47 protein-coding genes and 1 tRNA gene (1 of these 48 running past the window's edge) are annotated in these 57,671 nt (G+C 63.8%); 21 read left to right on the top strand and 27 right to left on the bottom strand.

The window, feature by feature from the left end; translation table 11 throughout:
• From clpX to VB672_RS12010, 4 genes are all read right to left on the bottom strand, one after another.
• Positions 1-768, bottom strand: the 5' portion of a protein-coding gene (clpX, locus tag VB672_RS12025; protein ID WP_329784429.1) for an ATP-dependent Clp protease ATP-binding subunit ClpX. 501 nt of this gene lie to the left of the window's left edge; only the first 768 of its 1,269 coding nucleotides appear in the window; it begins with the start codon at positions 766-768; its stop codon lies beyond the left edge, outside the window.
• 222 nt (positions 769-990) lie between these two features.
• Positions 991-1,623: an ATP-dependent Clp protease proteolytic subunit gene (locus VB672_RS12020; RefSeq protein WP_173946488.1), complete on the bottom strand. Its 633-nt coding sequence runs from the start codon at positions 1,621-1,623 to the stop codon at positions 991-993.
• Between the two features lie 77 nt (positions 1,624-1,700).
• A complete protein-coding gene (gene tig / locus VB672_RS12015; protein ID WP_329784633.1) occupies positions 1,701-3,068 on the bottom strand; it encodes a trigger factor in 1,368 nt (455 codons plus the stop codon).
• 112 nt (positions 3,069-3,180) lie between these two features.
• Positions 3,181-3,265: transfer RNA gene (locus VB672_RS12010), tRNA-Leu, on the bottom strand.
• A 173-nt stretch (positions 3,266-3,438) separates the two neighbouring features.
• On the opposite strand from VB672_RS12010, the gene VB672_RS12005 reads away from it, so the two are divergent.
• The gene (locus tag VB672_RS12005; RefSeq protein WP_329784428.1) at positions 3,439-4,779 is read left to right on the top strand and encodes a multicopper oxidase family protein; all 1,341 of its coding nucleotides are present in this window, start codon (positions 3,439-3,441) and stop codon (positions 4,777-4,779) included.
• Here VB672_RS12005 and VB672_RS12000 read toward each other — a convergent pair.
• Positions 4,730-6,259, bottom strand: coding sequence for an NAD(P)H-hydrate dehydratase (locus VB672_RS12000; protein ID WP_329784427.1), 1,530 nt, complete (start codon positions 6,257-6,259; stop codon positions 4,730-4,732). The two genes, VB672_RS12005 and VB672_RS12000, sit on opposite strands and share 50 nt — an antisense overlap.
• 179 nt (positions 6,260-6,438) lie before the next feature.
• On the opposite strand from VB672_RS12000, the gene VB672_RS11995 reads away from it, so the two are divergent.
• Both VB672_RS11995 and glnA read left to right on the top strand, forming a co-directional pair.
• The gene (locus VB672_RS11995) at positions 6,439-6,777 is read left to right on the top strand and encodes a P-II family nitrogen regulator (RefSeq protein ID WP_036360409.1); all 339 of its coding nucleotides are present in this window, start codon (positions 6,439-6,441) and stop codon (positions 6,775-6,777) included.
• A 70-nt stretch (positions 6,778-6,847) separates the two neighbouring features.
• Entirely contained in the window at positions 6,848-8,257 is a 1,410-nt protein-coding gene (gene glnA, locus VB672_RS11990) for a type I glutamate--ammonia ligase (protein WP_329784426.1), read from the top strand.
• A gap of 94 nt (positions 8,258-8,351) precedes the next feature.
• Here glnA and VB672_RS11985 read toward each other — a convergent pair whose 3' ends face one another.
• Complete coding sequence (locus VB672_RS11985) at positions 8,352-9,044, bottom strand: helix-turn-helix transcriptional regulator (protein ID WP_329784425.1); 693 nt, start codon at positions 9,042-9,044, stop codon at positions 8,352-8,354.
• A 118-nt stretch (positions 9,045-9,162) separates the two neighbouring features.
• Here VB672_RS11985 and VB672_RS11980 point away from each other — a divergent pair, with 118 nt between their 5' ends.
• Positions 9,163-9,783, top strand: coding sequence for a LysE family translocator (locus VB672_RS11980; protein ID WP_329784424.1), 621 nt, complete (start codon positions 9,163-9,165; stop codon positions 9,781-9,783).
• 118 nt (positions 9,784-9,901) lie between these two features.
• Here the strand turns inward: VB672_RS11980 and VB672_RS11975 are convergent, their stop codons facing one another.
• Both VB672_RS11975 and VB672_RS11970 read right to left on the bottom strand, forming a co-directional pair.
• The gene (locus VB672_RS11975; RefSeq protein WP_329784423.1) at positions 9,902-10,522 is read right to left on the bottom strand and encodes an outer membrane protein; all 621 of its coding nucleotides are present in this window, start codon (positions 10,520-10,522) and stop codon (positions 9,902-9,904) included.
• A gap of 310 nt (positions 10,523-10,832) precedes the next feature.
• Positions 10,833-11,531, bottom strand: a complete 699-nt coding sequence (locus tag VB672_RS11970; protein ID WP_329784422.1) for an alpha/beta fold hydrolase — start codon at positions 11,529-11,531, stop codon at positions 10,833-10,835.
• A gap of 187 nt (positions 11,532-11,718) precedes the next feature.
• Between VB672_RS11970 and VB672_RS11965 the strand changes: the two genes are divergently transcribed.
• Positions 11,719-13,179 (top strand): DEAD/DEAH box helicase, encoded by a 1,461-nt coding sequence (locus VB672_RS11965; protein ID WP_329784421.1) that lies wholly within the window; start codon positions 11,719-11,721, stop codon positions 13,177-13,179.
• Between the two features lie 5 nt (positions 13,180-13,184).
• Here VB672_RS11965 and VB672_RS11960 read toward each other — a convergent pair whose 3' ends face one another.
• Together VB672_RS11960 and VB672_RS11955 are read right to left on the bottom strand one after the other, a co-directional pair.
• A complete protein-coding gene (locus VB672_RS11960) occupies positions 13,185-13,577 on the bottom strand; it encodes a TfoX/Sxy family protein (RefSeq protein ID WP_329784420.1) in 393 nt (130 codons plus the stop codon).
• Between the two features lie 3 nt (positions 13,578-13,580).
• Positions 13,581-13,964, bottom strand: a complete 384-nt coding sequence (locus VB672_RS11955) for a HesB/IscA family protein (RefSeq protein ID WP_329784419.1) — start codon at positions 13,962-13,964, stop codon at positions 13,581-13,583.
• A 173-nt stretch (positions 13,965-14,137) separates the two neighbouring features.
• Between VB672_RS11955 and ybaL the strand changes: the two genes are divergently transcribed.
• Positions 14,138-15,991: a YbaL family putative K(+) efflux transporter gene (ybaL, locus tag VB672_RS11950; protein ID WP_329784418.1), complete on the top strand. Its 1,854-nt coding sequence runs from the start codon at positions 14,138-14,140 to the stop codon at positions 15,989-15,991.
• A 110-nt stretch (positions 15,992-16,101) separates the two neighbouring features.
• On the top strand, positions 16,102-16,854 hold the full coding sequence (locus VB672_RS11945; protein ID WP_329784417.1) for an SDR family oxidoreductase: 753 nt from the start codon (positions 16,102-16,104) through the stop codon (positions 16,852-16,854).
• A 116-nt stretch (positions 16,855-16,970) separates the two neighbouring features.
• Here the strand turns inward: VB672_RS11945 and VB672_RS11940 are convergent, their stop codons facing one another.
• The 6 genes from VB672_RS11940 to VB672_RS11915 form a co-directional block, all read right to left on the bottom strand.
• Positions 16,971-17,267 (bottom strand): SUF system Fe-S cluster assembly protein, encoded by a 297-nt coding sequence (locus VB672_RS11940; protein WP_329784632.1) that lies wholly within the window; start codon positions 17,265-17,267, stop codon positions 16,971-16,973.
• A gap of 85 nt (positions 17,268-17,352) precedes the next feature.
• Complete coding sequence (locus VB672_RS11935; RefSeq protein WP_442932008.1) at positions 17,353-18,582, bottom strand: cysteine desulfurase; 1,230 nt, start codon at positions 18,580-18,582, stop codon at positions 17,353-17,355.
• 124 nt (positions 18,583-18,706) lie between these two features.
• Positions 18,707-20,020, bottom strand: coding sequence for a Fe-S cluster assembly protein SufD (gene sufD, locus VB672_RS11930; protein ID WP_329784415.1), 1,314 nt, complete (start codon positions 20,018-20,020; stop codon positions 18,707-18,709).
• A 1-nt stretch (position 20,021) separates the two neighbouring features.
• Positions 20,022-20,774 carry a Fe-S cluster assembly ATPase SufC gene (gene sufC, locus VB672_RS11925; protein ID WP_329784414.1) on the bottom strand — a complete coding sequence of 251 codons (753 nt, stop codon included), beginning with the start codon at positions 20,772-20,774 and terminating at the stop codon, positions 20,022-20,024.
• 133 nt (positions 20,775-20,907) lie between these two features.
• Positions 20,908-22,380, bottom strand: coding sequence for a Fe-S cluster assembly protein SufB (gene sufB, locus VB672_RS11920; protein WP_329784413.1), 1,473 nt, complete (start codon positions 22,378-22,380; stop codon positions 20,908-20,910).
• A gap of 67 nt (positions 22,381-22,447) precedes the next feature.
• Entirely contained in the window at positions 22,448-23,620 is a 1,173-nt protein-coding gene (locus VB672_RS11915; RefSeq protein WP_329784631.1) for a cysteine desulfurase family protein, read from the bottom strand.
• Positions 23,621-23,853: 233 nt separating this feature from the next.
• Between VB672_RS11915 and VB672_RS11910 the strand changes: the two genes are divergently transcribed.
• Positions 23,854-24,510: an alpha/beta hydrolase gene (locus tag VB672_RS11910; protein ID WP_329784412.1), complete on the top strand. Its 657-nt coding sequence runs from the start codon at positions 23,854-23,856 to the stop codon at positions 24,508-24,510.
• 111 nt (positions 24,511-24,621) lie between these two features.
• On the opposite strand, the gene VB672_RS11905 is transcribed toward VB672_RS11910, so the two are convergent.
• Both VB672_RS11905 and VB672_RS11900 read right to left on the bottom strand, forming a co-directional pair.
• A complete protein-coding gene (locus VB672_RS11905; RefSeq protein WP_329784411.1) occupies positions 24,622-27,006 on the bottom strand; it encodes a M10 family metallopeptidase C-terminal domain-containing protein in 2,385 nt (794 codons plus the stop codon).
• A 516-nt stretch (positions 27,007-27,522) separates the two neighbouring features.
• Positions 27,523-28,806, bottom strand: a complete 1,284-nt coding sequence (locus tag VB672_RS11900; RefSeq protein ID WP_329784410.1) for a calcium-binding protein — start codon at positions 28,804-28,806, stop codon at positions 27,523-27,525.
• 1,118 nt (positions 28,807-29,924) lie between these two features.
• Between VB672_RS11900 and tyrS the strand changes: the two genes are divergently transcribed.
• Entirely contained in the window at positions 29,925-31,187 is a 1,263-nt protein-coding gene (gene tyrS / locus VB672_RS11895) for a tyrosine--tRNA ligase (protein ID WP_329784409.1), read from the top strand.
• A 1-nt stretch (position 31,188) separates the two neighbouring features.
• On the opposite strand, the gene VB672_RS11890 is transcribed toward tyrS, so the two are convergent.
• On the bottom strand, positions 31,189-34,662 hold the full coding sequence (locus VB672_RS11890; RefSeq protein WP_329784408.1) for a YhdP family protein: 3,474 nt from the start codon (positions 34,660-34,662) through the stop codon (positions 31,189-31,191).
• Between the two features lie 159 nt (positions 34,663-34,821).
• On the opposite strand from VB672_RS11890, the gene VB672_RS11885 reads away from it, so the two are divergent.
• Positions 34,822-35,286: a peroxiredoxin gene (locus VB672_RS11885; RefSeq protein ID WP_329784407.1), complete on the top strand. Its 465-nt coding sequence runs from the start codon at positions 34,822-34,824 to the stop codon at positions 35,284-35,286.
• A gap of 71 nt (positions 35,287-35,357) precedes the next feature.
• Positions 35,358-36,512: a matrixin family metalloprotease gene (locus tag VB672_RS11880; RefSeq protein WP_329784406.1), complete on the top strand. Its 1,155-nt coding sequence runs from the start codon at positions 35,358-35,360 to the stop codon at positions 36,510-36,512.
• A 205-nt stretch (positions 36,513-36,717) separates the two neighbouring features.
• Here the strand turns inward: VB672_RS11880 and prfB are convergent.
• The 3 genes from prfB to VB672_RS11865 form a co-directional block, all read right to left on the bottom strand.
• A protein-coding gene (gene prfB, locus VB672_RS11875; protein ID WP_329784405.1) for a peptide chain release factor 2 occupies positions 36,718-37,846 on the bottom strand; the annotation gives its coding sequence in 2 pieces (ribosomal slippage) (positions 36,718-37,776 and positions 37,778-37,846; 1,128 coding nt in all).
• Between the two features lie 170 nt (positions 37,847-38,016).
• Entirely contained in the window at positions 38,017-40,467 is a 2,451-nt protein-coding gene (locus tag VB672_RS11870) for a penicillin-binding protein 1A (RefSeq protein WP_329784404.1), read from the bottom strand.
• 108 nt (positions 40,468-40,575) lie between these two features.
• Entirely contained in the window at positions 40,576-41,823 is a 1,248-nt protein-coding gene (locus tag VB672_RS11865) for an N-acetylmuramoyl-L-alanine amidase (RefSeq protein ID WP_329784403.1), read from the bottom strand.
• Between the two features lie 605 nt (positions 41,824-42,428).
• On the opposite strand from VB672_RS11865, the gene VB672_RS11860 reads away from it, so the two are divergent.
• Both VB672_RS11860 and VB672_RS11855 read left to right on the top strand, forming a co-directional pair.
• Positions 42,429-45,155, top strand: a complete 2,727-nt coding sequence (locus VB672_RS11860) for an Rne/Rng family ribonuclease (protein ID WP_329784402.1) — start codon at positions 42,429-42,431, stop codon at positions 45,153-45,155.
• A gap of 126 nt (positions 45,156-45,281) precedes the next feature.
• Entirely contained in the window at positions 45,282-47,120 is a 1,839-nt protein-coding gene (locus VB672_RS11855) for a cadherin domain-containing protein (protein ID WP_329784401.1), read from the top strand.
• Between the two features lie 144 nt (positions 47,121-47,264).
• Here VB672_RS11855 and VB672_RS11850 read toward each other — a convergent pair whose 3' ends face one another.
• Positions 47,265-48,446: a pyridoxal phosphate-dependent aminotransferase gene (locus tag VB672_RS11850; protein WP_329784400.1), complete on the bottom strand. Its 1,182-nt coding sequence runs from the start codon at positions 48,444-48,446 to the stop codon at positions 47,265-47,267.
• A gap of 253 nt (positions 48,447-48,699) precedes the next feature.
• Between VB672_RS11850 and VB672_RS11845 the strand changes: the two genes are divergently transcribed.
• The 6 genes from VB672_RS11845 to aat all read left to right on the top strand — a co-directional run bounded on the left by VB672_RS11845 (position 48,700) and on the right by aat (position 53,507).
• The gene (locus VB672_RS11845) at positions 48,700-49,479 is read left to right on the top strand and encodes a DsbA family protein (protein ID WP_329784399.1); all 780 of its coding nucleotides are present in this window, start codon (positions 48,700-48,702) and stop codon (positions 49,477-49,479) included.
• Between the two features lie 272 nt (positions 49,480-49,751).
• A complete protein-coding gene (gene aroQ, locus VB672_RS11840) occupies positions 49,752-50,219 on the top strand; it encodes a type II 3-dehydroquinate dehydratase (RefSeq protein ID WP_329784398.1) in 468 nt (155 codons plus the stop codon).
• 26 nt (positions 50,220-50,245) lie between these two features.
• The gene (accB, locus tag VB672_RS11835; protein WP_329784397.1) at positions 50,246-50,722 is read left to right on the top strand and encodes an acetyl-CoA carboxylase biotin carboxyl carrier protein; all 477 of its coding nucleotides are present in this window, start codon (positions 50,246-50,248) and stop codon (positions 50,720-50,722) included.
• Between the two features lie 8 nt (positions 50,723-50,730).
• Positions 50,731-52,089, top strand: a complete 1,359-nt coding sequence (accC, locus tag VB672_RS11830; protein WP_329784396.1) for an acetyl-CoA carboxylase biotin carboxylase subunit — start codon at positions 50,731-50,733, stop codon at positions 52,087-52,089.
• Between the two features lie 83 nt (positions 52,090-52,172).
• A complete protein-coding gene (locus tag VB672_RS11825; RefSeq protein WP_329784395.1) occupies positions 52,173-52,775 on the top strand; it encodes a class I SAM-dependent methyltransferase in 603 nt (200 codons plus the stop codon).
• Positions 52,776-52,835: 60 nt separating this feature from the next.
• Positions 52,836-53,507: a leucyl/phenylalanyl-tRNA--protein transferase gene (gene aat, locus VB672_RS11820; RefSeq protein ID WP_329784394.1), complete on the top strand. Its 672-nt coding sequence runs from the start codon at positions 52,836-52,838 to the stop codon at positions 53,505-53,507.
• 2 nt (positions 53,508-53,509) lie between these two features.
• Here the strand turns inward: aat and VB672_RS11815 are convergent, their stop codons facing one another.
• Complete coding sequence (locus VB672_RS11815) at positions 53,510-54,118, bottom strand: DUF2155 domain-containing protein (RefSeq protein WP_329784393.1); 609 nt, start codon at positions 54,116-54,118, stop codon at positions 53,510-53,512.
• A gap of 234 nt (positions 54,119-54,352) precedes the next feature.
• On the opposite strand from VB672_RS11815, the gene VB672_RS11810 reads away from it, so the two are divergent.
• Positions 54,353-55,360 (top strand): SDR family oxidoreductase, encoded by a 1,008-nt coding sequence (locus VB672_RS11810; RefSeq protein ID WP_329784392.1) that lies wholly within the window; start codon positions 54,353-54,355, stop codon positions 55,358-55,360.
• An 87-nt stretch (positions 55,361-55,447) separates the two neighbouring features.
• Positions 55,448-56,065 carry a hypothetical protein gene (locus tag VB672_RS11805; RefSeq protein ID WP_329784391.1) on the top strand — a complete coding sequence of 206 codons (618 nt, stop codon included), beginning with the start codon at positions 55,448-55,450 and terminating at the stop codon, positions 56,063-56,065.
• 8 nt (positions 56,066-56,073) lie between these two features.
• Here VB672_RS11805 and VB672_RS11800 read toward each other — a convergent pair whose 3' ends face one another.
• From VB672_RS11800 to VB672_RS11790, 3 genes are all read right to left on the bottom strand, one after another.
• The gene (locus tag VB672_RS11800) at positions 56,074-56,301 is read right to left on the bottom strand and encodes a hypothetical protein (RefSeq protein WP_329784390.1); all 228 of its coding nucleotides are present in this window, start codon (positions 56,299-56,301) and stop codon (positions 56,074-56,076) included.
• Between the two features lie 31 nt (positions 56,302-56,332).
• Positions 56,333-56,746 carry an NADH:ubiquinone oxidoreductase subunit NDUFA12 gene (locus VB672_RS11795; RefSeq protein ID WP_329784630.1) on the bottom strand — a complete coding sequence of 138 codons (414 nt, stop codon included), beginning with the start codon at positions 56,744-56,746 and terminating at the stop codon, positions 56,333-56,335.
• A 272-nt stretch (positions 56,747-57,018) separates the two neighbouring features.
• Positions 57,019-57,671: calcium-binding protein (locus VB672_RS11790; protein WP_329784389.1), on the bottom strand; the 653-nt coding region annotated here is incomplete at its 5' end.

Here is a 57,671-nt window from a genome sequence, read left to right as displayed (position 1 = left end):
GATCCGCTCGAGCCCGGCGAAGGCGCCGCCGCAGATGAACAGGATGTTCGTGGTGTCCACCTGCAGGAATTCCTGCTGCGGGTGCTTGCGGCCGCCCTGGGGAGGCACGGAGGCGACGGTGCCCTCCATGATCTTCAGGAGAGCCTGCTGCACACCCTCGCCGGAGACGTCGCGGGTGATGGACGGATTGTCGGATTTGCGGGAAATCTTGTCGATTTCGTCGATATAGACGATGCCCCGCTGCGCCCGCTCCACATTATAATCGGAGGCCTGGAGCAGCTTGAGGATGATGTTCTCCACGTCCTCGCCGACGTAGCCGGCCTCGGTCAGGGTCGTGGCATCCGCCATGGTGAACGGAACGTCCAGGATCCGGGCCAGGGTCTGGGCCAGAAGGGTCTTGCCCGAGCCGGTGGGCCCGATCAGCAGGATGTTCGACTTGGCCAGTTCCACGTCGTTGTGCTTCGTCGCGTGGGCCAGGCGCTTGTAATGGTTGTGGACCGCCACCGAGAGCACCTTCTTGGCGTGCTCCTGGCCGATCACGTAGTCATCCAGAACGCGGCTGATTTCCTTCGGGGTAGGCACCCCGTCGCGGGACTTCACGAGAGACGATTTCGACTCCTCGCGGATGATGTCCATGCACAGCTCGACGCATTCATCGCAGATGAAAACCGTCGGGCCAGCGATCAGCTTGCGAACCTCATGCTGGCTCTTGCCGCAGAAGGAGCAGTACAGCGTACTCTTGGAGTCGTTGCCGCCAGCCTTGGTCATTATCACATCTCCAATCCGTACCGGGACAGCCCCTGCCGGCCCAGCACCATTAATTTATGAGCGACGGGACTAACAAAATGTTCCGTCGCTAAGAATTGAACGTCCAAATCGCCCAGTCTCCCAAATGCACATGCAATCACGGGCAGGGCCCGTGATCAATAGAAACGGGGTTACTCGGCAAAAAGACGCACCCAGGGGAATTTTGTCCCCAGGTTTTAAGGGTTAAGCCGGGGTGGCGACCGGTTCGGGACGCTTCTCGATCACCTGGTCGATGAGGCCAAATTCCCGGGCCGCCTCGGCAGTCATGAAGTTGTCCCGCTCCAGAGCCCGTTCGATCTCTTCGTAGTTCCGGCCGGTATGGCCGACATAGATCTCGTTCAGACGGCGCTTGAGGGCCTCGCTCTCGCGGGCATGGATCATGATGTCCGTGACTTGGCCCTGATACCCGCCGGACGGCTGGTGGACCATGATGCGGGCGTTCGGGAGGGCGAAGCGCATGCCCTTCTCGCCGGCGGTCAGCAGGAGGGAGCCCATGGAGGCCGCCTGGCCGACGCAGAGGGTCGAGACCGGGCAGCGGATGAACTGCATCGTGTCGTAGATCGACAGGCCCGAGGTCACGACGCCGCCGGGCGAGTTGATGTAGAAGGAAATTTCCTTCTTGGGGTTCTCGGCCTCGAGGAACAGAAGCTGCGCCACGATCAGCGAGGCCGAATAGTCTTCGACTGGACCCGTGAGGAAGATAATCCGTTCGCGCAGGAGGCGCGAATAGATGTCGAACGCGCGTTCGCCGCGGTTCGACTGCTCAACCACCATCGGGACGAGCGTATTGTTAAAGAGCGCTACCGGATCTCTCATTGTCTCACTGCTCCAATTCGGCCGCGCAGATTCGCGGCCGTGCAATTCATGCAAGCAACGAGACGCTTAAGGGAGCGTTACTCGCCCTTGCCGGCTTTCTCTCCACCCTCTTCCTCATCGCTGAAGAGCGCGTCCTTGGAGACGGTCTCCTCGTCCACCTTCACCTGCGACAGGATCTGGTCGACGACCTTCTCCTCGAACAGAGGAGCCCGGATTTCAGCGAGGGCCTGCGGGTTCTTCTGGTAGAACTCCCAAACCTGCCGCTCCTGGCCGGGGTACTGGCGGACCCGCTCGATGAGGGCCTGAGTCACCTCGTCGTCGGAGATCTTGATATCGGACTTCTCACCGATCTGCGCAAGGACCAAGCCGAGGCGAACACGACGCTCGGCGATCTTGCGGTACTCCGCCTTGGCCTCGTCTTCCGTGGTATCTTCATCCTCGAAGGTACGGTTGTTCGACTTCATGTCGCCGACGACCTGCGACCATACGGCCGTGAACTCCTGCTCGACCAGGGTCGGAGGCAGTTCGAAGCTGTACTTGGCATCCAGGGAATCGAGCAGGTCCTTCTTCACCTTGCGGCGGGACTGAGCGTCGAAGTCGCGCTTGATGGCGTCGCGGATCGCGTCCTTGAGCTTGTCCAGGGATTCCATGCCGAAGCCCTTGGCCATCTCGTCGTCGATCTTCAGTTCGCCCGGAGCCTCGACTTCCTTGACGGTCACGTCGAACTCGGCGTCCTTGCCGGCCAGATGGGCCGCCATGTAGTTCACCGGGAAGGTGACCTTCACGAGCTTGGTGTCACCGGCCTTCAGGCCGAGGAGCTGATCCTCGAAGCCGGGGATGAAGGTGTTCGAGCCGAGCTCGACCCGGATGTCCTCACCCTTGCCGCCCTCGAACTCGGTACCGTCGATGCGGCCCACGAAGTCGACGACGACCCGGTCGCCCTCGCCCGCAGCCCCTTCCTTCGGCTCGAAGGAGCGGTTCTGCTTGGCCATGCGCTCGAGCGATTCGGTGATCTCGGCATCGGTGACCTCGGCCACCGGCTTCTTAACCTTCACATCGGAGAGATCGGCCAGCTCGAAGACCGGCAGGACTTCGAGAGCGACGGTGAAAGCCAGGTCGCCCTTAGCCTCCATGGCCTTCTCGACCTCTTCCTGGCTCTCGGGGAACTGGATCTGAGGCTCGTTGGCGAGCTTCAGATTGTTGTCCTCGACGATCTTGCGGTTCGCCTCGTTGACGGCGCTCTGCAGCACGTCCGCCATCACGGAGCGGCCATAGACCCTACGCAGGTGCCCCACCGGGACCTTACCGGGACGGAATCCCTTGATCTGCACGCGATCCTTGAGGGTCGTCAATTCGCTGTTCAGGCGCTCTTCCAACTCGGTGGCCGGGAGCACGACCTTGAACTCTCGCTTCAAGCCTTGGGACAGTGTTTCCGTCACCTGCATGGTATTATTCGCCTTCATCCACTCGAAAATCTGAAATCCAGGCTCCGGCCGATGCGGCGTCATGCCGTCAACCAGGCCACACGGAGCCTCCGGAAACCAATCCTGACGGGACTGGTGCGGGCGGAGGGACTCGAACCCCCACAACTTTCGTCGCTGGAACCTAAATCCAGTGCGTCTACCAATTCCGCCACGCCCGCGCGGGAGCGGCGCGCGAGGCGCACCCCTCTTCCGGGACGCGGCTCTATAGCATGGTTGAGGAAGTGTGCATCAAAAAAGTTCGTGTGCGGCCAAATGGCAACCAATCTTGGCCGTTCACGTTCAAAGCTGTACCGATGTATCCCGTTCCTGGCCGTTGAGACGAGACCGCTTCATGATCACCCGCCGCGCCGTCACCGCCGGTCTCGCCACAACCCTGATCGCCTTCCCCCGGGAGGCACGAGCCCAGGCCCCGGATGGCCCCGAACAGGTTCTGGCGGCAAAGCCCACCCCCATGAGGCTCCGCCCCGATGCCGCTGCAGAAGCAGACGTCTGGGCCTTCAACGGGACTTTGAGCCCTATGGTGCGCATCAAGCACGGGGCGGAACTCCGCCTGAAGCTGCAGAACGACACCTCTTTGCCCCTGTCGCTCCATTTCCACGGGGTGCGCGGGCCGAATGCCATGGACGGAGTCGGCGGTCTGACTCAGGAGCCCGTCCCCGCCGGGAAAAGCCATGACTATCGCTTCACCCCGCCCGATGCCGGCACATTCCTGATCCGTCCCTCAGTCCTGGGCGGCAGCGCCGAGCCCATGGAGCGCGGCCTCTCGGGCCTCCTGATCGTGGAGGAAGCCAACCCTCCGCAGGTGGACCGGGACATCGCCCTCCTGGTGGACGACTGGCGCCTGAGCGACGACGGCTCCCTCGCTCCCTTCGACAAGCCCACGGAAACCGCCCCGGCCGGACGGCTCGGCAGCTGGCTCGGCGTCAACGGCAAGGCGACGCCGCAGCGGATCGAAGCTCCTCCCGGCGGGCGCCTGCGCCTGCGGCTCGCCAACGCCTGCAACGCCCGGACCATGCGTCTACGCTTCGACGGCCTGAAAGCTTATGTGATCGCCATCGACGGGCAGCCGACCAGCACCTTCGAGCCGCTCAGAGCCTCCCTGCCCTTCGCACCCGGCAGCCGCTACGATTTGCTTGTGGACTTCGCTCCAGACGCGGGAGCGGCTGGCGCCGTGATGGCCATGATCGGAGACGGGATACCCCTCGTCGAGATGGTCACCGCCGGTGAAAGGCGGCCCGAGCTGCCTGCCGTCGCCCCGCTGCCGGCGAACTCGAAGCTTCCCAAGACCATCAGGCTCCAGAGCGCCGCCCGCAAGGACGTGGTGATCAAGGGTGACCCGAAAGCTCCTCGGGTTCCCTGGTCGATCAACGGCGCCGCAGGAAGCCCGACAGGGCAGGCTCTGGTCAGGGTGAAACGGGGCACCCCGGTGGTGCTGGCGCTCACCAACCAGACGGCCCTCGTCCAGCCGATGCACTTGCACGGTCATTCCTTTCGGCTCCTGCACCCGCTTGATGACGGATGGGAGCCCTATTGGCTGGATACGGTGCAGGTGCCGGAGAACAGGACGGTCCGGGTCGCCTTCCTGGCCGACAATCCGGGCAAATGGCTCCTCGCTTCCACGGTCATGGAGCGGTTCGATGCGGGTCTCTGGACATGGATCGAGGTGACCTGAGGAGATCGCGCAGGACGCCAGGAACCAGATCCGCCAGATCTTCTGCGATCAATCCGGGTCCGAAGCTCGCTCCAGCCTCCGCATGGATCCAGGCCCCGGCGCAGGCCGCGTCAAAAGCGGGCACCGCCTGTGCCATCAACCCGGCGATCAGACCGCAGAGGGTGTCCCCCGATCCGGCGGTTGCAAGATAAGGCGTGCCGTTCTCGTTGATCGCCGTCCGGCCATCGGGAGCCGCAATCACGGTATCGGCCCCCTTCAGCAGCACCACGGCTCCCGTGTAGGCTGCAGCCCGCCGGGCGCGCTCGATTTTCGATTCCGGATCAAGGATATCCGGGTGATCCTTGAACAAGCGGCTGAACTCGCCGCCATGGGGCGTGAGCACCGTCGGAGCATGGCGGAACGCCCCGTGGAGTTCCGACGCCAGACCCTCGAAAGAGGTGAGCGCATCGGCATCCAGGACGAGGCTCCGCCTGGCATGGACGGCGACGGCCACCATCGCGCGGGTGCCCGCATGGACGCCCAAGGCAGGCCCCAGGACGACAGCGTTGAGGCGCGGATCCTGGAGAATGGTGTGCAGCCCCTCCGGACCGTCGCACCCTTTGAGCATGACGGCCGTGAGATGGGCGGCGTTCACGCCGAGCGCCTCGGGCGGCGAAGCCACCGTGACGAGGCCGGACCCGATCCTGAGGGCCGCCCGAGCCGCCAGCCGCGCCGCGCCCGTGCGGGTTGCCCCGCCCGAGGCGACCAGCGTGTGACCGCGCTCATATTTGTGGGACGAGAGCCCGGGTTTCGGGAGTGCCTTCCACCACAGGGCCGGATCATTGCTGAAGAGGCTTCCGCCCTTTGCCGCGAGGATCTCACGCCCGATTCCGATATCGGCAACTTCGACAGCTCCGCTGTAGGCTCGTCCCGGCATCAGGAGATGGCACGGCTTGCGGGCTGCGAAGGTCACTGTCCGAGCGGCTTTGACTGCGATTCCCCGTACCTCGCCGGTCTCGCCATCGATCCCGGAGGGAAGGTCCACGGCTAGAACAGGCCGGCCGGAAGCGTTCATCCGGTCGACCACATGCCGGGCGGATCCATCCAGATCGCGGGACAGGCCAGTGCCGAAGAGAGCATCGATGATGAGGTCCGCTTCCTGAAAAGGCACATTCTCGACCGCGCTGACTTCGCCCTGCCAGTCCTGTGCCGCTTGGGCCGCATCGCCCGTCAGCCGGCTCACCGCCCCTAGGAGACCAAGACTGACCCGATAACCCCGCTCGGCTAGGATCGCGGCGGCAACGAAGCCATCGCCTCCGTTATAGCCAGGCCCAGCCGCGACGACAATCCGCGCCCCCGGAGAGATTAATTTTTCGGCAGAATCGGCCACGGCCCTTCCTGCCCGCCTCATGAGTTCGATGCCCGGAATGCCAGCTGCAATGGCCTCTAGGTCGGCCTGTTTCATTTCGGAGGGGGTCAGAATGAGTTCAGGGGCTGTCATGGAGGCAAAATGGGCTCGATTTTCAGGATTTGGTGAGGTTTTCCGCAACTGCACAAACTTTGATCATAATATGCCCATTAACTCGGCAAAATGGCCCACTTTGAATTGATGATCGCATGGAAGGCGCCCCGTGCTGGTGCTAAAAGCGGCAAAACCTCGAACGAGAACGGTTGACCGGGATGAAGAAGATCGAAGCCATCATCAAGCCCTTCAAGCTCGATGAAGTCAAAGAAGCTCTCCAGGAAGTAGGCCTCCAGGGCATTACCGTCATCGAGGCAAAAGGTTTCGGACGCCAGAAAGGCCATACCGAGCTCTATCGCGGCGCGGAATACGTCGTGGACTTCCTGCCGAAGGTGAAGCTCGAAATCGTCCTGAACGACGAGATGGCCGAGAGCGCCATCGAGGCCATTCGCAAGGCCGCCCAAACCGGGCGCATCGGCGACGGCAAGATTTTCGTTTCGACGGTCGAAGAGGCCGTTCGTATCCGCACGGGCGAGACCGGATCCGACGCGATCTAAACTCGCTTTTCTCAAGCCGAGGCCTGTCGGCCGAGGACTACTCTCAAGGGCAGAAGAGGACCAGACGATCATGCAGACCGCCAAGGATGTGCTCAAGGCGATCAAAGATAATGACGTTCAATACGTCGACTTCCGTTTCACGGACCCGCGCGGCAAGTGGCAGCATGTGACCTTCGACGTCTCGATGGTCGACGAAGACATGTTCGCCGACGGCATCATGTTCGACGGCTCGTCCATCGCCGGCTGGAAGGCGATCAATGAGTCCGACATGACCCTCATGCCCGACCCGACGACCGCCCAGATGGACCCGTTCTTCTCGGCGTCCACCATGACGATCAACTGCGACATTCTCGAGCCGGCTACGGGCGAGCCCTATAACCGCGATCCGCGCGGCATCGCCAAGAAGGCCGAGGCCTACCTGCAGTCCACCGGAATCGCCGATACGGTTTACGTGGGCCCCGAGGCCGAGTTCTTCGTGTTCGACGACGTGAAGTTCATGGCCGATCCCTACAACACCGGCTTCAAGCTCGATTCCTCCGAGCTGCCGATCAACGGCGACACGCCTTACGAGGGCGGCAACCTCGGTCACCGCATTCAGACCAAGGGCGGATACTTCCCGGTTCCGCCGCTGGATTCCGCCCAGGACATGCGCGGCGAGATGCTGGCCGCCATGAAGGCCATGGGCGTGACGGTCGAGAAGCACCACCACGAGGTAGCCTCCGCCCAGCACGAGCTCGGCACGAAGTTCAACACGCTCGTCCGCACCGCTGACGAGATGCAGATCTACAAGTACTGCATCCACAACGTCGCCCAGTCCTACGGCAAGACGGCCACCTTCATGCCGAAGCCGGTCTATGGCGACAACGGCTCGGGCATGCACGTGCACCAGTCGCTGTGGAAGGGCGGCAAGCCCCTCTTCGCCGGCAACAAGTATGCCGACCTCTCCCAGGAATGCCTGTGGTACATCGGCGGCATCATCAAGCACGCCAAGGCGCTCAACGCCTTCACCAACCCGTCGACGAACTCCTACAAGCGTCTCGTCCCGGGCTACGAGGCTCCGGTGCTGCTGGCCTACTCGGCCCGTAACCGCTCGGCCTCCTGCCGTATTCCGTGGACGACCTCGCCGAAGGCCAAGCGCGTCGAGGTCCGCTTCCCCGATCCGACCGCCAATCCATACCTCGCCTTCGCGGCGATGCTGATGGCCGGTCTCGACGGCATCATCAACAAGATCGATCCCGGCCAGGCGATGGACAAGGATCTCTATGATCTGCCGCCGCGCGAGCTGAAGAAGATCCCGACCGTCTGCGGCTCGCTGCGCGAAGCTCTTGCCAGCCTCGACAAGGATCGCGCCTTCCTCAAGGCCGGCGGCGTCTTCAACGACGACTTCATCGACAGCTATATCGAGCTGAAGATGACGGAGGTCGCTCGCTTCGAGATGACCCCGCATCCGGTCGAGTTCCAGATGTACTACTCCGTCTAACGGAAAGCCTATCCTCCCGGCTGCTTTGACTGCAGCCTTCCTTCGCCGGAGCCTTCAGGCTCCGGCTTTTTCGTTTGCACCAGACGCTCGCCCCTCAGGCGCTGCTCTCGAGGCTCCATCCGGATACCCATCGGCGCCTTAGCTCGTCTCCCTCGCCCTTGAAGAACTCTCCCGTTTGGACGGCGCCCTCTACGCGCTCCGCTCGAAAGTGGCGCAAATCCTGGCGCAGCTCGCACCAGGCGACGATGTTGGCCGCCTCCGAATAGTAGATGAGGGCAATCGGGCGGATCGTCCTTGAGGTGCGTCGGCCCTGCTCGTCGCGATAGTGGATTTGAATCTTCCGCTCCGCGCGAATTGCGGCCCTGACCACCGCAAGGTCGATGCCCGAAGGCGCCTGCGCCACGGTACCCCAGGCATGCAGAGTATTGGCCGCAAGCACCTGGCGCAGCGGCGAGGGCACGGCGGCTGCAATTTTCTGGCTGACCCGCTTGGCGGACGTCTTGAGCGCGACGTCTCCGGTGCGCTCCAGCAGCGCGAGCGCGAGCACGATGGCCTCGGTTTCCTCGATGGAGAACATGAGCGGCGGCAGGTCGAAGCCGGAGCGCAGGATGTAACCTATGCCACGTCCGCCTTGAATGGGCACCCGCATGGCCTGAAGCGCGGCAATGTCCCGATAGATGGACCGAGGCGTCACGTTAAGGCTTCGCGCGATATCGGCAGCCGTCACGGGCGTTTCCGAACGCCGAAGGATCTGGATGATCTCGAAGAGACGCGCTGCTTTCCGCATCCAACTCCCCTCCAACTGACACAACGCTGTCAGGAGAACGCCTGCGTACAACTAGCCATTCCATTGGAATCAAACAGAGAATGCTGGATCGACGCCTTGAGCGCCATGGATTACTGACATGACTTATACCGCAAATCTTTGGCTCTTCCTCACCCTTCTGTTCGGCATCATCATCGTTCCCGGCATGGACATGATGTTTGTTCTCGCCAACGCCCTGACGGGCGGACGAAGGACAGGGCTGGCGGCGACAGCAGGTATCATGACCGGTGGCGCGGCCCACACGATCTTCGGAGCCGTAGGCGTTGGTTTGATCTCACACGTTTCCCCGATTGTTCTCACTGCGCTTCTTTATGCCGGCGCAGCTTACATGGCCTGGATCGGGATCACGCTGCTCCACAACTCCATCACCATCGACGGCGTCGGACAGGTGGGCAGCCGCTCCCGTTGGCTGGCGTTTCGGCAAGGCGCCGTGACCTGCCTCCTCAATCCCAAGGCTTACCTGTTCGTGCTTGCCGTCTACCCGCAATTCCTGCTGCCGGATTATGGGCCAATCTGGCTGCAGGCGCTGGTCATGGGCGTCATGACGGTCCTGATGCAGCTCATGATCTATGGAGGGCTTGCCGTCGCAGCGGGACGCAGCCGGGAGTTCCTGACATCTCGTCCGGGCGCGACGAGGCTGATTGGCCGCGCCGCCGGGGCATTGTTCATCGCAACCGCGATTGTGACGGCTCTGCGCTGAAACGTTTCGAAAGGGTCGCAGGCGGCACGCCGATACCGTCCTGATTCCAGACCAACAGGCAAACAAAAAGGCCCGGGTTTGACCCGGGCCTTTCATCGATCGCCGGAGGCGATGGATCTTAGTAGGTGCCGAAGCGGAAGTTCAGACCGGCGCGAACCACACCGAACTCGGTCTCGTCGTCGAAGAAGTCGTTGTCCTGCTCGAGGTTGACGTACAGGCCTTCGATCTTGGCCGACAGGTTGTTGGTGAAGGCGTACTCGAGACCACCACCGACGGTCCAGCCGTTGGCGTCGTCCGCGAAGGCGAAACCACCGGTGGCGTAGATGAGAGCGCGGTCGAAGGCCACACCGGCGCGGGCGCGGACGGTGCCGAACCAGTCGCTACGGTCGAAGTCTTCACCGAGGATGCCGTCGAAGTCGTCGTCACCGCCGAAGTCGGCGTACTGGATGTCGCCTTCGAGACCGACCACGAACGAGCCGATCTGGTAGTTGTAGCCAGCCTGGGCGCCGCCGACGAAGCCGCCTTCGTCGTCGATGTCGTAACGCACGCCGCCGATGACGATGTCGTCATTGGTGTTCCAGCCGTAGCCGGCGTTCACACCGACGTAGAAGCCGGTCCAGGTGAAGACCGGAACCGCAGCAACGATCGGAGCCGGAGCGCGGCGGGACGGAAGGTCAGCAGCCATGGCGCCAGTGGCCAGGCCGAGCAGAGCAACCGAGGAGAGGAGGATCTTTTTCATTGGTCTTGGTCCGTCTGTTAGAAGGATGTGACGCAGCTTGTAGCCCAGACTTGCCCGTGCGTCTGTCACTTTCCTGCCACAGTTAAGGCCAGAAGCAAAGCTTTTTGCATCCACACCCGTAGGTGGGTGGATTTTGCCTCTGCGCCACTCGAGACACAGCCCTCTCATCCATCGAGGTCGAGCAGAAATACTGCTGCTGACTCAATAACTTATATTTGAAGCCAGCATAGTGGTCGCCTACCGCTGAGCCCGGTAACCAATCATTGACCATATTCCTGAGCAGGTCCGCAAGCGGCCGCTTGATCTAAGGTTAATCCCGATTCAGCCATAATTGCAGGGCCCCCGTGACCCGATCAGGCTGCTCCAGGGTCGACATGTGTCCAGCCCCGGGAATCACGGCCAGGGAAGCCCACTCGATCATTTCGGCCATCTCGCGCGCGATCTCCGGCGGGGTGATGGCATCGCCCTCCCCGACCAAGACCAGAGTTGGGATCTCGATTCCCGACAGGGACAGGCGCGAGTCGGCACGCGCCATGATCGCCCGCTGCTGTCGGATATAAGCGTCAGGCCCGGTTTCCCGCAGCATTTCGAGCATGATATCCTGAAGAGCCGCGTCGCCCCGATGCTCCGGATGGACGAGGCGCGGCCAGAGCGCCGCATGGATCTCGTCCAGTCTGCCCGCCTCCGCGAGCGCGATCAGCCGCCTGCGGTCCTGGCCCGCCTCCGGGGTGTCCGGGCGCGCGCTCGTGTCGAGCAGGGCAAGCCGCTCCACCCGTTGCGGCGCCTGGCGCATCACCTCCATGGCGACGTAGCCGCCCATGGAAAGCCCCGCGAGGGCAAACTTGTCCGGCGCCTCCCGGAGAAGTCGAGCGGCCATAGCGGGAATCGAATCGTCTCGGGCATGGTCCGCGACAATGATCGTGCGGTCCGCTCCAAGAGCCGTGATCTGAGGCTCGAAAAGCCGGGCGGTACAAGCCAATCCGGGAATCAGAACGAGAGTTTCGGCCATTCAAACTTTCCTTTGTCGCCACTTGGCAAGTTTCCCTGGATTGACAAGCGCATAGCTTGTCCTATGGTCCGGCCACTCCTCAACTTGAGCAAGAGCCTCAGGTGAAACCAGACTCGCGCCTGTTTGTTGCCGTAGAGCGCGGCCGGCACATAAGAGCGCGCCTAGCCCTCAACGGTAATTAGCATTCATGTCGTTCGCCGAACTCGGACTTAGCGATAAAGTTCAACAGGCCGTCGCTTCCGCCGGATATACGGAGCCGACCCCGATCCAGGCCCAGGCCATTCCTCACATCCTCGCACGCCGTGACGTGCTCGGCATCGCCCAGACCGGCACGGGCAAAACGGCGGCCTTCACGCTTCCGATGCTGACCCTGCTCGAATCTGGTCGAGCCCGGGCGCGCATGCCGCGTACACTGATTCTCGAGCCGACCCGTGAGCTTGCGGCCCAGGTCGAGGAGAATTTCGACAAATACGGCGTCAATCACCGCCTCTCCGTCGCCCTGCTGATCGGCGGTGTGTCCTTCGGGGACCAGGATGCCAAGATCACCCGCGGCGTCGACGTGCTGATCGCGACCCCAGGCCGTCTGCTCGACCATTTCGAGCGCGGAAAGCTTCTGCTCACCGGAGTGGAGCTGCTGGTGATCGACGAGGCCGACCGGATGCTCGACATGGGGTTCATCCCCGATATCGAGCGCATCGTGAAGCTTGTTCCCTTCACCCGCCAGACCCTGTTCTTCTCCGCCACCATGCCTCCGGAGATTCAGCGCCTGGCCGACGCCTTCCTTCACAATCCCGTGAAGGTGGAGGTCGCCCGCGCCGCCTCGACCGCCTCGACAATTACCCAACGCCTCGTGGCAACCGGCCGCGAGGATTTCGAGAAGCGCGAGACCCTGCGGGAGCTGATCCGGAGCGCCACGGATCTCCAGAACGCCATCGTCTTCTGCAACCGCAAGCGCGACGTGGCCGTCCTCCACCGCTCCCTGCAGAAGCACGGCTTTGCAGCGGCCGCACTTCACGGTGACATGGACCAGCACGCCCGCATGGCGGCGCTCGACAGCTTCCGTACCGGAGAGATGCCCATCCTGGTGGCCAGTGACGTGGCGGCCCGCGGCCTGGACATTCCGGCCGTCAGCCACGTGTTCAATTACGATATTCCGCACCACGCCGAGGATTACGTGCACCGGATCGGTCGCACGGGCCGAGCGGGGCGTTCGGGTCAGTCCTTTACACTGGTGAGCCCGGGCGAGGAGAAGTCACTGGCCGCCATTGAAAAGCTGATCGGCCAGCCGGTCGAGTGGCAGGGTCCGACCCTAGCCGAGCGTCCGCAAACGGAGGGCTCCTCACGCCGCCGGGGCGGCCGGGGCGAGGAGCGCTCGCGTGGGCGCAAGGTCAAGGTGCGTGCATCGGACCGGAATCGGGCGCATTCCGAGGAGACCCGGGAGGAGGCTCCCGTCGCACGGGCGGTCCAGCCTCCCCGCGAGGAGCAACAGAGCCGCAGGCCCCGGCAGGAGCGCAGTGAGCGATCCCCGGACCGGAGCCCACAGGGACGGTCGCGCCGTGATGATGACATGGACGAACGCGTGATCGGGCTTGGTGATCACGTTCCGGCCTTCCTCATGCGGCCTGTGGCGACCAAGAAAGCCAAGTAACGAGGCTAAGTGGCGGGCTCGGACGGTCTCTTCCGGGGCCTTCGTCCGGGATCGGTCGAGCGACCTTTGCGGACCTGGGCGGCTTTCGCCCTTTGGGCGGCTGCCAGTGCCATTTTCCCGAGACCTGCCGCCTCGTCGGGATCGTCGAGGGCCGATTCCGGCATGAGCCAGTAGCTTGTCAGCGTCGTCCGGCCGTCGCGCGTCTGGAAGCTGAAGGGCCGGGAGCCCTGATCGCGGAACAAGCCGACGCTCTCGTCGTCCACCTTGAGGTAGAGTTCATCGGAGGCGACAAGAGCGAACATGATCTCGCCCTGATAGACCCCCTGCCCGCCGAACATCCGGCGGATGTGAATGGGGCCGAGGCTGCGGAAGATGTCGCGAAGATCCTCGGCGTCCATGGCTTACTCAGCGGCCGATTGAAGAGCAGGCGGCGTCGCGGGCGTGATCGCCACCGACTCACCGCAGCCGCAGGCCGAGGTCTGGTTGGGATTGTTGAAGACGAACTGGGACGACATCTTGGATGTCTGGAAGTCCATCTCCGTGCCGAGCAGGAACAGCACGGCCTTAGGGTCGATGAGGACCGTCACACCCTTGTCCTCGACCACCTCGTCGAGCGGATTGACGCTCTCCGCGTATTCCATCGTGTAGGACATGCCGGCGCAGCCGCCGTTCTTGACGCCCACGCGAACGCCCACGATGGAGCGATCCGCCTTGCTGATGATGTCCTTGACGCGGTTCGCCGCCGCGTCGGTCAAGGTGACGACCTTGAATCCGGGTAGTGCCATAAGCCTTCTCTCCTGACGGCCGGGTTCAAGGCCCGGGCAGAACGAGTCCGATGCCTCATAGATAAGGGCTGAAAGGACAAACGTCGAGACCGTTCAGGGTTGCCCCAACGGCCCAGGTCGACCATATCGGGGGGATCCCACCCCGAAACATCGCCACGGCCCAAGGAGAGCAGATGCCGCATCACACGCCGCTGATTTCAACCATCGTCGTCGGCCTTGTGTTGGCATTTGCTCTCGGCGCTGTCGCGCACCGCTTCCGCCTCTCCCCGCTCATCGGCTATCTGCTCGCCGGCGTTCTTGCCGGTCCCTTCACGCCCGGCTATGTGGCGGACCAGGGGCTCGCCAACCAGCTCGCCGAGATCGGCGTGATCCTGCTGATGTTCGGCGTCGGCCTCCACTTCTCCCTGAAGGACCTCCTGTCCGTGAAGGCCATCGCGATCCCTGGCGCCGTGGTCCAGATCGCGAGCGCCACGGTTCTCGGCATGGGGCTTGCCTGGCTCATGGGCTGGAGCATCGGCGGCGGTCTGGTCTTCGGCCTGGCGCTCTCCGTCGCCAGTACCGTCGTGCTGCTGCGCGCCCTGCAGGAGCGCCGGCTCGTCGAGACCGAGCGCGGCCATATTGCGGTCGGGTGGCTGATCGTCGAGGACCTGGCCATGGTCCTGACGCTCGTGCTGTTGCCTGCTTTCGCGCAAGCCGCGTCCAGCGCCTCGGCTGATCTCGAATCCATCGTGATTTCGCTCGGCGTCACGCTCGGCAAGGTCATCGCCTTCGTGGCAATCATGCTCATCGTCGGGCGCCGGGTGATCCCGTGGATCCTCCACTACGTGGCCCATACGGGCTCCCGCGAGCTATTTCGCCTCGCCGTCCTCGCCATCGCGCTCGGCGCTGCCTTCGGGGCAGCGGAGCTGTTCGGCGTGTCCTTCGCCCTCGGAGCCTTCTTCGCCGGCATGGTCCTGAGCGAATCCGAACTCAGCCATCAAGCGGCCTCGGAAACCCTGCCCCTGCGTGACGCCTTCGCGGTGCTGTTCTTCGTCTCTGTCGGCATGCTGTTCGACCCGATGATCCTCGTCAACGACTTCGGCCCGGTTCTTGCGACCTTCCTGATCATCGTGGTCGGCAAGTCGCTCGCTGCCTTTGCCATCGTCAGGCTCTTCCGCCATCCGAACGCGACCGCCCTGACCATTGCGGCAAGCCTCGCCCAGATCGGCGAGTTCTCCTTCATCCTCGCCGGGCTCGGAGTCGATCTGCAGCTGCTGCCGGAGAAGGGCCGGGATCTGATCCTGGCGGGCGCGATCCTTTCGATCTTGGTCAATCCCTTCCTGTTCACCCTGCTGGACCGCTGGTTCGCGAAGCGGGAGACCGCAGGGGCCAAGGCAAAGGCAGAAGCCGTGGCAGCCGAAGAAGAAGCGCTGGCCGCCGAGAAAGCGGCCGCTGCAGCCGCGCGGGAGCCGCTTCCGGTCACATCTCTCACTGATCACGTGGTTCTCGTCGGCCATGGCCGGGTCGGCAAGTACATCAGCCGCAAGATGGCGTCGGTCGGAGCGCCCCTCCTCGTGATCGAGACCAACAAGGAGCAGGTCGCCGACCTACTCAAGGATGGCCGGGCGGTCGTCATCGGCAATGCCGCCGATCCAGAGGTGGCCGCGGCCGCCAACGTCAAGGAAGCCCGCTGTCTTCTGGTGGCGATCCCGGATGCCTTCGAGAGCGGCCAGGTCGTCGAACAAGCCCGGACGATCAATCCGGACCTGCCCATCATCGTGCGCGTGCATTCCCCAGCACAGGAAGAGCATGTGGAAAAGTACGGAGCAACGAAGGTCGTGATGGGAGAGCAGGAGATCGCACGGGCGATGTTCGCCGCCGTGCCTGACGCCCCTCGCGAACCCGTGCTGTCTTCCGTGGAAGAGGCGGACGAGCTCGCTGAGGATGGTCAGGACGAGGGCGGGCCGGTGGATCGACACGGCGATTCTGACGAGACCGCACCGCAGGGAAAGTCCCTGCACCAGCCTGCGGATCATCCGGAACGTTAAGCGCCACAGGAATCGGGCGCAGGAAACGGGTCGGAAGCCGCACCGCGATTTGAGATCCCAATCCCGGGCATCAGGCTCAAGAAGGAAAGGGATTTTCTGTGACCACGCTCATGAACAAGACCGCGATCGTGACCGGCGCAAGCTCTGGGATCGGCCTCGCCACAGCCAGGTTGTTCGCGCAGGAAGGCGCCAACGTCGTCGTCACGGCACGCCGCTCCGATGCGCTGAATGCGTTCGTCGCCGAAATCGAAAGGGCCGGCGGCCGTGCCGTTGCGGTTGCCGGCGACATCAGGGACGAGGGTTTGGCTCAAACCCTCGTCGACACCGCGATCGGCCGTTTCGGCGGGCTTGACATTGCGTTCAACAATGCGGGCACGAACGGCGAGATGGGTCCGACGCCAGGTCTGTCGCTCAAAGGCTGGAACGACACGCTGGCGACCAATCTGACGGCGGCCTTCCTGGGGGCGAAATACCAGATCCCGGCCATGCTCGACCGGGGCGGAGGCTCCCTGATCTTCACGTCCACCTTCGTGGGCTACACGGCTGGCATGCCGGGCGTGGCCGCCTATGCGGCCAGCAAGTCCGGGTTGATCGGGCTCACGCAAGCGCTGGCAACCGAGTTCGGGCCGAAGGGCATCCGCGTCAACGCCCTGCTGCCGGGAGGCACGGATACACCACTGGCGGAGGCCTGGGTCAGCACGCCCGAGGCATTGGCCTTCGTCGAAGGCCTGCATGCTCTGAAGCGAAGGGCCCGTCCGGAGGAGATCGCCCGGTCGGCCCTCTATCTGGCCTCGGATGCCTCGAGCTTCACCACGGGCACGGCTCTCCTCGTCGACGGAGGCGTTTCCGTCAACCGAACGTGAGGGCTCTACGTTATTCCGGGCCGCGTCGCGGAGCCCGGAATGACGGCAGTCTTCAAACGAAAAATGGCCGGGACAAGCCCGGCCATGATGCGACGCGGAACGTCAGGCCTCGAATGCTACCACATGTCGAGCGCGACGCGGGCCTCGTCGGACATGCGGCTCTGGTCCCACGGCGGGTCGAAGACCATGCTGACCTTGACGCTCTGGACGCCCTGGACCGTAGCGACGGCGTTTTCCACCCAGCCGGGCATCTCGCCGGCGACCGGGCAGCCGGGGGCCGTCAGGGTCATGTCGATGGCGACGTTGCGGTCGTCGTCGATGTCGACCCGGTAGATCAGACCGAGCTCGTAGATGTCGGCCGGGATCTCGGGATCATAGACGGTCTTGAGCGCCGCGACGATGTCGTCCGTCATACGATCGAGCTCTTCCGGCGGGATCCCTGAGCCCGGGGACACCTGCGGCGTGTTGGTTGGAGATAGATCGTTCACAGGTCAATCCTCAAGCAAACAGGGCTTCCGCCTTCTGCAAGGCGTCCGCCAGCTTATCGACTTCTTGCATGGTGTTGTAGAGGCCAAACGAGGCGCGGCAGGTCGAGGTCGCGCCGAAACGCTCCAGGAGCGGCATGGCGCAGTGGGTGCCGGCCCGGACGGCAACGCCCTGCCTGTCGATGACCGTCGCAACGTCGTGGGCGTGCGCGTTCTTCATCTCGAAGGCCAGGATCGCGCCCTTGCCCTTGGCGCGGCCGATGATCCGGACCGAGTTCATGGCGCCGAGGCGCTCGTGGGCATAGGCCGAGAGCGCCGCCTCGTGCGCCTGGATGTTCTCCCGCCCGAGCTGCATCATGAAGCGCAGGGCCGCATCGAGCCCGATGGCCTCGATGATCGGGGGCGTTCCCGCCTCGAACCGGTGCGGCGGGTCGTTGTAGGTGATCGCGTCCTGGCGCACCTCGCGGATCATCTCGCCGCCGCCCGAGTAAGGCGGCATCTTCGCGAGCCACTCGCGCTTGCCGTAGAGAACGCCGATGCCCGTCGGACCGTAGACCTTGTGTCCGGTGAAGACATAGAAATCCGCATCGAGATCGCGCACGTCGACCTGCAGATGTACGGCGCCCTGGGCCCCGTCGATCAGAACGGGAACCCCGTGCGAATGGGCGATGCGGATGATCTCCTTCGCGGGCGTCACCGTGCCGAGCACGTTCGACATATGGGTTATCGCCACGATCTTGGTGCGCGGCGTAAAGAGCTTCTCGAACTCCTCGACGAGGAAATTGCCCTCGTCGTCCACCGGCGCCCACTTGATCACCGCCCCCTTCCGCTCGCGCAGGAAGTGCCAGGGCACGATGTTGGAATGGTGCTCCATGATGGAGAGGATGATCTCGTCCCCCTCCCCGATCCCCATGCGACCGAAGGAATCCGCCACGAGGTTGTAGGCTTCCGTGGCCGACTTAGTGAAGACGATCTCGTCGATGGATCCGGCGTTGAGGAACTCCCGCACGGTTTCCCGCGCGCGCTCGAAGCCCTCGGTCGCCACATTCGCCATGTGGTGCAGGCCGCGATGCACGTTGGCGTAGCCGGTCTGCATGGTATTGACCATGGCGTCGATCACGGCGCGCGGCTTCTGGGCCGAGGCGGCATTGTCGAGGTAGACCAGCGGCTTGCCATAGACCTGTTGCGCCAGGATCGGAAACTCCGCCCGGATCGCTTCGACGTCGTATGGCTTCATCTGCATGTTCATCGGCCTGACCGTTCTTTCACCGTCATGGCCGGGCTCGGCCCGGCCATCCACGTCTTCCCACGTCGGCGCGAAGCAAAGACGTGGATGCCCGGCACGAGGCCGGGCATGACGAGGAGGGTTATGCTCGCGCCTTCAGCCAGCCCTCGACCGTCTCGACGAGCGCCTCGCGGACGGTCTCGTTCTCGACGAATTCCAGGGACTCGCCCAGGAAGGCCTGAACCAGGAGGCTTTCGGCCTGCTTCTTCGGCAGACCGCGGGCCATGAGGTAGAACAGGAGATCCTCGTCGAGCTGACCGCAGGTGGCGCCGTGGGCGCACTGCACGTCGTCGGCGAAGATTTCGAGTTCCGGCTTGTTGTTCATGGAACCACCCTCCTCGAGGAGGAGCGCCGCCGACATCATGCGTCCGTCGGTCTTCTGGGCGTGATGCGGAACGATGATCTTGCCCTGGAAGACGCCGGTCGCCTCGTTGTCGATGACGGTCTTGAACAGCTCACGGCTCTCGCAATGAGGAGCGCCGTGCTCGACCACGAGAGTCGAGTCGCCGTGCTGGGTGCCCTTGAGCATCGTCGCACCGTTGACGCGAAGATTCGTGTTCTCGCCGTCGAGAACGGCAAAAACCTGGTGCCGTGAGGTCGCAGCGCCTGCCACCACGTTGATGCTGTTGAACACCGCCTCGCCGCCGATTCTGGCGGCCAGGGTGGACAGAGCCAGCGCCTTTTCGCCCTCGGCATTGACGCGCACGTGCTGCACGTTGGTGCGGTCCCCGGCGATCATTTCCACCACGTCGTTCGGCTGGTGGTTTGCGCCGTCGGTGCTCTCGTGCGTTTCGAGCAGGGTCACGGATGCACCCTCCTCCACGACCACGAGAACGCGGGTCGCACTGGCAACGGCGGATGCCGAAGACGTGACGAAGCGCAGATGGACCGGGGTCTCGACCGGGCCAGCCACACGGATCAGAACGCCGTCAGCCATGAACGACGTGTTGAGCTGGTAGACCGGATTGTCGTTCGCCCACGGAACGGGGCTCAGCTTCGCGAGCCATTCGTGGCCGTTCGCCAGAGCTTCCGCCAGCGGCACGATTTCGACATTCTCCGGAAGAGCATGGAAATCGACCGCCTCGCGCACGAAATGGCCGTTCACGAACGGCACCTGGAGCGCCTCGATTCCGGCGAGCACCCTGGCGCCAGCCAGAGCGGCCCGGGCCTCATCGGCCGAAGGGGTGGCGGCGAAAGGAGCAACCTCGCGCAGGAGAGCGCGCAGGTCAGTGTACTTGAACTCCTCGACCCGGCGGTGCGGGAGGCCCCTCTGGGTGAAAAGCTCGAAGGCCTGAGCACGCGACTCCCCGTTTCCGGGCAACGCTGTCTTCGCGCTCTCGAAGGCCTGCACCAGCGCGGTTTCCGCCGGCGTCTTCATCAGGGTAACGTCAGCCATGTTACGCGGCCTCGCTTTCGCGGTAGTCGGCGTAGCCGTTCGCCTCAAGTTCGAGCGCCAGCTCCTTGCCGCCCGACTTCACGATGCGGCCGCCATGCATCACGTGCACGCTGTCCGGCACGATGTGGTTTAGGAGGCGCTGGTAGTGCGTGATGACGAGGAAGGCGCGGTCGGGCGAGCGGAGCGCATTCACACCCTCGGAAACGACGCGCAGCGCGTCGATGTCGAGGCCGGAATCCGTCTCGTCCAGGATGCAGAAGGACGGCTGGAGCAGCGCCATCTGCAGGATTTCCATGCGCTTCTTCTCGCCGCCGGAGAAGCCGACGTTCAGCGCGCGCTTGAGCATGTCCTTCGGAATCTCGAGCTGCTGGGCGGCGGCGTTCACGCGCTTGATGAAATCGGGCGTGGTCAGCTCATCCTCGCCGCGCGCCTTGCGCTGGGCGTTGAGGGTGGCTTTCAGGAACGTCATCGAGGCGACGCCGGGGATTTCCAGCGGATACTGGAAGGCCAGGAACACGCCGGCGGAGGCGCGCTGATCCGGCTCCATCTCGAGCAGGTTCTGGCCGTCGAGCAGGATTTCGCCGTCGAGGACCTCGTAGTCCTCCTTTCCGGCGATCACATAGGACAGGGTCGACTTGCCCGAGCCGTTCGGCCCCATGATGGCGGCCACCTCGCCCTTGTTCACGGTGAGATTGAGGCCATTGAGAATGCGCTTGTCATCGATCTGGACAACGAGGTTCTTGATTTCGAGCATTGTAGTTTTCCTAAAACCCTCATCCTGAGGAGCGCTCTCTGCGCGCGTCTCGAAGGATGATTTCAGCGTGACGCCCCTCGTCCTTCGAGACGCCGCCTTCGGCGGCTCCTCAGGATGAGGGGCTATGTTTCGATTAACCCACCGAGCCTTCGAGCGAGATCGAGATCAGCTTCTGCGCCTCGACCGCGAACTCCATGGGGAGCTGCTGCAGGACGTCCTTCACGAAGCCGTTCACGATGAGCGCCGTCGCCTCTTCTTCCGAGAGGCCGCGCTGCTGGCAGTAGAACATCTGATCCTCGGAGATCTTCGATGTGGTCGCCTCGTGCTCGAACACGGCGGTCGCGTTCTTCGACTCGATGTAGGGCACCGTGTGCGCTCCGCACTGGTTGCCGATGAGGAGCGAGTCGCAGTTCGTGAAGTTGCGCGCGCCGGTCGCCTTGCGATGGGCGGACACGAGACCGCGATAGGTGTTCTCGGACTTGCCCGCCGCGATGCCCTTCGAGATGATCCGGCTCGTGGTGTTCTTGCCCAGATGGATCATCTTGGTGCCGGAATCGACCTGCTGCATGCCGTTGGACACCGCGATCGAGTAGAACTCGCCCCGGGAGTTGTCGCCGCGCAGGATGCAGGACGGGTACTTCCAGGTGATGGCGGAGCCCGTCTCGACCTGGGTCCAGGTGATGACCGCGTTCTTGCCGCGGCAATCGCCGCGCTTGGTCACGAAGTTGTAGATGCCGCCCCGGCCCTCGGCATCGCCCGGATACCAGTTCTGGACCGTGGAATACTTGATCTCGGCATCGTCGAGGGCGATCAGCTCAACGACCGCCGCATGAAGCTGGTTCTCGTCGCGCTTGGGCGCCGTGCAGCCCTCGAGATACGACACGTAGGAGCCCTTGTCGGCGATGATCAGCGTCCGCTCGAACTGGCCGGTGTTCTTCTCGTTGATGCGGAAATAGGTCGACAGCTCCATCGGGCAGCGCACGCCCGGCGGGATGTAGACGAACGAACCGTCCGTGAAAACGGCCGAGTTCAAGGTTGCGAAGAAGTTGTCCGTTACCGGCACGACCGAGCCGAGATACTGGCGCACGAGATCGGGATATTCCCGGATTGCCTCGGAGATCGGCATGAAGATCACGCCCGCCTTGGCAAGCTCTTCCTTGAAGGTCGTGGCGACAGAGACGGAATCGAACACCGCGTCCACGGCAACCCGGCGCTCCGGCTCGATGCCGGCCAGGATCTCCTGCTCGCGCAGCGGGATGCCGAGCTTCTCATAGGTCTTGAGAATCTCAGGGTCCACTTCGTCGAGGGACTTCGGCGCCGGGTTCTTCTTCGGCGCAGCATAGTAGTAGATGTCGTTGTAGTCGATTTTATCGTACGACACGCGCGCCCAGTTCGGCTCCTTCATGGTGAGCCAGCGCTTATAGGCATCGAGACGCCACTGGAGCATCCACTCCGGCTCGCCCTTCTTGCCCGAGATGAAGCGGATCACGTCCTCGTTGAGGCCCTTCGGCGCCTTTTCCATCTCGACTTCGGTCTCGAAGCCGTATTTGTACTGATCGACGTCGATCAAACGGACCTGATCGATCGTTTCCTGCACTGCAGGCATCTGTCTCTCCCACCGCTCACGGCTTCAAGAGCCGCGGGTTGATGACCTGGAATGCGAACCGGCCTTGTCAGGCCGCGCTCGCCTTCCGCTTATATAAGGTGCCGACCACCCTTTCGCACGCCACCGCGAAGCGGATCACGTCCTCATGTGTGGTCGACCACCCCAAACTCACACGCAAAACGCCCTCAGCCAGGGCGGGCTCGACGCCCATGGCGTCGAGCACATGCGATCGCTTGACCTTTCCGGACGAGCAGGCCGCACCGGAGGACAGGGCCACCCCTTCGAGATCGAAAGCGATCAATGCCGTTTCGGCCTTGAGGCCGGGTATGGCAAAGGCGAAGGTATTAGGCAACCGCTCAGCGTCGGAAGCCACAACAAGCGCTTCGGGGGCGATCCGGCGCACCTGCGCCTCGGCCTCGTCCCGCAAGCCCCGAAGCCGCCCGGCTTCCTGCTCCAGGCTCGACAACGCCAGCTCGGCCGCAGCACCGAATCCGGCAATGGCCGCCACATTCTCGGTACCGGCCCTGAAACCCTTCTCCTGGCCCCCGCCCCGGATCAGCCTCTCGGCGACCTCGAACTGGTCGGAGGCGAGAATCACGGCTCCGATTCCTTTGGGTCCGCCGATCTTGTGGGCGGACAGCGTCAGCACATCGACGCCGAGTCCGGCAATGTCGACCGGGACCTTACCCGCCGCCTGGACCGCATCGGTGTGGATCAGTCCGCCATGCGCGTGAACCAACCGGGCCGCCTCGGCCACAGGCTGCAGCACGCCGGTCTCGTTGTTGGCGAGCTGGACGGAGACCAGAACCCGCTCATTGCCTGCCTTCTCCAGGTGGGCGTTGAGCCAGGCGAGATCAAGGATACCGCGATCATCAACAGGAATGATTTCGACGGCTTCGCCGGGGAAGCGATGGCCGTTGAGGACGCACGGGTGCTCGACCGCGCCGACCAGAAGCTTCGTCGCCCCTGTCTGCCCCAGCCGGCGGAAGCCCGGGCTGAGGACGAGGTTGGCCGCTTCGGTCCCGCCGCTCGTAAAAATGACGTTCTTCGCCCTGGCGTCGACGAGACGGGCCACCTTCTCGCGGGCCTTCTCGATCTCAGCTCGCGCAGTGCGGCCCTCCGCATGGACGGACGAAGCATTTCCGGGAAGCTGGAGCGCATGCAGGACCACCTGGGCCACCTCCGGCCGCAGGAGCGAGGTCGCGTTATGGTCCAGATATGTGCGCTGGCCGGGAGCCATAGCTGCTTGGAGCCTCACGAAATTCTTGCAATCGACCCTGGTTGCCGTGCTAAAGCACCCCAACCACATCTGTCCCATGTTTCTCCCCATGGCCGTCGCCGCACGGATTTATGAAACATTGGAACATTTTAGAATAGTTCTAAGGGTTCTTTTATGAGGAACCGCGGCCTGGAGTCAAGGTCGCTCGATGTTTTCCCCCTCCCGATGGAGGGGCGCTCAAGAGGTTCGCGTATATGCCTGAAGTCATCTTCACGGGTCCTGCCGGTCGCATCGAGGGACGCTACCAGCCTGCCAAGGAGAAGGGCGCCCCCATCGCCATCATCCTGCACCCGCACCCGCAGTTCGGCGGGACGATGAACAACCAGATCGTCTACAACCTGTACTACGACTTTGTGAAGCGCGGCTTCTCCGTCCTGCGCTTCAACTTCCGCGGCGTCGGCCGCAGCCAGGGTGCCTTCGATCATGGCCAGGGCGAACTCTCAGACGCCGCCGCGGCCCTGGACTGGGCGCAGTCCATGAACCCGGACGCCCGCGCCTGCTGGATCGCCGGCGTCTCCTTCGGCGCCTGGATCGGCATGCAGCTCCTGATGCGCCGCCCGGAGATCGAGGGCTTCATCTCGATCGCCGCCATGGCGAACCGCTACGACTTCTCCTTCCTCGCCCCCTGCCCGTCCTCCGGCCTGTTCGTGCACGGTTCGGAAGACCGGGTCGCCCCGGTGAAGGACGTGGTCAGCGTCATCGAGAAGGTGAAGACCCAGAAGGGCGTGAAGCTCGAACACGCCGTGATCGACGGCGCCAACCACTTCTTCGACGGCCGGGTCGAGGAGCTTATGGTCGCGGTGGACGAGTACCTGAACAAGCGCTTGGGAACGACCGAAGAAGCGGCTTAGAGCCGATCACAACACGATGCGGTCAATGGGCGGGCTTTGGGCCCGCCCATTGTTTTTGGCAATGCGGCTCTCCGCTGCCTGCAGCCGAGAGCGACTGCGTTACTTCGAGGCTCACACGACGAGGAAGTGCGAGGCGTTGAGTGCAGTTCCGGCCGTGACGGCCGCGAACTTGATCGCCGCTACGCCGCCCGAGCCATCGACGTCGTAGAACAACCCTCCGGTGGATTGATCGTACAGGATGTGGTGATCGAAACTCGTGACCGGGCCTGCGCTGAAATAGACGCTTGAGAGCGTCCCCGAACCTATATCCATGAAGACGGTGCGGCTGAGCACAATGCGATCACCATCGACGACGGAGAAGTCCTGGATCGTATCCACATTGCCGCCCCCGAGCGCGCTCGAGAACTTGAACTGATCCGCCCCCGCGCCGCCGTTCAGGATGTCGCCACCGAAGCCGCCGTCGAGCCAGTCGTTGCCGGCGCCCCCGAACAGGCAATCGCCTCCGTTCTTGCCGTAAAGCCAGTCGCTGCCGCCCTCGCCGTACAGCTGCACGCCCTGGCCGTTGCCGCGATCGATCCCGGTGAGCCGGTCGTCGAAGTTCGAGCCCTGCAGCACCTCGACGCCGCTGATCACGTCACCCGCCGCCGCGCCGCCATTGGCATTGCCGGTCAGATCCACCGTCACGCCGCTGGTGGCGCCCAGATACGACACCGTGTCCCAATCCGCCCCGCCGTCGAGCAGGTCGGCACCGTCGCCGCCGCTGAGCCAGTCGTTGCCGGCCCCGCCATAGATGCTGTCGTTGCCGTCGCCGCCGTGCACGGCATCGTGGCCGGTCCAGCCGTGGATCGTGTCGGCCCCGTCGCGGCCGTCGAACCAGTCGTCGCCCTCGCCGCCGAACAGCCCCTCCTGGCCGGCCGAGCCGATCAGGGTGTCGTTGCCGCCGTCGGCGTGCAGATCGGTGCCGAGCCCGTTGCCGCGCTCGCGGGCGACGAGCCGGTCGGCGAAGTTGGTGGCCTGCACCGACTCGACGTTGACGATGGTCACGCCGGCCGCGTACCCGCCATGCTGGTTGGTGACGAGATCGACCGTGACGCCGCTGGTGGCGCCGGCGAACGTCACCCCGTCATAGCCGTCGCCGCCGTCGAGGACGTCCGCCCCGCCGCCGCCGTTGAGCATGTCGGTGTCGGCGCCGCCACTCAGCACATCGGCCCCTGCGCCGCCGTTGAGACTGTCGCTGCCAGAGCCGCCATTAAGGCGGTCGTTGCCCTCGCCGCCAGTCAGAGCATCGGCGCCGCCGTTGCCGTTGAGTACATTGTCCGCGACATTGCCCTTGATGCTGTCATTGCCCGATCCGCCGTTGGCATTCTCAATCAACGAGCGCGGATCGCCGCGGTATTGGAAGGCGTTGTAGACGTTGCCGTTCACGAAGGTCTTGGAGGTCTTCATCCCGAGCTGGGTCTGAGAGAACTTGCTGTAGCCGCCGGGCGCGAGGTCGATCGTTTGGTCACCGGAGTAATTCGAGAGATCGTAGGTGTCGTTTCCGCCACCGTCCCAGATCGTCATGAAAATCTTGTTGGTGACGGGCGCACCCTGCCTAATGCCGTTGACGAATGCCTCGCCGGTTTCCGGTGACCATGTATAGACGCTGTTTCCGCTATTGGTCACAAAATCGGCGCCGTAAAGTACCTGCAGGGCAGCGATATCGTATTGCATGAATGTCTGGGGTTTGTCCCACAGATAGCCGTAGGACATGACCGTGTACTCCGGCGAATCGTGTACGCTGCTCATCGTGGGCAGCGAACCGCCCGAATCGTGAGGGTGCTTGAGACCGAGAGAGTGGCCAAGCTCATGCAGCACGACCATGTAGCTGTAGGTCCCCGGTAAACCCGCTTTGCTTTCCAGCCAGACGTCCCCGCCATAGATCGGAACGCCCGGATAATAACCGTGGCTGCGATTGATAACGCTGTTCGGATTGAACCCCGCGATTTGAAGGGTTCCGCCGTTGCGACCGGCATAAGACAGCGAGAGATTGGTCACACCCTCAACGGACGAGAGGCCCATCTTCGGTCCGCCATGATAGGGGCTGTACCCTTCGAGGGCATAACGAACCGCCTGCTCGGTGTCGAAGGCCAGGGGCCGATAACCGTTCGCACTCGGATTGCTCCATTGATAGTCGAGACGAGAATCCGGCAAGCTGTAGGTAATCGAAGTGCCGTTCCACTGGGACCCGGACAGAAGTGCGAGAACGTCGCCGTCGATCCCTTTGGGAACGTTGAATCGGACACCCGACATCGCATATGGGGCCACGCTCGCGAGGGTCGAGAAAAGTCCGATCGGGGCTCTGGAAACATTGTCCGACACCCAGTTGTAGACCGTGTTGTAGAGATCCCCGACCTTGCCCGTAGCCCAGTCCCATGCATCGCTCCAGGGCGATCCAGCCGCCATGGCAGCATAATCGTCGTAGAGCCCTGCCGCGGAAGCATTCGGGCCCTCCACGGCAGTTGCCTGCCGTATCCATTGCAGGGCCCTGACTTCATCGGATCTATGATCGAAATTCGACCAGGACGTGGATGTTCCTCGAGTAAGGCAAGCGTAGCACATGGTCGCCCTCATTTCTTAATGAAATGTAATTACATTGTTTACCTCCGAACCATTGCTGTCAAGCTTTCCTCTTACGTTGCATATTCTGCGATTTACTTCACTTCTGGTTGCGCTTTTTCGAGGGTGAAGTGATCGCGTAAACCTGAAAGAGGCTTCCCCTGACACCGACACAGCAAGATTGAGACAAACGATGAACGCCTCGAAATCGAATTCCTGAAGGCGCTCACCAAGCAGGGGCTTTATCCACCAGATCTCCGATTTTGAGGGCCTCGACGCCGCAGCCTGACAGGGCCCCACCCATGCCGTCGAACCTGTTCAGACCTGGGAGCGACGCTGGAATGCAAAAGGCGCGGCGGTTGCCGCGCCTTCTGGTCTTGGTCTCCAAGCCGGGATCGCCGGCGGATGCTGTGCTTACCAGATCAGGAAGTCCGTGTTGTTCAGCTGGGCGTGGTTGGCGATGACGGCGAACTTGACCTGCGCCGCCCCGCCCACTCCGTCAGCGTCGTAGAACAGCTCACCCGTTGCCTGGTTGTACACGATCCGGTGCGCCGCCGTGGTCGCCGCCGCCCCGAGCTTGAACGCCGTGCCGGTCACGGAGGAGCCGGGGATCTTGAACACCGCATAGTCGAGCGCGATCGTGTCGGCATAGGGGTCAAAGTCCTGGATCGTGTCCACATTGCCGCCGAGCGCCGTCGAGAAGGCAAAGTAGTCCAACCCGGCGCCGCCGTTCAGGATGTCGTTGCCGCCGCCGCCGTCGAGCCAGTCGCCGCCCGTGCCGCCCGACAGGTAATCGCCCCCGCCCCGGCCGTAGAGCCAGTCGATGCCACCCTCGCCGTAGAGCTGCACCCCGACATTGTTGCCCAGATCGATCCCGGTGAGCCGGTCGTCGAAGTTCGAGCCCTGCAGCACCTCGACGCCGCTGATCACGTCACCCGCCGCCGCGCCGCCATTGGCATTGCCGGTCAGATCCACCGTCACGCCGCTGGTGGCGCCCAGATACGACACCGTGTCCCAATCCGCCCCGCCGTCGAGCAGGTCGGCACCGTCGCCGCCGCTGAGCCAGTCGTTGCCGGCCCCGCCATAGATGCTGTCGTTGCCGTCGCCGCCGTGCACGGCATCGTGGCCGGTCCAGCCGTGGATCGTGTCGGCCCCGTCGCGGCCGTCGAACCAGTCGTCGCCCTCGCCGCCGAACAGCCCCTCCTGGCCGGCCGAGCCGATCAGGGTGTCGTTGCCGCCGTCGGCGTGCAGATCGGTGCCGAGCCCGTTGCCGCGCTCGCGGGCGACGAGCCGGTCGGCGAAGTTGGTGGCCTGCACCGACTCGACGTTGACGATGGTCACGCCGGCCGCGTACCCGCCATGCTGGTTGGTGACGAGATCGACCGTGACGCCGCTGGTGGCGCCGGCGAACGTCACCCCGTCATAGCCGTCGCCGCCGTCGAGGACGTCCGCCCCGCCGCCGCCGTTGAGCATGTCGGTGTCGGCGCCGCCACTCAGCACATCGGCCCCTGCGCCGCCGTTGAGACTGTCGCTGCCCGAACCGCCGTCGAGAACGTCGGCACCGCTAGCGCCCGCGAGCAAGTCGTGGCCGTTGCCGCCGAAAACGATGCCCGCGCCAGCGATCGAGTCATTTCCGGAACTGCCTAAGGTCGCCGTCACCACGAGGCTTTGAGTCTCGTTGACTCGAATGATGAGCACACCCTTCTCGACACCGTCGGGGGTGCAAACATCGCCTTCATCGTCACCGTCATCCTGATTGATGAAATCCGGATTGCACTCGATCGGAGGATCGACAGAGCCATCATCATTAACAATTGACGGATAAAGGGATGGCCAACCGTAGACAGCATCCGGGCCTTCCCAGGGATGTCCGTGAACGATGCTGTAGTGATATCCCCACGCATCGATGAAGTACGGTCTCCAGGCGGTACCATCATTGTAGAAGAGTTCGAATGGCTTTGGCGGCTGAAAGTTATTGTCGTCGTCCCAACGAGGATAATAGGGATTGGAGTTGTTGGGATCATACTGCAAGAAGGGGCCCATATCAGCCGTTCCGTTGGCTGTGGCTATCCCGTTGATCTCTAGCCAAGTATTTCCATTTGGGTCGATCCAGTATGTCCACCCTTCTTCGTCCGTGGCGGTCTCCCATTCTGGGTCGACATAGCCACCGTCAGTTGCTGAGTCGGTTGGTTCTTCGACGCCGTTCGTGATCGGACCGCTTACGAGATAGGTACCGCCATACCCTACGCTACCACTGAAGAACGCTTCTAATGCCTGGTTGATCGAGAATGTCATTCTGCCCCCAGTTATGTGCGGATGCGCCTCTAGCGAGACGCTATTCCGCAGTGCCGCCAAAGCCGCGCATCCTGTGCACAGCCAAGTAATGTTGCATCATAACAGAAGATCGATAATGTGCGCTTCGACACATTCCGTCATTTGCATGATTTTACATGTTCTGATTGCAAATGCCTCGTTTTCCAGAGTACGAAATCTCTGCGAAACAATGGATCGAGAGATCAACGTACTCGCCCGAAGCATGGCCAATACAACTCTTGATCGAACGATGGCAAACCTGCGAGGCTGATTGCCTTTGAAGATGCACCAGCGATGGAGCGGGAATCGAACGGCGCTCACTCGGTGACCTGCAAGTTTGGATTTCTATTGTCGGTCAGTTCCTTCGTGCTATGACGTCCCGGGCTTGACTTGGCGTCCATCGCCAGAGCCGAGCCGCTTCCCATAGGTAACCCAAACGTCCGGATGCGATCACCCGGCCCCGCCGCCGCGTATTCCGCCATCGCATAAAACAAGAGGCTCGCATGAACGCGCCACGTTCCGAATTCCTGAAGGTGCTCACCAATCGGGGGTTCATCCACCAGACCTCCGATTTCGAGGGGATCGACGCGGCGGCCCTCGAGAACCGGCTGACCACCTATGTGGGCTACGACTGCACCGGCCCGTCCTTGCATGTCGGCCACCTGCTCTCGATCATGATGCTGCACTGGCTGCAGAAGACCGGGGCGGGCAAGCCGATCACGCTCATGGGCGGCGGCACGACCCGGGTGGGCGATCCGTCCGGCAAGGACGAGAGCCGCAAGCTCCTGACCGTCGAGCAGATCGAGGCCAACAAGGAGAGCATCAAGACGGTCTTCTCGCGCTTCATCAATTTCGGCGAGGGCAAGGCCGACGCCATGATGGCGGACAACGCCGAGTGGCTGACCAGGCTCAACTACATCGAGTTCCTGCGCGACGTGGGCCGCCACTTCTCGGTCAACCGCATGCTGTCCTTCGACAGCGTGAAGCTGCGCCTCGACCGGGAGCACGAGCTGTCGTTCCTGGAATTCAACTACATGATCCTTCAGGCCTACGACTTCGTGGAGCTCAACAAGCGCTACGGCTGCATCCTGCAGATGGGCGGGTCGGACCAGTGGGGCAACATCGTCAACGGCATCGATCTCGGCCGCCGCCTGGGCACGCCGCAGCTCTATGCAGTCACCTGCCCGCTGCTGACCACCGCCTCCGGGGCCAAGATGGGCAAGACCGCCTCCGGGGCGGTCTGGCTCAACGCCGACATGCTGAGCCCCTACGATTACTGGCAGTTCTGGCGCAACACCGAGGATGCGGATGTCAGCCGCTTCCTGAAGCTCTTCACCATTATGCCGATGGACGAGATCGCCCGGCTGGAAGCCCTCCAGGGCGCCGATATCAACGAGGCGAAGAAGGTTCTCGCGACGGAAGCCACGGCCCTCCTCCACGGCCGCGAGGCGGCGGAATTGGCGGCGGACACCGCGCGCAAGACTTTCGAACAGGGAGCGCTCGCGGAAAGCCTGCCCACGATCGAGATCGCAACCCAGGTGCTCGAGGCAGGCCTCGGCGTGCTCGCGGCCTTCGGGCCCGACTATGCCTCCCTCGTCCCCTCCACCAGCGAGGCGCGCCGGCAGGTGAAGAGCGGCGGCCTGAAGGTGAACGATCAGACCGTCTCGGACGAGCGTGGCACCCTGAGTATGTCGGATCTGACAGCCGAGGGCGTGATCAAGCTGTCCTTCGGCAAGAAGAAGCACGTGCTCCTGCGCGCTGTCTGATTTAGCGCTCCGGAGCCGCCGGCAGCGATCCTGTCTGCGGTTCCGCGTTCGCTCCCACACCGAAGAGCTTGCGCAGGAACCCCGGGGCCACGGCCGAGAGCGGATTGACCGTCAGGGACGGGGAACTCGCCTGACCGTTGAGCCGGAAATTGACGGCGAACAGCCCCTCGTACTGGCCGCCGCCCAGAAGCGGCCCGAAGAGCGGCACCTGGGCAAACACGTTGTTGAGCCCATAGGCCGGCACGAAGGTGCCGGCGATGTCGAGCCGGTCGCGGGCATAATCGATGAAGCCGCCCAGCGTGAACCCGATCTGATTGCCCCAAATGGCGGCATCCTTGAAATCGAGACGGCCGGCATTGCGGGTGAATTCAAGGCGTGCCTTGGTGAACTGCACCTCATTCACGTCCACGCGGACGGCCTGCGGATTGCCGGCCCGGTCCTGCCCGGCGATGATCTGGGTCTGGGTCGGGATGATGCGGCGCAGAGCCGGCTCGTTGACCAGGGCGAACGAGCGAAGGATGACGTGCCCGGCCTGCGGGCCGTCTCCCGTGGCGATTTGCAGGATGAGGTCGCCGCCCGACATCCGCCGGTAGACGTCGGTGAAGCGCAGAAGCGCGCCCGCATCCTCCGCCTGCAGGATCACCACCGGTCCGCCGGCATCCGGCAAAGTGCGCCCGATGATGTCGGTCGCTCCGAGGCGCCCCTTCAGGTCGAGCTGGCGCAGGTTGTCCTTGCGCACGGAGGCTTTGATCACCGCGTTGGTGATCGCCTCCTCGTTGTAGCCCGTCAGGATGTTGAGGTTCAGGTCGAGGTCGAAATCTTTGCCGTCCTTCTGCGCAGCTGCGTTCCGGCTGGGAGAGCCGGAAGCGGCGGAGCCCGTCGCACCGCCTTTCACGAAGGGCCGGGCATCGCCGACATTGCCGCGGATCATGACCTTGTAGACGTTGCTGGCGCGCTCGACCTGGGCGCGCATGTCGTCGCCGGGCGAGAGTTTGAAGGTCGAGAGCTCGGCCTTATCCAGGCTGCCCTCGCTCGAGAGCGTCGCATTGCCTTTCAGCTGCACCGAGCCGCTGTCGAGCTGCAGGTCCCGGATCTCGCTGGTCGGTCCTTCCACCAGGGTAAAGCTCAGCTTCCCAGGCCGACCCGCCGGCTTCACCCAGCCGGGGATCAGCTGATCCACGCCAGCCTTGGCGAGATCCGCCTCGACGACGATGTTCGACGGAGCCGATGCGCCGAGAGGAAGGCTGGCCTTGAGCCCGATCGTTCCGGTGAGCTGGGAGCCGAAGGAGAGCCCGCGCCTGCTGCGCGCGGCCTCGTCGAGGGAGAAAGCCACGCTCGCCTGCCCGCCATGCCTGTTCTTCTGCAGATCGATGGCGGCCGGGCTCCCGGCCAGCTTGCCATCGCCTTTGACCGCGAGGTCACCCCGATCGTAGGCGATCGTCAAATTTGCGCCTTCGAGCCGGTCCTTGCCGAAGAATTTGTCGACGCCGAAGTCATTGACCGTTCCGCTTACCTTCAGGGGCAGGTCGGTGAAGGCCGGGATGTTGTGGACCGCAAGGCCGATCCCGACGCGCAGATCCGCCTTTCCTTTCATGGTGGCAGGATCAATGTTGAAACCGGCGATTTCCTTGATGCTCGGCTCCAACAGCAGGGCGCCCAATCCGTCGGCTCCGCCGGTCAGGCGGAAGTCGATGCGCGCCGACGCTTTGTCGTCCCAGAAATTGTCCAGGATGAAAGCCCCGTCGGAGGCGTCCAGGGAATGATTGCCGGCCATCTGGACCAGCCCCGTCGGCGCGCGGACGGCAACCTTCCGGCCTGTCACGAGACCGGTCACGTTCAGGCCGGAGATCGGCGGGAGGCCGTCCGCCACCTGGAGAACGCCATCGGAAATGGCGAAGTTGATCTTCAAGGATTCATCCGGCGTCGGACCGCCCGTCACCGCCTTCTCGATATCGGCACCGGTCATCGCCACCTTGAGATCGATGGAGTCCAGCATGCCCGCTTTCAGGTTGGACACGAGAAACCGGCGAACCGGAGGAGCAACGGCCTCGGGCCAGATGCGAAGGGCGGAACGGATATTCGTCTTCTCCGCGCGCACATCCAGGTTCAGGCCCTTCGGATCCGCGGTGGCGCCGAGAAGACCGCTGATGCGAGCCGACAGCTCGGGCCCTTTCAGGGTGACGCTGTTGATCCGGACACCGTCCGGGCCGGACAGGTCGGCTGAGAACTCGCCGACCTGGAGCGGACGGTCGCCCGTTGTCGCACCGGACCATTGGATATCGCGACCGCTGAGCGACAGACGCCATGGCTTGTCTGCGACGGGGGTAGCGAGATGCCCTTGCAGTCGCAGCTTCGTGTCTCCCCCCTTCAGGTCGAGTTCCTGAAGGTCAAGCGTCTTCTCGGCCTCGCTCCATTGCGCCTGGATCGTCGCCCGCTCCACCGGAAAGGACGACGTATCCTTGTCTTCGATCTGGAATGTTCCGGCATTGCTCTCGAGCCGGGTCTTCAGCTCCGTGATGCGGCCCTCGGCATAGCCGATATCGAAACGTCCTGAGAATTCGAGATCCGTGTTCGCCGGCAGCTCAGAGGCTCCTGCGAGCAGGAGGATGTCCTTGATCGGAACTTCTTTGGCAACGACGCCGGCCCGATAGGCGCCGTTGCCCTCCACCACCGCATCGCCGTCGAGCTGCCACGGTCCCTGATCGCCCTCGACCGTCGCGGCGAACCGCCGTCCTCCGCTCTCCGTCCAGTCGAAGGCGGCGTTCACGCGCTGGAACTTCGCCCGTTCGCGACCGTCCGCATCGACGAAGACGAGTCGCGCATTGATCAGCTCGGCCTGTCCGAGCGTGCTGAGGACGCTTCCAGGACCGACGATGAGCTCGAGCAGCGAACCAACGACGCCTGAAACGGGAGACGGCCCATCGGCGTCGAGAGCCAGGGACGCGGCGGCCTCCCTGGACGGCTCGGGCACGACGGGCGGTGGCGACGCGCCCGCCTCGGTCTCCGCCTGCACGGGCGAAAAGGCGAGCGAACCGTCCCGGTTGATGAGAACCCGCAGTTGCAGGTCGCGCACCTCGATGGCCTTCGGCTGGAGGTTGGCGGTCAGGAGCGAGGTAAGATCGACGCTGAAGACCGCATAAGGTGCCCGCAAGACGAGATCGCCCCCCGGAGCCCGAATGTCGAGGCCGTTCGCCCGCAGGGCCGGCGATCCCTCATGGAGCTCGATGGCCGTATTCCGCAGCGTCACATTCCAGCCGGGCCCGATACGCGCTGCCAGGGCTTCCGCGACCCGCTCGGGCAGACGACCGAAGCTCATGGGAGCCGCGGAGAGACGCAAGTAAAGCAGGCCGAGTGCAGCGGCCACGAAGACGACAAGCCCAAGCTTCACATAGAGAGTGCCACGAAGAACGCGCTTGAAAAGGCTCCGTTTGACCGGGTCTCGCCGGGACAACATGGTACGAAATGGCAATTTCATTCTTGTGACGTCAGGCAATCCGGTTCTTGCGCTTGAGCGCGCATCAGGGAATCAGAAGAAGAGACCTTAACCGTCCCAGGTGCCTCCCGCGACCGTCCCCGCCAGTCGTGCACACCAGAGGTTTCCAAACAGTACATTCCGCCAAAAGGAAGGCGATTCATGTCTCTTATCATCGGAACCAAGGCTCCGGCCTTCTCCCTGCCTGCGACAGATGGTCGGAAGATCAGCCTCGACGACCTGAAAGGACGCAAGGTCGTGCTGTTTTTCTATCCCAAGGACAACACCAGCGGCTGCACGCTCGAGGCAAAGGACTTTCAGGCTTTCAAGAAGGATTTCGCCGCAGCCGACACGGAGATTGTCGGCGTGTCGCCGGATTCCCTGAAGAGCCATGACAGGTTCCGCGCCAAATACGGGCTCGACTTCCCCCTCGCCTCGGACGAGGCCAAGACCATGCTGGAGGCCTATGGCGTGTGGGCCCAGAAAAGCATGTACGGGCGCAAATACATGGGCGTGGAGCGCACCACGGTGCTGATCGACCGCGAGGGAAATATCGCTCGGATCTGGCCGAAGGTGAAGGTGAAGGGGCATGCGGAGGAGGTGCTGGAGGCCGCGAGAAGCTTGTGAGTGCTGCAGGTTGCAAAGCTTCAACATTACATTTATTGGAAATAAGTGTATCGTCCTATCGTGAGCCTCTTATGCCATCCCACAAAGCCATTCTGACGGGCTACAATTGGAACTCCGAGCCAACTTTGACGCCTCAGAGGACGCCGATCTTCCTCACATACTCATTTTCGCCAGCCTTCGGTGAAAAGCGGTTCAACACGGCAGACCAGAAGGTGGCTCGTTATGCACTCAAGCAGTGGGGCGACGCTTGTGGGATCCGATTCATCGAGACGAAGAGCGACGATGCAGAAATCAAGTTCGGTTGGTTCACCGGATATTACAACAGCACCACCGTTGCCTATGCAGAATTTCCGGAACTCTACACGGTCGATGATCTTGAGCTGGGCGAGGCCGTGGACCGCGATTACGGGGCCGGCAGAGTGCATTTCAACACTCAGTACAAGGACGACTTCAAGAACGCTTCATATAAAAAATACGTCATGCTGCACGAGATCGGCCACGCTCTCGGGCTCAAGCACCCGTTCCATACGTCGCCCTACAACAAGAAGAAGCTGAGCAAGGCGGACGATCACTCCAAAAACACCGTCATGAGCTACGACAATGGCGACAGCAAAGTCTATCCGACTAAATTGGGGCCGTTGGACAAGCTCGCCATCAAGGAGCTTTACGGGTCGTCCAAGTCTGACGGGAAACATGTCGCGGCATGGTCGTGGAATAAGCGGACCGAAACTCTGACCCAGATCGGCAAGGAAGGCGCGGACAGGATCCACGGAACAGGGGTACAGGACGTCATTCAGGGCCGTGGCGGAAACGACCGTCTCTTCGGCTTCGACGGCAACGATACCCTCAGCGGCGGCGTGGGGAATGACACCCTGTACGGCAGTTACGGCGAGGACATCTTCATCTTCGATGCGCCCCTCGATCCCCTGACGAATGTCGACAAGATCGTTGAACTTGAGGAGGATGATTCAATCTATCTGTCCTCGGCCATTTTCACGAAGTTGCCCGTAGGCCAGCTCAGTTGGAACCATTTTACTGAATATAATGCTCTCTTTGACGCCACCTATGATGAGGACGACTACATCGTCTACGACGATGACAGCAGCCTGCTCTATTACGATCCCGATGGGTCGGGCGCTGCAGCGAAGATCCTTTTTGCGAAGATCACGAGAGGTTGGTTCGATAAGCAGGAACTCCTGACCGCATCAGACTTCTACGTCATCTGATCGAACGCTGAATTTTCCAATTCAGCAACGGCGCCTCCTTGAGGGTCAGCCTCAACGTGGAATTCACGTTGGTTGCGATGCTCTCAGCATCGACGAACTCACGGGGCGAAAGGCGGTCCACTTTTTTGCTATCGAGCCAGAAGATCCAGCGAGCGCCCTTTCCGCTAAAACCTAGCAGAAACAACCGCTCGCCGGAGAGGCTGTCTTAATCGATATCCTCGACCTCCGCTTCGCCGCCATAGACGCGCTGGGCGAGCGAAGCTTCCATGAAGGGGTCGAGATCGCCGTCGAGCACGTCCTGCGGGCTCGTCGACTGGGCGCCGGTGCGCAGGTCCTTCACCATCTGGTAGGGCTGGAGCACGTAGGAGCGGATCTGGTGACCCCAGCCGATATCCGTCTTGGCAGCTGCTTCGGCGTTGGCCTTCTCCTCGCGCTTCTTCAGCTCGGCCTCGTAGAGGCGCGCACGCAGCATGTTCCAGGCGGTCGCTCGGTTCTTGTGCTGGGAGCGTTCCTGCTGGCAGGCCACCACGATGCCGCTCGGGATGTGCGTGATGCGCACCGCCGAGTCCGTGGTGTTCACGTGCTGGCCGCCCGCGCCCGAGGATCGGAACGTATCAATGCGGCAATCCGATTCCTTGATCTCGATGTTGATGCGGTCATCCACCACCGGATAGACCCACACCGACGCGAAGCTCGTATGGCGGCGGGCATTCGAGTCGTAGGGCGAAATGCGCACCAGCCGGTGCACGCCGGACTCGGTCTTGAGCCAGCCATAGGCGTTGAGGCCCTTGATCAGGAGTGTGGCGCTCTTGATGCCGGCCTCTTCGCCGTCGGTGATTTCCAGAAGCTCGACCTTGTACTTCCGGCGCTCGGCCCAGCGGGCATACATGCGCTGGAGCATGTTGGCCCAGTCCTGGCTTTCCGTGCCGCCGGCACCCGAATGCACTTCCACATAGGTGTCGTTGGCATCGGCCTCGCCCGACAGCAGGGTCTCGACCTGGCGGCGGGCCGCCTCCGCCTGAAGGTTGCGGATGGTCTCCTCGCCTTCCCGGATCGTCGCCTCGTCGCCCTCGGCCTCGCCGAGCTCGATCAACGTGATGGCGTCATCGAGTTCCTGCTCGAGGCGCTTCACGGCCGAGATCTGATCCTCGAGCGAGGTGCGCTCGCGCATGATCTTCTGCGCGGCCTCGGCATCGTTCCAGAGGTTGGGATCCTCGGCCTGAGCGTTCAGTTCCGCGAGGCGTCGCTGGGCAGTATCCCAGTCAAAGATGCCTCCTCAGCAGCCCGACTGACTGCTTGGTCTCTTCTACGAGATGTTGAATTTCGGCGCGCATCGTTTCTTTGCTGTCCGTATCTTTTGGTAGCGGCGTCTTAAGGGGAGCGCCGCCGGGTGTCAAAGGAGCCGCCCCTCAAGGCAACGGATTGTCGACGGCCGAGGAAACAGCCGAAGAACAATCCGTTTTCCGTGCGTGGAGGGCGACTTCCATATGGTGGATGGGAGCGATCAGTACAATCCGCTCGGACCCACGCCGACGGCCCGCTGAGGGGTTCCAGGAGGAGGAGCCGGCGCGTACTCGGCCTGCGGAACCTCCTCAGGCTCCGGCGGCACGTATTCCGGCGGCGCCTGGCCGGGCTTGAAGGCCTCAAGGATCGTGCCCCCGCCCTCGCCGCCCACGCGGGTTCCAGTCGCGGCGTTGACGCGGATCAGCTTGATGCCGGCCGGCACGCGGAATGGCGTCGCCGGCTTGTCCTTGAGGGCCAGCTGCATGAAGTCACGGAAGACAGGCGCCGCGTACTGGCCCGCCGTCGCCGCATTGCCGAGGGACTTCGGCTGGTCGTAGCCGAGGAACACGCCGACCGCGAGATCCGGCGAGAAGCCGACGAACCACACGTCCTTGGCGTCGTTGGTGGTGCCCGTCTTGCCGGCAAGGGGCTTGCCGACGGCCTTGACCGTCTGGGCCGTGCCGCGCTGGACCACGCCTTCGAGGATCGAGGTCATCTGATAGGCGGTCAACGGGTCGAGCACCTGCTCGCGGGTCTCGGTCAGCTTGGGCGCGGCGCCGCCGTCCCACTTCTCCGCATCGCAGGTCGTGCACTTGCGGTCGTCGTGGCGATAGATCGTGCGGCCGTTACGGTCCTGGATCTGGTCGATCAGGGTCGGCTTGATGCGGCGGCCGCCATTGACGAACATCGAATAGGCCGCGGTCATGCGCATGACCGTGGTCTCGCCGGCGCCGAGCGACATGGAGAGCAGCGGCAGCATGTCGTCGTAGACGCCGAAGCGGCGGGCATATTCCGAGATGGCCGGCATGCCGACCTCGTTGGCGAGACGCACCGTCATCAGGTTCTTGGAATGCTCGACGCCGTAGCGCAGGGTCCGCAGGCCACCGGACTTGCCGTCGTAGTTCGACGGCGCCCAGGCCGCCTGGCCGGGCCCCATGTCGAGCACGAAGGGAGAATCCATGATCTGGTTCGAGGGCGTGTAGCCATTGTCGAGAGCCGTCGCATAGACGATGGGCTTGAACGAGGAGCCCGGCTGACGCATGGCCTGGATCGCCCGGTTGAACTCGCTCTGGTCGTAGGAGAAGCCGCCCACCATGGCCAGGACGCGGCCCGTATTGGGATCCATGGCCACGATGGCGCCGGAGATCTCGGGAATCTGGCGCAGGCGGAACTGGCCGGGCTTGTCGGCCAGCGGCTCCACATAGACCACATCACCCACCGAAAGGGCACGCTCGACGGGCCGGCGGGTCCATTTCACGCCATCCGCCGTCACAATGCCTGTCTCGCGGTCCTTGACGATCTGACCTGAAGCCTCCCTCTTGGGCTGCAGGCCTACCTTGGCCTGCCCGCGGGCGACCTCCAGCACAACCCCGAGGCGCCAGGGCTGCACGTCGCCCATCGCCGGAACCTCCGCCAGGGCCAGCCCCCATTCCCGGCCGGCCAGGTCGATCTTCTGATAGGCCCCGCGCCATCCGCGCGCCTCGTCGAAGCGCACGAGCCCGTCGACCAGAGACTTGCGGGCCATAGCCTGCATCTTGGGATCGAGGGTCGAACGGATGAGCAGGCCACCCTCGTAGAGGGTCTCCTCCCCGTAGCGTTCGGCGATGTCCCGGCGCACGCCCTCGGCGAAATAGCCGGAGGCGATGCTGTTGGGGGAGACCACACGCGGCTTGACGTTGAGCGGCTCCTTCTGGGCCTCCGCAGCGGCCTCCTTCGAGATGTAGCCGTTGGTGGCCATTCGCTCGATCACCCAGTTCCGGCGCTCGATAGCGGCCTTGCGCTGGCGGAACGGATGGTAGTTGTTCGGCCCCTTGGGGAGCGCGGCGATATAGGCGGCCTCGGCAATGGTCAGCTCATGGATGGACTTGCCGAAATAGTCGAGCGCGGCGGCCGCGATGCCGTGCAGGTTGCGGCCAGGCGTCAGGGTGCCGAGGAAGATCTCGTTGAGGTAGAGCTCGAGGATCTTGTCCTTGGAAAAGGTCGATTCCATGCGAAGCGCGATCAGTCCCTCGCGGATCTTGCGCTCGTAGCTGCGCTCGTTGCCGACCAGGAAGTTCTTGGCCACCTGCTGGGTGATGGTGGAAGCACCCTGCTCCCTCGCCCCGCCGGAGCGGAGATTGACCACCACGGCGCGCACGAGTCCCTCGGGGTCGATGCCCACATGCCTGTAGAAGTTCTTGTCCTCGGCGGAGAGGAAAGCCCCGATTACCAGCTTGGGCACGGCCTGGATCGGCACGTAGAGCCGGCGCTCGCGGGCATATTCGGCGATCAGGCTGCCGTCGGACGCGTGGATGCGGGTCATGACCGGCGGCTCGTAATTGGCGAGCTGGGCGTGATCCGGCAGATCCTTCGAATAGAACCAGAATCCATAGGCCAGCCCCACAGCGCCGATCAGGAAGAAGATCGCTCCAACGCTGAAGAGAAAGCCGAAAAATCGTAGGACGAAGCGCATCCGAAGGTATCCATGACGGCGCCCATGGCGCCTGTTTATGCAGATCTTGAAACGCGCACCCTCGTTACCCGATGAATCGCGCCCCCGCTACGGGTATCCACACTCTATCTATGGTAAAACTGCGGCAGCGCCCCTGCGGGCGAACCGCGCGGCGAAAAAGCGGTCGACCGCAACGGCCATGGCTGAGACCATCTTGGCGCGCCATTCCTCGGACATCAACAGGTCGAGATCCTTCTGGCTCGAAAGATACCCAAGCTCGACCAGGACGGAAGGCACGTCGTGCGCCCGCAGCACCTGGAAACGGGCCTGCCGGTGAGGGTTCTTGTTGAGGCGGGCCACCGAGTCGAACTCGCCCACGAGACGGCTGGCGAAATTGTGGGAGAAGCCCCGCGTCTCCCTCAGGGTGAGCTCCATCAGGATGTCCGAGACGTCGTCCGGCATGTCGCCCGATTCGACGCCGGCCACTGCATCAGCCTTGTTTTCGCGGTCGGCGAGGCGGGCGGAATCCGCGTCCGAGGCCCGCTCCGATCCGGTATAGACCGTCAGCCCCCTCACCTCCTGGCCGCCCGAGATCGAGTCCGCATGGACGGAAATGAAGAGATCGGCCTGTGCCATCCGCGCGGCGCGCACCCGGTCGCCGAGGGAGACGAACACGTCCTGGTCGCGGGTCATCACGATTTTGTAGCGGCCGCCTTCCTCAAGTTTCTTCTTCAGCCGTTGAGCGAAGGAGAGAACGAGATCTTTTTCCACCATGTTGCCCGAGGATGCATTCGCCCCTGGGTCGATGCCGCCGTGGCCGGGATCGATGACGATGACCGGCCGGGCATCCTTGGTTTCCTGCACGACCGGCTGCCCCGAGGCTTCCTTCGCGGCGGCCGAGCTGTCGAGAGCCACCTTGCGGAACTCCTCGCGCTCAGTCCTGGAGAGCTCGATGGTTAGGATCGTCGCAGCGCCCGTGGCGTCGGGCGCGGTGGTCATTCCAGAGACCACTGCCGGCTGCGTCAGTTCCATCACCACTCGGGAGCGTCCCGGAGCAAAGAGACCGTAGCGGTAGGAAGCGATCAGGCCTTCCTTGCTGCGTCCGGCCTCCTGGGGGAGGTGGAAAGCGACCTCCGGCAGGTCGATGATGACCCGGTCCGGGCGCTCCATCAGGGAGACCTGGGCGGTCACCGCCTTCGACAGGGTCACCTTGAACCGGGTCTTCGCTCCGTCCGATTCGACCGCAACGGCAGCCGCGATGACGGGCGAACCGGTCTTCGCGCCCTCTCCGGCCGCCTGGGCGTGACCGGCCCACGCAGCCGCGAAGACCGCCATGAGGCACGCACTGATGAGGCGGATGAATGGAAAATGGGGCATCGGCAATCGCTGGGGGCTCTAGCGTCCTTCCTATACTGATAGACGGCGTTTGGTTAACGGAACCTCACGTCGCACGGCCGTTTACTGAGATACTGTTGCATTCATGGCACAGTCACGCGGGATCTTGCCAAATGCCCCTGTCGCTCTGTAATGATCTTGATCCCGTCCGGCATGGCCGAATCTGACGGCGGATCCAGAGGAGACGGTTGTGTTGACCGATCCTCCAGGAGACCCGTCACCCTCGACAGGCTTACGGACAGGACCAATGGTGACGCTCGTCGCCGCTCGCCGATGGCCGGCATCCGGCCCATCGATATCTACGAAAGGGCCGTGTTGAATGGTTGCGCACGCGAAGTCAGTACTGACCTTCGTTTCTGCACCGTTCGAATCGCGCGTTTCATCCCGCGCACGCCCAGAATCCACCCTTTCCGGCCAAGAGCCGGCCCAATTCAACCCAGAATGCGCCCGCACGCGGCGCACGATGGCGATCGACAGCACTCCGAACGCAATATCAGCCCGCCGCCTTTACCTGCGGCGTGCCCACCCGCCCACAATGCGGCCCCTGCCTCAGGTCCTGCCCTCGATCGCCATGTCGAGAGTTCAACATGGCAAACAAGATGCTCATCGATGCCTCACACCCGGAAGAAACACGGGTCGTGGTGGTACGTGGTCAGAAGGTCGAAGAATTCGACTTCGAATCCGCTAACCGGAAGCAATTGCGCGGGAATATCTATCTCGCCAAGGTCACCCGGGTCGAACCGTCGCTCCAGGCGGCCTTCGTGGAATACGGCGGAAACCGCCACGGGTTCCTCGCGTTCAGCGAAATCCATCCTGATTATTATCAGATTCCCGTGGCCGACCGTCAGGCTCTGCTCGAGGCCGAAGCGGAAGCTCAGGCCGAAGAGGAGCGCGAGGAGGAGCGCCGCAGCCGCGGTCGCCGCCGCCGCCCCTCGCAACGGCGGGCCCAGAACGACGAGACCGTGGTCTCGACCGAAGTGGAGGCCGGCATCGAGGACAGCCTAGAGGCCGCCACCGAGAGCGAAGCACCGTACGATGCAGCCGAAGGTGCCGAGACCGCCGGCGAGGCTGCTGCCTCGGAAGCACCGGATAGCCCGGAAGCCTCGGTCGAGACCGCGAGCGCAAGTGCCACCGAGGGCGCCGGGGAGGAGGCTCTCGAGGCCATCGAGGGATCGGCCCATATCGAGGCTCCACAGGGCGAAGAGACCGTGTCGGAGGACGAGGCCCGCTCGACGGAGGACGACACGGAATCTGAGGACGAGTCCGAAGACGAGGACGAGGACGACGATCAGGATCTGGAAGAGCACGAGATCGTCGAGCAGCTCGGCGGCGACGACGCCATCGAGGATCTTCCTCAGCGCCGGCGCGCGCCGCGCAAGCAGTACAAGATCCAGGAAGTCATCAAGCGCCGCCAGATTCTTCTGGTCCAGGTCGTCAAGGAAGAGCGCGGCAACAAGGGCGCGGCGCTGACCACCTACCTGTCGCTCGCCGGCCGCTATTCGGTGCTCATGCCCAACACGGGCCGGGGCGGCGGCATCTCGCGCAAGATCACCAATGCGGCCGACCGCAAGCGCCTGAAGGAAATCGCCCAGGAGCTGGAGGTGCCCGAGGGAATGGGCATCATCCTGCGCACGGCCGGCGCCTCGCGCACCAAGCCCGAGATCAAGCGCGACTACGAATACTTGATGCGCCTGTGGGAGAGCGTGCGCGAACTGACCCTCAAGTCGGCGGCCCCTGCCCTGGTCTACGAGGAAGGCTCCCTCATCAAGCGCGCCATCCGCGACCTCTACAACAAGGACATCGACGACGTTCTCGTCGCCGGCGAGGAAGGCTATCGCGAGGCCAAGGACTTCATGCGGATGCTCATGCCGAGCCATTCGAAGCTGGTCCAGCCCTACCGGGAGCCGCAGCCTCTCTTCGCCAAATTCGGCGTCGAGGCCCAGCTCGACGCCATGTTCTCGAACGTGGTGACCCTGAAATCGGGCGGCTATCTCGTCATCAACCCGACGGAAGCCCTCGTCTCCATCGACGTGAACTCCGGCCGTTCGACCCGCGAGCACAACATCGAGGACACGGCGCTGCGCACCAACCTCGAAGCGGCCGAGGAGATCGCGCGGCAGCTCCGCCTGCGCGATCTCGCCGGCCTCGTGGTCATCGACTTCATCGACATGGAGGAGAAGCGGAACAACCGCGCCGTCGAGAAGAAGCTCAACGAGTGCCTGAAGAACGACCGCGCCCGCATCCAGGTGGGCCGCATCTCGCCCTTCGGCCTCTTGGAGATGTCGCGCCAGCGCATCCGCACCGGCGTTCTGGAATCCTCCTCGATCCCCTGCCCGCACTGCGCCGGCACCGGCTTCGTGCGCTCGACCCCGTCGGTCGCCCTGCAGGTGCTGCGCTCGATCGAGGAAACCCTCATCAAGAACGCCAGCTACAACCTGGTCGTCCGCACCCGGATGGAGGCGGCGTTCTACATCCTGAACCAGAAGCGCATTCACCTGCGCGACCTGGAGACCCGCTTCGGCGTCGCGGTGTCCATCGTGGCCGACGACAGCCTCCACGGCACGACCACCTATGCCATCGAGCGCGGCGAGCCTGCCCTCAAGCTGGAGCACAAGTCGGCCGCGACCGGCATCCAAATCGATGCCATCGCCATCGACGAGCCCGAGGAGGACGTCGAGGTCGAGGCGGAAGAGGAGACCGTCGAGGAGACTCAGGGCGCCGAGGAGCGCAGCGAGGAAGGTGAAGGCGGCGGACGCCGTCGCCGGCGTCGTCGGCGCCGGCGCGGTCGCGACCGGGAGGCCTTCGCGGGCGAAGCTCAGGCCGAGGAAGGTGCCGAGGCCGGTGAGGCCGAAGGCGAATCCGACGAGGAAGACGCCGAGGTCGAAGCCTCCGCAGGTGAAGCGGCTCCGGTCGAAGCAGGCGAGTCGGACGACGATTCTCGTGGCGGGCGCCGCCGCCGTCGCGGCCGCCGCGGCGGCCGCGGTCGAGGCCGGGACGAGACGGTGGAGTTCGCCATGGAAGAGGGCTTCGTGGCATCCGATGAAATCCAGCCCGTACCGTCTGCCGAGGACGCCGCCCCGGCTGAGGTCGGCGCAGAGGCCAGTGCCGAGACGCCGGAGCCTCAGCCTGCGGCCACCGAGAGCGAGCCGATCGTCACCCTGCCCCACCCCATGGCCGAGGCCCCCGTGCCTCCGCCCGCGCCCGTGGTTCCCGAGCCGGAGCCGGTCGCCGTCGTCCTGACCCCACCCGATCCCGAGCGCCCGAAGCGCGCCGGCTGGTGGTCGAAAGCCAAGTCGGTCCTCAGCGGATCGTAACCGAACGTCGGTTTAAGATCGAAATGGCCGGGCCCGTCCCGGCCATTTTGCTTGGCGAGGCGCCTTGCTTGACCCACTTCCCAAGATATTGTTAGAAACAATGTTTCAAAAATGGGGGGATAAGCTATGGCCTTTGCATCAGGCGACGTGAACTTTACCATCGCGGCCAACACCGGCAATCTGACGAAGCAGGCGGACGGCTCGTATCTCGCCGTCTGGGCGTCGGGGGCGACGATCTTCGGTCAGGCCTTCAATGCGGACGGATTTCATAAAGGCGGCCAGTTCACCGTCAGGACCCTGCCGAACACGGTCGATCCCTTCGCCGACATCAGCACCACGCTCCTGTCGAATGGCGACATCATCGTCACCTGGGTCGAAAGCGGGTCGGTCAAGGCGCAGCGCCTGGGGGGCGATCTTCAGCCCATCGGGACAATCAAGGATCTCGGGTCCATCGACGTCCTGAACCAGCGCGAACCTCAAATCTATGACATTGGTGGCGGGAACTACAAAGTTCTCTACCACGGTTTGGACCGCAACGCAGATCCGAACGATCCTGATGAAATCGTCGCAATAGCAACAGTTAGCAACGAAACTGTCTCTGTTAATCCTCTGGCTGGCGGAGACGACGAGCATCATGCCTTCGCAATCCTGACGGATGGCACGTTCCTCATTTTCTATAACAATGGTGGCAGCATCCAGCTTGAGGACTGGACGCATTCCCCATCCATTGCCAAGGATGTCGTCCTGGTAGACCCGCCAGCATCTTCCGGCCATGCCGCATCGGCCCTGGCGGACGGGAAGTTCGTTCTGACCTGGCAGGATCGTGTGACCGTCGGCGGCGATGCCGTCATCAAGGCCCAGATCTTCGATGGAAACCGCGATTCGGTCGGCGCGGCCGTGAGCTTCACGCCGCCGTCCGGAACCCTTGAATCGATGAACATCACGCGGTTGTCGGATGGAGGCTTCGCCCTTCTCCTCACGATGGACAACGGAACCGACAAGGACGTCTACGTCGCCACCTGCTCGGCCACCGGAACCGTCCTGATCCCGCCGTCCCTCCTCGGGACGAGTGCGGGCGGCAATCAGACCGATCCGGAAATCGTCGCCCTCGCAGGCGGCTCCTTCGTGGTGAGTTGGATGAATGGGGCGAACGGCACGCTCATGACAGAGGTGTTCGGAGCCTCCTCTTCGAACAACACACCACCCGCGAACGTCCGTCTCACGACCGGCGGTACCATCGCGTCCATTGAGGAAAACAAAGCCGGTGGGACTATCGTGGCAACCGTCACGGCCGATGACAACGGCGGCGCGGCAGGCCTGCGCTATGCCCTGACCGACAACACGTTCGAGATCGATGCCGTCACGGGTCAGATCAGGGTCAAGGCCGGCGCCGTCCTCGATTATGAGCGCGCGAGCACCCACACCCTCTCGGTGACCGTGACGGACAAGAACGGCTCCGGCCTCTCCGCCAGCCAGACGATCACCGTCAAGGTGAGCGACCTTCTGGAGGGCCAGCAGGGCACGAGCGGAAAGAACGTCCTGACAGGCGGCATCGGGGCCGACAAGCTGAACGGCGGGTCGGGTAATGACACGCTGATGGGCGGAGACGGGGCCGACATCTTCGTGTTCAACACCGCGCTGGGTAAAGGCACCACGCCGAAGAACCAGAACAAGAAGGTCAACTTCGACACGATCACCGACTTCACGCCCGGCCAGGACAAGATCTGGCTCGACAACAAGATCTTCACCAAGCTCGGGAAAGCCGGCTCGGAGGCCGCTCCTGCCGGCCTGAACAAGAAGTTCTTCAAAATGACCAAGGCAACGGATGCCAACGACTACATCGTCTACAAGAACGGGATCGTCTCTTATGACGCCGACGGCTCCGGCACCCGGTACAAGCCTGTCGAGATCATCAAGATCGCCAACAAGGCCAAGCTGAGCGCAGCCGACTTCCTCGTGGTGTGATCAAAAGTTGCTGAGCAGACCGCGTCAGCACAGACATCCCTCGACGTCATGGCCGGGCGCGTCCCGGCCATCCCGATCCGGTGAGGCGCAGCGCTTTTCATAATCGCGATCACCGGGACGAGGCCGGTGATGACGTGGCGGGCGTTACCTCAGCCACCCCTTCAGCCGCGCCACCGTCTCGCGGCAATCGGTCTCCGATCCGGCGAAGGAGAAGCGCAGGTAGTGCGCGCCTTCGATGGGGTCGAAATCGAGGCCTGGGGTCGCGGCCACCCCTGCCTCCTCCAGCATGCGCCGGGAGAAGCCGATGGAATCGTTCGTGAAGCGTGCGATGTCGGCATAGATGTAGAAGGCCCCGTCGACCGGGTGCATCTCGGTGATGCCGATCTTGGGCAGTTCCTCCAGGAGATAGGCGCGGTTGCAGGCATAGCCGGCCTTCACCGCCTCCAGTTCCTCGGCCGCGTCGAAGGCCGCGAGCGCCGCCACCTGCGAGAGATAGGGCGGCGAGATGTAGAGGTTCTGGGCCAGCCGCTCGATGGGCCGCACGAGACGGTCCGGCACCACGATCCAGCCGATGCGCCAGCCGGTCATGCAGTAATATTTCGAGAAGGAGTTGATCACGACCGCATCGTCGTCGGAGGCCAGCGCCGTGGACGCGGCCTCGCCATAGGTAAGCCCGTGATAGATCTCGTCGGAGACGAACCACAAGCCCAGGCGGCGGCATGTCTCGCCCAAATCGGCCAGCGCCTTGCGGCCGATCATGGTACCGGAGGGATTGGCCGGGCTCATGGCAAGAATGCCGTGCAGGGGCTTCTCCGCGTGGGCTTTTTCGATCGCCTGGGCGGTCATGATCCAGCCGTCCGCCTTGGCGAGCGGGATCGTCACCGGCTCGATGCCGAGGGCCTCCAGGATGTTGCGATAGGCCGGATAGCCCGGTGCCGTGATCGCCACCCGTTGGCCCGCATCGAACAAGCTTAGGAAGGCCAGCACGAACCCGGCCGAGGAGCCGGTGGTCACGACCACCCGCTCGGGCGCGATGCTGACGCGGTAGGCATCGCGGTAATGCCGGGCGATCCGCTCCCGCAGGGCGGAGAGGCCCAACGCCTCCGTGTAGCCGATCCGGCCGAGATCGAGAGCCGCCTTGGCCGCCTCCCGGGCCGCCCGGGGTGCGGGCGCGGAGGGCTGGCCGACCTCCATGTGAATGACGCTGTCGCCCCGCCGCTCCTTGGCGGCGGCCGCGCTCAGCACGTCCATGGCCAGGAAGGAGGCGACCCGGTCCATGCGGCGGGCGATGAGGGGCGAATGGAGATCGGCGGACGATTTGGTCATGAAATGGCTCGTAACCCGTTGCCAAGACGGTCTCAAGACGGTTCTTCCGGAACGGACGCCACTGCCTTCCCGGTCATCACCGGCCTTGTCCCGGCCATGATGCGTAAGCGTCACCCACCCACCTCAACAAACCCGTGATTTGACGCCGCACTCCTCAAGCCGCTAACTCGCACCAGAACACGCGAGTCTCAACTCCGCCGCGAACACTCGTTAAAGGGCGGACTCGCCTCAGGATTTCCGTAAAGGACCGCATATGCGCTTTTCGCTTCTCACCCTCGGCCGGACCGCAGCCCTGCTCGGCGCTCTGGCGATCGCTCCCGCCGCCGTGGCGCAGGGCACGGTCTTCAACGAGCAGCAGAAGCAGGCCATCGGCGCGATCGTGAAGGACTACCTGCTGAAGAACCCGGAGGTGCTGACCGAGGTGATCGCCGAACTCGAGAAGCGCCAGGCGGAAGCGCAGCAGGTCGCTCAGGCCGGCGCCGTGAAAGAGACGAAGCAGTCGCTCCTGAACGCCTCCCATTCCTACGTGGTCGGCAACCCCGCGGGCGACATCACGCTGGTGGAGTTCTTCGACTACAATTGCGGCTACTGCAAGAAAGCGCTGGCCGATGTGCAGACGCTGATGAAGAGCGATCCGAAGCTGCGCGTCGTCCTGAAGGACTTCCCGGTTCTCGGTCCGGATTCCGTCGAGGCGAGCCGCGTGGCGCTGGCGGTCAAGAACCAGCTCCAGGGCCCGAAGCTCTTCGACTACCACGTGAAGGTCATGGACACCCGCGGCCGCGTGAACGGCGAGCGCGCCATGGCGGTGGCCAAGGAGATGGGGGTCGATATGGCTCGCCTGCAGAAGGACGTGGAAAGCCCCGAGATCCGCAGCGCGCTCCAGGAGAACATGGCGCTGGGCGACAAGCTCAGCCTCACCGGGACCCCCGCCTTCGTCGTCGGCGAGACCGTGATCCCAGGCGCCGTCGGCCTGGACCCCCTGAAGCAGCTCGTGGACAATGTCCGCCAATGCGGCAAGGCGAGCTGCGGCTAGGCCATATTCGAGGTGATCATCGGCCTTGTTCCGGTGATCCCGGTGGCAGAAGCATCGCGTTTCACGGGATCGGGATGGCCGGGACGGGCCCGGCCACGCCGTCAAGAAACCCGTCCCTGCCTATCGTTCAGCCCCAAACCGCCCGCCCTCCCCTTAGGGAACCAACGCCTAGCTTGGGAAAGCCTTGGTTTTCCCCTTCCCCCCTGCCCGCCTTTTGGCTAATAGGGCCTTTCGGCTCCGCCTCGCGGGGCACCAGGAACGCTCCTTTCGCGATGACCACCGTCTTCGTCCTCAACGGACCCAACCTCAATCTGCTCGGCCGCAGAGAGCCCCAAGTCTATGGCAGCACGACGCTGCAGGACATCGAAAAGCTCGTGCGCGAGAAGGCCGAGGCCCTGGGAACGGCGGTCACGTTCCGCCAGTCGAACCACGAGGGACATCTGGTCGACTGGATCCAGGAAGCGGGCGCTCAGGGAGCCGGCATCGTCATCAATGCCGGCGCCTACACCCACACCTCGATCGCACTGCGCGATGCCATCTCCGGCAGCGGCGCTCCGACGGTCGAGATCCACATATCGAATGTTCATGCTCGCGAGGGCTTTCGCCATCGCTCGCTCATTGCGCCCGTCTCCGTCGGCGTGATCTGTGGTTTCGGGCCCTTGAGCTATGTGCTCGGCCTGGAAGCGGTTCACCAGGTGATGGCCGAGCGTGCGCGGCAAGCGAAACCCTCCCAGCATTGATTCCTCAGGAAGTAGAGGTAAGCCCCATGGCCAAGGAAAACCCTTTCGATCCCGATCTCGTCCGTGAGCTGGCGAACCTGATCGCCGACACGGATCTCAGCGAGATCGAAGTGGAGAAGGGCGATCTTCGCATCCGCGTCGCGCGCATGGTCACGGCCGCCGTCACCGTTCCCGTGGCAGCCCCGGCCGCCCTGGCCCCTGCCCCGGTCGTTGCCCCGCCGCCGGCCAGCGCCTCGGCCGAAGGTGCCGCAAAGCCCGGCACTCCCCACCCGGGCACCGTGCTCTCGCCGATGGTTGGCACCGCCTACCGCAAGCCTTCGCCCGAGGCGAAGGCCTTCGTCGAGGTCGGCTCCAAGGTCCAGGCCGGCGACAAAGTCCTGCTCGTCGAGGCCATGAAGACCTTCAACGAGATCGTGGCGCCCCGCGCCGGCACCGTGACCGCCATCTATGTCGAAGACGGAACTCCTGTTGAATACGGTGAACCCCTCCTCGTCATCGAGTAAGGCGCGACATGTTCGATAAGATCCTCATTGCCAATCGCGGCGAGATCGCCCTGCGAATCCTGCGCGCCGCGAAGGAGCTCGGCATCGCCACCGTGGCGGTGCATTCCACCGCCGACGCGGATGCCATGCATGTGCGGCTCGCCGACGAGAGCGTCTGCATCGGCCCGCCGGCCGCCCGGGACAGCTATCTCAACATCCCGGCCCTGATCGCCGCCTGTGAGATCACCGGCGCGGACGCCATCCATCCCGGCTACGGCTTCCTGTCCGAGAACGCACGCTTCGCGGAGGTGCTGGAGCACCATCGCATCGCCTTCATCGGCCCGAAGGCGGAGCACATCCGCATCATGGGCGACAAGATCGAGGCCAAGCGCACCGCCAAGCGCCTCGGGATTCCCTGCGTGCCCGGCTCCGAGGGCGGCATCAACGACGAGATCGAGGCCAAGAAGGTCGCCAAGGACATCGGCTATCCGGTGATCATCAAGGCCGCCGCCGGCGGCGGTGGCCGCGGCATGAAGGTGGCGCGCAACGAGGACGACCTCCTTCACGCTTTCCAGACCGCCCGGACGGAGGCCAAGGCTGCCTTCGGCGACGACGCGGTCTATATCGAGAAATATCTTGAGAAGCCGCGCCACATCGAGATCCAGGTTCTCGGCGACGGCAAGGGCAATGCCATCCACCTCGGTGAACGCGACTGCTCGCTCCAGCGTCGCCACCAGAAGGTGTGGGAGGAAGGTCCCTCGCCAGCGCTGAACCTCGAGATGCGCGAGCGCATCGGCGGCATCGTGGCCAAGGCCATGCAGGACCTGCAATATGCCGGCGCCGGCACCATCGAGTTCCTCTACGAGGACGGCGAGTTCTACTTCATCGAGATGAACACCCGCATTCAGGTGGAGCACCCGGTTACCGAGATGATCACCGGCATCGACCTGGTGAACGAGCAGATTCGCGTGGCGGCCGGCCATCCGCTCTCGGTGAAGCAGGAGGACATCAGGATCGAGGGCCATGCCATCGAGTGCCGCGTGAATGCCGAGCATCCCTCGACCTTCCGCCCCTCGCCGGGCACGATCAGCTACTTCCATCCGCCGGGCGGTCTTGGCGTTCGCGTCGACTCGGCAGCCTACCAGGGCTACCGCATCCCGCCGCACTATGACTCCCTCGTGGGCAAGCTCATCGTCCACGGCCGCACCCGCAACGAGTGCCTCATGCGCCTGCGCCGGGCTCTCGACGAGTTCGTGGTCGACGGCATCGACACCACCCTGCCGCTCTTCCGCACCCTCGTGCGCAACCCGGAAATCCAGAACGGCCAGTACGATATCCACTGGCTCGAGAATTTCCTCAAGACGGGTGGCTTGAGCGAAACCGAATAAGCTTGTTATGAAATATCAAAACCTCTATTCTGACCTCGTCGGAATAGAGGGCCCCGTATCAGGAAGCGAGGCCATGGAAGACCATGCCTCGCTTTCTTCATGTCGGCTGCGGCCATAAGCGCAAGCATCAGACCGTCAGGGCCTTCGACGAAGTCGCGTGGGACGAGGTGACGCTCGATATCGACGAGAGCGTTCGCCCGGACATCGTGGACAAGCTGCCCGAACTCACCCAGGTTCCCTCCGACAGTTTCGATGCAGTCTATTCCGCCCACAACATCGAGCATCTGTATCCTCACGACGTTCCGCTGGCGCTGGAAGCAATGAGGCGCGTTCTAAAGCCGGACGGGTTCGTGATCCTGACCTGCCCGGACCTTCAAACGCTCGGCGAACGGTTGTCTGCAGGAGACATCGAGACCCCGCTCTACACGAGCAACAGTGGCCCGATCTCGCCCATCGACATGCTGTACGGCTTCAGGCCTTCGATGCAGCACGGCAACCTCTATATGGCTCACCATACGGGCTTCACGCTCAAATCTCTCGCGGCTGCCTGTACTGCGGCTGGCTTCGCCCAGTTCGTCGGGCTTCGCCGCCCGAAACGATACGATCTGTGGGGTCTTGCGACGAAGTCTCAGCGATCGGACGAGGAGATCCGGGAACTCGGCAAAATCTACTTGCAGCCGATCTGACTTCGCGTTTTCGCCATCCTATTTTATGAAGGATGGCCCGAACGTCGGATATGTGAGTGAATGACCCGGTCTCCCGACCATGCGATAGAGATAACCCCCGACATCCTGCTGAAGGCCTATGCGGCTGGAATCTTTCCCATGGCGGAGGATGCGGACGATCCGTCGCTGTTCTGGGTCGAGCCGCGCGAGCGGGGTATCATTCCCCTCGACCATTTTCACGTCTCCAAGCGCCTGGCCCGCACGGTGCGCTCGGATCTGTTCGAGATCCGGATCGACCGGGATTTCGACGGCGTGGTGGCCGGCTGCGCGGCGCCGGGCGTGGACCGGGAGAAGACCTGGATCAGCCGGCGCATCCGTGAACTCTACGGCGAGCTCTTCGATGCCGGCTATTGCCACACGGTGGAGGTCTACCGGGACGGTCGCCTCGTCGGGGGGCTCTACGGCGTGCGTCTCAACGGCGCTTTCTTCGGCGAAAGCATGTTCCACACGGAACGGGACGCCTCGAAGGTCGCCCTCGTTCATCTGGTGGCGCGCCTTCGGCGAGGCGGATTCTCGCTCCTGGACACGCAGTTCGTGACCTCTCATCTGGCGCAGTTCGGCGCCGTCGAGGTTCCCCGGCGCACCTACAAGCAGATGCTGCGCAACGCCATGGAGCATGCGGCCGATTGGGAGGCTTGGCCCCTGGACAAGGCGGTCAGCGGCGAGGAAGCCCTCGCGGCCGTCACCGGCTGAAGTCAGCGATCCGTATTGATGATCGGCGCGGCCGGCTGGCGTCGGGCGGGCTGCCGCTGCTGAGGTTCCGGCTGACGCAGCGGGGCCGTCTGGACGGCCGGCGGGCGCGGTGCCGTGGTGCCGGTGGGCGCAATGATGTCGCCCGGCCGCCCCGTCTCGCCCGGAGCGCGGGCCGCGTCCTGGATCGGCGGCAGCTCCTCGGGCGTCTCCTTGGGTTCGGCGATAACCTCGGTGCCGCCTTTGCAGTCGACGAGCCAGATGTCGTAGACCGGATGCTCCAGTCCATGCAGGCCGGGGCTGGCGGCAAAGAGCCAGCCCGAGAAGACCCGCTTGGTCTTGCCGTCCGTGCCAGGTTCGTCCACCTCGATGAAGGAGGTGGTGTTCGGCGTTTCCGTCGGCGGCTTGGTGAAGCAGACCCGCGGCGTCATCTGCAGGGCGCCGAACTGGACGGTTTCGTCGATACCGACCTCGAACGACACGATGCGCCCGGTGATCTTGTCGAGCCCCGAGAAGACGGCCGTCGGATTCTTGATCCGATCCGCCTGAGCCGCACTGAAGCTGCCGATTAGCGAGGCGAGCACGAAAGCCGCCCGCGTCCATCCGAATGTCATCATATGATCCAAGCCAAGTCCGATTTGGCGGTTCCTGTCCGGCCGGTCCGGCCGCACCCTTGTCCTGGCAACGCGATAACACGCGAACCATGATCGAAAAAGGGCAAGCCGGGAAAGAAGCGTCAGGAGATCCACGCGAATAACGGGGTCCCCTCACGACAACGTCAGAGACGATTCTGAACCCCAGATGCGTATGCCGGTTAACCGGGTTCGATGAACGATGGAAGGCTGGACATGGACCAGGGCAACGGCAATTCGATTTCACGGCGCGGCGTCATGGGTGGGGCGGCGGCCGGCCTCGCGTCGGCGGCAGCAGGCTCGGCAGGTGCCCAAACCGCCGGCTCCCCCTCGGGCGGCGCAGCGGCCAAGGACGACCCCACCACGAAATACCCGAAGCCGCCGTTCCGCTCGCAATCGCAGCCATGGCCGGGCCTCGCCGGCCAGATGGACCCGCGGCCTGATCACGGCGAGACGAGCTACAAGGGATCTGGCCGGCTGCAGGGTCGAAAGGCGCTGATCACCGGGGGTGATTCCGGCATGGGCCGGGCTGCGGCCATTGCGTTCGCCCGGGAGGGCGCCGATGTGGCCATCAGCTACCACCCGGACGAGGAGCCCGATGCCACGGAGGTGATCGACCTGATCAAGAAGGAGGGTCGGATCGCCGTGGCCCTTCCCGGCGACATCCGCGACGAGGCGCTCTGCAGCCGCATCGTGGCGAATGCGGTACGCCAGCTCGGCGGGCTCGACATTCTCGTCAACAACGCCGCCCGTCAGCAGCAGCGCCAATCGCTGCTCGACATCACGTCCGAGGATTTCGACGCGACGCTCAAGACCAACATCTACGCCATGTTCTGGCTGACGAAGGCGGCCCTGCCGCACCTGACGCCCGGATCGGCGATCATCCAGACCACCTCCGAGCAGGCCTACGATCCGTCGGCGAACCTCGTCGACTACGCCATGACCAAGGCGGCGATGATGAACTTCACCAAATCCCTGGCGAAACAGCTCGGCCCGAAAGGCATTCGGGTCAACGGCGTCGCTCCCGGACCGATCTGGACGCCCCTCCAGGTCAGCGGCGGCGCGACCCAGGAGAAGCTTCAACAGTTCGGCGGCGACACGCCCCTGGGCCGACCGGGCCAACCCGTCGAACTGGCCTCGATCTACGTTCAGCTCGCTGCGGCCGATGCCAGCTACGCGACCGGACAGGTCTACGGCGCAGCCGGAGGCGGCGGCCAACCTTAGCCGCAGGAGCCTCTGCGGCCGAGCCTATCATGGCTGCCTGGCTACGGCTAAGCTCTCCACTTCACCGTGGATGGGACCGAAGACGCCATGCATGAACCCCACCGGCCGGGCGATGTCGAGCGCGAGCGGCTCGGCTTCCTGTCGCAGGAGGAGACGATCGCCCTCGCGGGTCGCGGCGTCATTCTGCCTGCGCCGTTCTCCGTCATGATCTCACGCGAGGCGGAGTTCGAACCCGACGTGATCCTCTGGCCCAACACCATCGTCCAGGCGATCGACGGAGGCCACATCAGCATCGGCCGGGGAACGCAGCTGTTTCCGGGAACCCGGATCGTTGCGGAAGGCGGATCGGTCGTCGTCGGCGCCCGAGCAGAGATCGGCGAAGAAGGCGGTTTCACCCTCAAGGCCGGTGCCGGCGAGACCATCGAGATCGGGGATGGCGCCCGCCTGCTCGGCGGAGGATCGCTCGCGCTGTCGAACCGGATCGGCCGGGGCGCTCAGATCCTCGGGCCCATCCGCTGCCAGAACTGCCTCTTGGGCGATGGCGGGACCTATCGCGATGCCGAGCCGGACGAGCGCGGCGGGGTCTTGAAGGGTTCAGGAATCGCTCGTGGCATTGACGTGCCGCAGGGTCATGTCATCCAGGCCTTCGGGCTCTTCTCCGAGGGTGTCCTGCGGCGCCAGTCTTACTTTCATCCGAAGGGCTGAAGCCCCGCTCAGGACCAGTCCTGCTCCAGGGGGTTGGGCGCCGGCTCCGTCATCGGTTCGCCCTCCCGCGTGCGCCGCTCGAAATGGGCGACCGAGCAGGCATGGGAGCACAAGAGCCCGCGATCCGACCAATAGGATGGGCCGTTCTCGGAGCGGCCAGCATGATAGCTGAACTCGGGGTGGCCATAGGCAAGGCCGCACTCGATGCAGGCGCGAGCTTGAGTTCGTTTCAGCATAGCGCTTGCTGCCGAAAGGGTTCCCGGCGCCTCACTCTCCCGGCGTCCACGGCACGTAATCGCCGGTCGCGGCCGGACGCTGCCCGACCGAGAGGCTGGAGCCCTGCGGACGATAGGCCTGGGCCGTGCCGGTCAAGTTGGGCACGTAGGGCTTCTCCCAGGGATGCGGCGTGTAGCCCTCCTCGCTCGGAGGCACGTCTCCGTTGTGGCACAGCCAGGCGCGCCAGCCGGGCGGCACCTTCGAGGCGTCGGCATAGCCGTTATAGACGACCCAGCGGCGCTCGGCGCCCACATTCGAGTCGATAGCCTGGGCTTGAGTATAGCGGTAGTAGCGGTTGCCGAACTCGTCCTCGCCCACGAACTGCCCCTTGCGCCAGGTGAAGAAGCGCGTGCCGAGGGTCTGTCCGTTCCACCAGGTGAAGAACTGGGTGAAAAACTCTTTCATGCTGCTGCCGCCGGAGGGGTTCGTGAAGTTGCGCGGAATATGGCGACAGCGCACCGGGAAGTCCAGGGCAAAGATGCCCTGGCTGGCGCTTGGCACGCTCCGTACGGAGGCCTTTGGAATACGTTGCTTTTCGGCGGGAGGCCAGGGTCCTCCACGCGACCGAAGGCAGGTTCCGGTTCATGAGAAAGGCGCGGCGTTTGCCGCGCCTTGTCTGTTTGTCGTAGGCCGCGGTGGTGCGGCTGCGCCTTACCGGCTCGTGCCGGGGCGGCCGGTCACACCACCAGGAAGTCCGAGGCGCTCAGGCTCAGGCCCGCCGTCACGGCGGCAAACTTCACCATCGCCTGCCCGCCCGAGCCGTCCGCGTCCCAGAACAGCTCGCCCGTGCTCTTGTTGTACACCAGGCGCTGCTGCGCCGTCGTGGCGACTGAGCCCAGCGTGAACGCCGACGCCGCCAGGCCACCGGGAGCGAGTCCCGTGAAGATCGTGCCCGAGAGCTGGATCTTGTCGGTGCCGACCTCGAAGTCGGCAATCCGGTCGGCGTTCGCCGCACCCAGCGCCGCATCGAACGCGAACACGTCCGCGTCCCATCCGCCCGTGAGCACGTCCTGGCCCGTCCCGCCCGAGAGCGTGTCGGTGCCGGTGCCGCCGTACACCGCGTCGTCGCCGTCCTCACCGTGGACCACATCGTTGCCGGCCTCGCCCACCACGTGGTCGTTGCTCGCGCCGGCATAGAGCCAGTCGTCGCCGTCCTCGCCCAGGACCACGTCGTTGCCGTCCTCGCCCAGGATGAAGTCGCCCCCGGCTCCGCCGAAGAGCCAGTCGTGGCCGGCCCCACCGAAGAGGTAATCGTCGCCCTCGTCACCCAGCAGCGTGTCGTCGCCGGCACCGCCGTCGAGCTGATCGAAGCCGTCGCCGCCCTGGAGCC

Source organism: Microvirga sp. CF3016, from assembly GCF_036314085.1.
Taxonomy (GTDB): domain Bacteria; phylum Pseudomonadota; class Alphaproteobacteria; order Rhizobiales; family Beijerinckiaceae; genus Microvirga.
This window is presented reverse-complemented; position numbering and strand designations above follow the sequence as displayed.

Excerpts from the sequence above, each read along its gene's own strand:
- VB672_RS11810 (WP_329784392.1), top strand. The coding sequence starts at position 54,353 with ATGGACCAGGGCAACGGCAATTCGATTTCACGGCGCGGCGTCATGGGT.
- accB (WP_329784397.1), top strand. The coding sequence starts at position 50,246 with ATGGCCAAGGAAAACCCTTTCGATCCCGATCTCGTCCGTGAGCTGGCG.
- VB672_RS11980 (WP_329784424.1), top strand. The coding sequence starts at position 9,163 with ATGACTTATACCGCAAATCTTTGGCTCTTCCTCACCCTTCTGTTCGGC.
- VB672_RS11985 (WP_329784425.1), bottom strand. The coding sequence starts at position 9,044 with ATGCGGAAAGCAGCGCGTCTCTTCGAGATCATCCAGATCCTTCGGCGT.
- VB672_RS11970 (WP_329784422.1), bottom strand. The coding sequence starts at position 11,531 with ATGGCCGAAACTCTCGTTCTGATTCCCGGATTGGCTTGTACCGCCCGG.
- accC (WP_329784396.1), top strand. The coding sequence starts at position 50,731 with ATGTTCGATAAGATCCTCATTGCCAATCGCGGCGAGATCGCCCTGCGA.
- VB672_RS12005 (WP_329784428.1), top strand. The coding sequence starts at position 3,439 with ATGATCACCCGCCGCGCCGTCACCGCCGGTCTCGCCACAACCCTGATC.
- VB672_RS11850 (WP_329784400.1), bottom strand. The coding sequence starts at position 48,446 with ATGACCAAATCGTCCGCCGATCTCCATTCGCCCCTCATCGCCCGCCGC.
- VB672_RS11855 (WP_329784401.1), top strand. The coding sequence starts at position 45,282 with ATGGCCTTTGCATCAGGCGACGTGAACTTTACCATCGCGGCCAACACC.
- VB672_RS11825 (WP_329784395.1), top strand. The coding sequence starts at position 52,173 with ATGCCTCGCTTTCTTCATGTCGGCTGCGGCCATAAGCGCAAGCATCAG.
- glnA (WP_329784426.1), top strand. The coding sequence starts at position 6,848 with ATGCAGACCGCCAAGGATGTGCTCAAGGCGATCAAAGATAATGACGTT.
- VB672_RS11960 (WP_329784420.1), bottom strand. The coding sequence starts at position 13,577 with ATGGACGCCGAGGATCTTCGCGACATCTTCCGCAGCCTCGGCCCCATT.
- VB672_RS11880 (WP_329784406.1), top strand. The coding sequence starts at position 35,358 with ATGCCATCCCACAAAGCCATTCTGACGGGCTACAATTGGAACTCCGAG.
- VB672_RS11955 (WP_329784419.1), bottom strand. The coding sequence starts at position 13,964 with ATGGCACTACCCGGATTCAAGGTCGTCACCTTGACCGACGCGGCGGCG.
- VB672_RS12020 (WP_173946488.1), bottom strand. The coding sequence starts at position 1,623 with ATGAGAGATCCGGTAGCGCTCTTTAACAATACGCTCGTCCCGATGGTG.
- VB672_RS11845 (WP_329784399.1), top strand. The coding sequence starts at position 48,700 with ATGCGCTTTTCGCTTCTCACCCTCGGCCGGACCGCAGCCCTGCTCGGC.
- sufD (WP_329784415.1), bottom strand. The coding sequence starts at position 20,020 with ATGGCTGACGTTACCCTGATGAAGACGCCGGCGGAAACCGCGCTGGTG.
- VB672_RS11945 (WP_329784417.1), top strand. The coding sequence starts at position 16,102 with ATGAACAAGACCGCGATCGTGACCGGCGCAAGCTCTGGGATCGGCCTC.
- VB672_RS11890 (WP_329784408.1), bottom strand. The coding sequence starts at position 34,662 with ATGAAATTGCCATTTCGTACCATGTTGTCCCGGCGAGACCCGGTCAAA.
- VB672_RS11940 (WP_329784632.1), bottom strand. The coding sequence starts at position 17,267 with ATGACGGACGACATCGTCGCGGCGCTCAAGACCGTCTATGATCCCGAG.
- VB672_RS11865 (WP_329784403.1), bottom strand. The coding sequence starts at position 41,823 with ATGCCCCATTTTCCATTCATCCGCCTCATCAGTGCGTGCCTCATGGCG.
- tyrS (WP_329784409.1), top strand. The coding sequence starts at position 29,925 with ATGAACGCGCCACGTTCCGAATTCCTGAAGGTGCTCACCAATCGGGGG.
- tig (WP_329784633.1), bottom strand. The coding sequence starts at position 3,068 with ATGCAGGTGACGGAAACACTGTCCCAAGGCTTGAAGCGAGAGTTCAAG.
- VB672_RS11910 (WP_329784412.1), top strand. The coding sequence starts at position 23,854 with ATGCCTGAAGTCATCTTCACGGGTCCTGCCGGTCGCATCGAGGGACGC.
- VB672_RS11795 (WP_329784630.1), bottom strand. The coding sequence starts at position 56,746 with ATGAAAGAGTTTTTCACCCAGTTCTTCACCTGGTGGAACGGACAGACC.
- sufB (WP_329784413.1), bottom strand. The coding sequence starts at position 22,380 with ATGCCTGCAGTGCAGGAAACGATCGATCAGGTCCGTTTGATCGACGTC.
- aroQ (WP_329784398.1), top strand. The coding sequence starts at position 49,752 with ATGACCACCGTCTTCGTCCTCAACGGACCCAACCTCAATCTGCTCGGC.
- aat (WP_329784394.1), top strand. The coding sequence starts at position 52,836 with ATGACCCGGTCTCCCGACCATGCGATAGAGATAACCCCCGACATCCTG.
- VB672_RS11965 (WP_329784421.1), top strand. The coding sequence starts at position 11,719 with ATGTCGTTCGCCGAACTCGGACTTAGCGATAAAGTTCAACAGGCCGTC.
- VB672_RS11995 (WP_036360409.1), top strand. The coding sequence starts at position 6,439 with ATGAAGAAGATCGAAGCCATCATCAAGCCCTTCAAGCTCGATGAAGTC.
- VB672_RS11975 (WP_329784423.1), bottom strand. The coding sequence starts at position 10,522 with ATGAAAAAGATCCTCCTCTCCTCGGTTGCTCTGCTCGGCCTGGCCACT.
- VB672_RS11885 (WP_329784407.1), top strand. The coding sequence starts at position 34,822 with ATGTCTCTTATCATCGGAACCAAGGCTCCGGCCTTCTCCCTGCCTGCG.
- VB672_RS11915 (WP_329784631.1), bottom strand. The coding sequence starts at position 23,620 with ATGGCTCCCGGCCAGCGCACATATCTGGACCATAACGCGACCTCGCTC.
- VB672_RS12000 (WP_329784427.1), bottom strand. The coding sequence starts at position 6,259 with ATGACAGCCCCTGAACTCATTCTGACCCCCTCCGAAATGAAACAGGCC.
- sufC (WP_329784414.1), bottom strand. The coding sequence starts at position 20,774 with ATGCTCGAAATCAAGAACCTCGTTGTCCAGATCGATGACAAGCGCATT.
- VB672_RS11800 (WP_329784390.1), bottom strand. The coding sequence starts at position 56,301 with ATGCTGAAACGAACTCAAGCTCGCGCCTGCATCGAGTGCGGCCTTGCC.
- VB672_RS11860 (WP_329784402.1), top strand. The coding sequence starts at position 42,429 with ATGGCAAACAAGATGCTCATCGATGCCTCACACCCGGAAGAAACACGG.
- VB672_RS11805 (WP_329784391.1), top strand. The coding sequence starts at position 55,448 with ATGCATGAACCCCACCGGCCGGGCGATGTCGAGCGCGAGCGGCTCGGC.
- VB672_RS11935 (WP_442932008.1), bottom strand. The coding sequence starts at position 18,582 with ATGCAGATGAAGCCATACGACGTCGAAGCGATCCGGGCGGAGTTTCCG.
- ybaL (WP_329784418.1), top strand. The coding sequence starts at position 14,138 with ATGCCGCATCACACGCCGCTGATTTCAACCATCGTCGTCGGCCTTGTG.
- VB672_RS11815 (WP_329784393.1), bottom strand. The coding sequence starts at position 54,118 with ATGACATTCGGATGGACGCGGGCGGCTTTCGTGCTCGCCTCGCTAATC.
- VB672_RS11870 (WP_329784404.1), bottom strand. The coding sequence starts at position 40,467 with ATGCGCTTCGTCCTACGATTTTTCGGCTTTCTCTTCAGCGTTGGAGCG.